Source organism: Rhizobium cauense, from assembly GCF_019511525.1.
Classification (GTDB): Bacteria; Pseudomonadota; Alphaproteobacteria; order Rhizobiales; family Rhizobiaceae; genus Rhizobium; species Rhizobium cauense.
Genome location: NZ_JAEUAT010000003.1, coordinates 229,024 through 284,464, shown reverse-complemented (window position 1 = coordinate 284,464; position 55,441 = coordinate 229,024). Strand labels below are relative to the sequence as shown.

General features: G+C 60.5%; 59 protein-coding genes and 1 pseudogene (2 of these 60 running past the window's edge). 23 read left to right on the top strand and 37 right to left on the bottom strand.

Annotated features, from left to right (window positions below):
* Positions 1–670 carry the 3' portion of a dihydrodipicolinate synthase family protein gene (locus JNB88_RS07405; RefSeq protein ID WP_220354884.1) on the top strand. The gene continues 257 nt to the left of window position 1, outside the view, so only the last 670 of its 927 coding nucleotides appear in the window; the start codon falls outside the window, past its left edge; its stop codon occupies positions 668–670.
* A 136-nt stretch (positions 671–806) separates the two neighbouring features.
* On the opposite strand, the gene JNB88_RS07400 is transcribed toward JNB88_RS07405, so the two are convergent.
* The 7 genes from JNB88_RS07400 to JNB88_RS07370 all read right to left on the bottom strand — a co-directional run bounded on the left by JNB88_RS07400 (position 807) and on the right by JNB88_RS07370 (position 5,784).
* Positions 807–1,607, bottom strand: coding sequence for an amino acid ABC transporter ATP-binding protein (locus tag JNB88_RS07400; RefSeq protein WP_220354883.1), 801 nt, complete (start codon positions 1,605–1,607; stop codon positions 807–809).
* Entirely contained in the window at positions 1,604–2,245 is a 642-nt protein-coding gene (locus JNB88_RS07395) for an ABC transporter permease subunit (protein ID WP_037134051.1), read from the bottom strand. The genes JNB88_RS07400 and JNB88_RS07395 overlap by 4 nt, the downstream gene beginning before the upstream one ends.
* On the bottom strand, positions 2,242–2,997 hold the full coding sequence (locus JNB88_RS07390) for an AroM family protein (protein WP_220354882.1): 756 nt from the start codon (positions 2,995–2,997) through the stop codon (positions 2,242–2,244). The genes JNB88_RS07395 and JNB88_RS07390 overlap by 4 nt, the downstream gene beginning before the upstream one ends.
* On the bottom strand, positions 2,994–3,671 hold the full coding sequence (locus JNB88_RS07385; protein WP_220354881.1) for an amino acid ABC transporter permease: 678 nt from the start codon (positions 3,669–3,671) through the stop codon (positions 2,994–2,996). The genes JNB88_RS07390 and JNB88_RS07385 overlap by 4 nt, the downstream gene beginning before the upstream one ends.
* 21 nt (positions 3,672–3,692) lie before the next feature.
* Positions 3,693–4,475, bottom strand: coding sequence for a substrate-binding periplasmic protein (locus tag JNB88_RS07380; protein ID WP_081930920.1), 783 nt, complete (start codon positions 4,473–4,475; stop codon positions 3,693–3,695).
* 150 nt (positions 4,476–4,625) lie between these two features.
* Positions 4,626–4,940: a cupin domain-containing protein gene (locus JNB88_RS07375; RefSeq protein ID WP_220354880.1), complete on the bottom strand. Its 315-nt coding sequence runs from the start codon at positions 4,938–4,940 to the stop codon at positions 4,626–4,628.
* Positions 4,941–4,998: 58 nt separating this feature from the next.
* Positions 4,999–5,784 carry an SDR family oxidoreductase gene (locus tag JNB88_RS07370; RefSeq protein WP_220354879.1) on the bottom strand — a complete coding sequence of 262 codons (786 nt, stop codon included), beginning with the start codon at positions 5,782–5,784 and terminating at the stop codon, positions 4,999–5,001.
* A 305-nt stretch (positions 5,785–6,089) separates the two neighbouring features.
* Between JNB88_RS07370 and JNB88_RS07365 the strand changes: the two genes are divergently transcribed.
* Positions 6,090–7,022: a LysR family transcriptional regulator gene (locus JNB88_RS07365; RefSeq protein ID WP_220354878.1), complete on the top strand. Its 933-nt coding sequence runs from the start codon at positions 6,090–6,092 to the stop codon at positions 7,020–7,022.
* Here the strand turns inward: JNB88_RS07365 and JNB88_RS07360 are convergent.
* The 8 genes from JNB88_RS07360 to JNB88_RS07325 all read right to left on the bottom strand — a co-directional run bounded on the left by JNB88_RS07360 (position 7,019) and on the right by JNB88_RS07325 (position 15,245).
* Complete coding sequence (locus JNB88_RS07360; protein WP_220354877.1) at positions 7,019–7,897, bottom strand: ABC transporter permease; 879 nt, start codon at positions 7,895–7,897, stop codon at positions 7,019–7,021. The genes JNB88_RS07365 and JNB88_RS07360 overlap by 4 nt on opposite strands.
* Before the next feature lie 4 nt (positions 7,898–7,901).
* Positions 7,902–8,819: an ABC transporter permease gene (locus JNB88_RS07355; RefSeq protein ID WP_220354876.1), complete on the bottom strand. Its 918-nt coding sequence runs from the start codon at positions 8,817–8,819 to the stop codon at positions 7,902–7,904.
* A 34-nt stretch (positions 8,820–8,853) separates the two neighbouring features.
* Entirely contained in the window at positions 8,854–10,374 is a 1,521-nt protein-coding gene (locus JNB88_RS07350) for an ABC transporter substrate-binding protein (RefSeq protein ID WP_220354875.1), read from the bottom strand.
* Positions 10,375–10,407: 33 nt separating this feature from the next.
* The gene (locus JNB88_RS07345; protein ID WP_220354874.1) at positions 10,408–11,214 is read right to left on the bottom strand and encodes an ABC transporter ATP-binding protein; all 807 of its coding nucleotides are present in this window, start codon (positions 11,212–11,214) and stop codon (positions 10,408–10,410) included.
* Positions 11,207–12,202, bottom strand: coding sequence for an ABC transporter ATP-binding protein (locus JNB88_RS07340; protein WP_220354873.1), 996 nt, complete (start codon positions 12,200–12,202; stop codon positions 11,207–11,209). The genes JNB88_RS07345 and JNB88_RS07340 overlap by 8 nt, the downstream gene beginning before the upstream one ends.
* 291 nt (positions 12,203–12,493) lie before the next feature.
* Positions 12,494–13,747 (bottom strand): Zn-dependent hydrolase, encoded by a 1,254-nt coding sequence (locus tag JNB88_RS07335; protein ID WP_220354872.1) that lies wholly within the window; start codon positions 13,745–13,747, stop codon positions 12,494–12,496.
* Between the two features lie 9 nt (positions 13,748–13,756).
* Complete coding sequence (locus tag JNB88_RS07330) at positions 13,757–14,401, bottom strand: TenA family protein (protein ID WP_220354871.1); 645 nt, start codon at positions 14,399–14,401, stop codon at positions 13,757–13,759.
* A 1-nt stretch (position 14,402) separates the two neighbouring features.
* On the bottom strand, positions 14,403–15,245 hold the full coding sequence (locus JNB88_RS07325; RefSeq protein ID WP_220354870.1) for a BtpA family protein: 843 nt from the start codon (positions 15,243–15,245) through the stop codon (positions 14,403–14,405).
* A 25-nt stretch (positions 15,246–15,270) separates the two neighbouring features.
* On the opposite strand from JNB88_RS07325, the gene JNB88_RS07320 reads away from it, so the two are divergent.
* Positions 15,271–16,182, top strand: coding sequence for a ribokinase (locus tag JNB88_RS07320; RefSeq protein ID WP_220354869.1), 912 nt, complete (start codon positions 15,271–15,273; stop codon positions 16,180–16,182).
* A 24-nt stretch (positions 16,183–16,206) separates the two neighbouring features.
* Here JNB88_RS07320 and JNB88_RS07315 read toward each other — a convergent pair whose 3' ends face one another.
* From JNB88_RS07315 to JNB88_RS07280, 8 genes are all read right to left on the bottom strand, one after another.
* On the bottom strand, positions 16,207–16,977 hold the full coding sequence (locus tag JNB88_RS07315) for a glutamine amidotransferase (protein ID WP_220354868.1): 771 nt from the start codon (positions 16,975–16,977) through the stop codon (positions 16,207–16,209).
* A gap of 30 nt (positions 16,978–17,007) precedes the next feature.
* A complete protein-coding gene (locus JNB88_RS07310) occupies positions 17,008–18,072 on the bottom strand; it encodes a phosphotriesterase family protein (protein WP_220354867.1) in 1,065 nt (354 codons plus the stop codon).
* A gap of 7 nt (positions 18,073–18,079) precedes the next feature.
* Positions 18,080–19,081 carry an ABC transporter permease gene (locus tag JNB88_RS07305; protein WP_220354866.1) on the bottom strand — a complete coding sequence of 334 codons (1,002 nt, stop codon included), beginning with the start codon at positions 19,079–19,081 and terminating at the stop codon, positions 18,080–18,082.
* Complete coding sequence (locus JNB88_RS07300; RefSeq protein ID WP_220354865.1) at positions 19,078–19,896, bottom strand: ATP-binding cassette domain-containing protein; 819 nt, start codon at positions 19,894–19,896, stop codon at positions 19,078–19,080. The genes JNB88_RS07305 and JNB88_RS07300 overlap by 4 nt, the downstream gene beginning before the upstream one ends.
* Positions 19,893–20,840, bottom strand: a complete 948-nt coding sequence (locus JNB88_RS07295; RefSeq protein WP_220354864.1) for an ABC transporter substrate-binding protein — start codon at positions 20,838–20,840, stop codon at positions 19,893–19,895. The genes JNB88_RS07300 and JNB88_RS07295 overlap by 4 nt, the downstream gene beginning before the upstream one ends.
* Positions 20,841–20,878: 38 nt before the next feature.
* Complete coding sequence (locus tag JNB88_RS07290) at positions 20,879–21,901, bottom strand: LacI family DNA-binding transcriptional regulator (protein WP_220354863.1); 1,023 nt, start codon at positions 21,899–21,901, stop codon at positions 20,879–20,881.
* A 374-nt stretch (positions 21,902–22,275) separates the two neighbouring features.
* A complete protein-coding gene (locus JNB88_RS07285) occupies positions 22,276–23,487 on the bottom strand; it encodes a serine hydrolase domain-containing protein (protein ID WP_223217120.1) in 1,212 nt (403 codons plus the stop codon).
* 679 nt (positions 23,488–24,166) lie between these two features.
* The gene (locus tag JNB88_RS07280) at positions 24,167–25,090 is read right to left on the bottom strand and encodes a LysR family transcriptional regulator (RefSeq protein ID WP_220354861.1); all 924 of its coding nucleotides are present in this window, start codon (positions 25,088–25,090) and stop codon (positions 24,167–24,169) included.
* A 170-nt stretch (positions 25,091–25,260) separates the two neighbouring features.
* Here JNB88_RS07280 and JNB88_RS34350 point away from each other — a divergent pair, with 170 nt between their 5' ends.
* The 6 genes and pseudogenes from JNB88_RS34350 (at position 25,261) to JNB88_RS07255 (ending at position 30,599) form a co-directional block, all read left to right on the top strand.
* A complete protein-coding gene (locus JNB88_RS34350) occupies positions 25,261–25,476 on the top strand; it encodes a hypothetical protein (RefSeq protein ID WP_338110967.1) in 216 nt (71 codons plus the stop codon).
* Between the two features lie 21 nt (positions 25,477–25,497).
* Positions 25,498–26,541: pseudogene (locus tag JNB88_RS07275) on the top strand (serine hydrolase domain-containing protein); the annotation flags it as partial.
* A 38-nt stretch (positions 26,542–26,579) separates the two neighbouring features.
* Positions 26,580–27,461, top strand: coding sequence for an NmrA family NAD(P)-binding protein (locus JNB88_RS07270; protein ID WP_220354860.1), 882 nt, complete (start codon positions 26,580–26,582; stop codon positions 27,459–27,461).
* 70 nt (positions 27,462–27,531) lie between these two features.
* On the top strand, positions 27,532–28,359 hold the full coding sequence (locus JNB88_RS07265; protein ID WP_220355080.1) for an aldo/keto reductase: 828 nt from the start codon (positions 27,532–27,534) through the stop codon (positions 28,357–28,359).
* A gap of 45 nt (positions 28,360–28,404) precedes the next feature.
* Positions 28,405–28,869: an NAD(P)H-binding protein gene (locus tag JNB88_RS07260; RefSeq protein WP_220354859.1), complete on the top strand. Its 465-nt coding sequence runs from the start codon at positions 28,405–28,407 to the stop codon at positions 28,867–28,869.
* Between the two features lie 23 nt (positions 28,870–28,892).
* Positions 28,893–30,599 carry an ISL3 family transposase gene (locus JNB88_RS07255; protein WP_222857957.1) on the top strand — a complete coding sequence of 569 codons (1,707 nt, stop codon included), beginning with the start codon at positions 28,893–28,895 and terminating at the stop codon, positions 30,597–30,599.
* A gap of 127 nt (positions 30,600–30,726) precedes the next feature.
* On the opposite strand, the gene ada is transcribed toward JNB88_RS07255, so the two are convergent.
* Complete coding sequence (gene ada, locus JNB88_RS07250; RefSeq protein ID WP_220354857.1) at positions 30,727–31,917, bottom strand: bifunctional DNA-binding transcriptional regulator/O6-methylguanine-DNA methyltransferase Ada; 1,191 nt, start codon at positions 31,915–31,917, stop codon at positions 30,727–30,729.
* The gene (locus JNB88_RS07245; RefSeq protein WP_220354856.1) at positions 31,917–32,321 is read right to left on the bottom strand and encodes a YybH family protein; all 405 of its coding nucleotides are present in this window, start codon (positions 32,319–32,321) and stop codon (positions 31,917–31,919) included. The genes ada and JNB88_RS07245 overlap by 1 nt, the downstream gene beginning before the upstream one ends.
* A 175-nt stretch (positions 32,322–32,496) precedes the next feature.
* On the opposite strand from JNB88_RS07245, the gene JNB88_RS07240 reads away from it, so the two are divergent.
* The 4 genes from JNB88_RS07240 (at position 32,497) to JNB88_RS07225 (ending at position 34,765) form a co-directional block, all read left to right on the top strand.
* Positions 32,497–33,009, top strand: coding sequence for an RrF2 family transcriptional regulator (locus JNB88_RS07240; protein ID WP_220354855.1), 513 nt, complete (start codon positions 32,497–32,499; stop codon positions 33,007–33,009).
* Positions 33,010–33,021: 12 nt separating this feature from the next.
* Entirely contained in the window at positions 33,022–33,774 is a 753-nt protein-coding gene (locus JNB88_RS07235) for an SDR family oxidoreductase (protein WP_220354854.1), read from the top strand.
* 13 nt (positions 33,775–33,787) lie between these two features.
* Positions 33,788–34,225 (top strand): cupin domain-containing protein, encoded by a 438-nt coding sequence (locus JNB88_RS07230; protein WP_220354853.1) that lies wholly within the window; start codon positions 33,788–33,790, stop codon positions 34,223–34,225.
* 93 nt (positions 34,226–34,318) lie between these two features.
* Positions 34,319–34,765: a carboxymuconolactone decarboxylase family protein gene (locus tag JNB88_RS07225; RefSeq protein WP_220354852.1), complete on the top strand. Its 447-nt coding sequence runs from the start codon at positions 34,319–34,321 to the stop codon at positions 34,763–34,765.
* 64 nt (positions 34,766–34,829) lie between these two features.
* Here JNB88_RS07225 and JNB88_RS07220 read toward each other — a convergent pair whose 3' ends face one another.
* Positions 34,830–35,753 (bottom strand): SDR family NAD(P)-dependent oxidoreductase, encoded by a 924-nt coding sequence (locus tag JNB88_RS07220; RefSeq protein WP_220354851.1) that lies wholly within the window; start codon positions 35,751–35,753, stop codon positions 34,830–34,832.
* 61 nt (positions 35,754–35,814) lie between these two features.
* On the opposite strand from JNB88_RS07220, the gene JNB88_RS07215 reads away from it, so the two are divergent.
* The gene (locus tag JNB88_RS07215; RefSeq protein ID WP_220354850.1) at positions 35,815–36,759 is read left to right on the top strand and encodes a LysR family transcriptional regulator; all 945 of its coding nucleotides are present in this window, start codon (positions 35,815–35,817) and stop codon (positions 36,757–36,759) included.
* Between the two features lie 34 nt (positions 36,760–36,793).
* Here the strand turns inward: JNB88_RS07215 and JNB88_RS07210 are convergent, their stop codons facing one another.
* Complete coding sequence (locus JNB88_RS07210; protein ID WP_220354849.1) at positions 36,794–37,708, bottom strand: LysR family transcriptional regulator; 915 nt, start codon at positions 37,706–37,708, stop codon at positions 36,794–36,796.
* 116 nt (positions 37,709–37,824) lie between these two features.
* Here JNB88_RS07210 and JNB88_RS07205 point away from each other — a divergent pair, with 116 nt between their 5' ends.
* The gene (locus tag JNB88_RS07205) at positions 37,825–38,361 is read left to right on the top strand and encodes a hypothetical protein (RefSeq protein ID WP_220354848.1); all 537 of its coding nucleotides are present in this window, start codon (positions 37,825–37,827) and stop codon (positions 38,359–38,361) included.
* A 12-nt stretch (positions 38,362–38,373) separates the two neighbouring features.
* The gene (locus JNB88_RS07200; RefSeq protein WP_220354847.1) at positions 38,374–39,360 is read left to right on the top strand and encodes an NAD(P)H-quinone oxidoreductase; all 987 of its coding nucleotides are present in this window, start codon (positions 38,374–38,376) and stop codon (positions 39,358–39,360) included.
* 166 nt (positions 39,361–39,526) lie between these two features.
* On the opposite strand, the gene JNB88_RS07195 is transcribed toward JNB88_RS07200, so the two are convergent.
* Positions 39,527–39,754, bottom strand: a complete 228-nt coding sequence (locus tag JNB88_RS07195; protein ID WP_223217104.1) for an SDR family oxidoreductase — start codon at positions 39,752–39,754, stop codon at positions 39,527–39,529.
* Positions 39,755–39,783: 29 nt separating this feature from the next.
* On the bottom strand, positions 39,784–40,755 hold the full coding sequence (locus JNB88_RS07190; RefSeq protein WP_220354846.1) for an oxidoreductase: 972 nt from the start codon (positions 40,753–40,755) through the stop codon (positions 39,784–39,786).
* 91 nt (positions 40,756–40,846) lie between these two features.
* On the opposite strand from JNB88_RS07190, the gene JNB88_RS07185 reads away from it, so the two are divergent.
* From JNB88_RS07185 to JNB88_RS07175, 3 genes are all read left to right on the top strand, one after another.
* Positions 40,847–41,824 (top strand): AraC family transcriptional regulator, encoded by a 978-nt coding sequence (locus tag JNB88_RS07185; protein ID WP_338110966.1) that lies wholly within the window; start codon positions 40,847–40,849, stop codon positions 41,822–41,824.
* A gap of 193 nt (positions 41,825–42,017) precedes the next feature.
* On the top strand, positions 42,018–42,221 hold the full coding sequence (locus JNB88_RS07180) for a cold-shock protein (protein WP_104840661.1): 204 nt from the start codon (positions 42,018–42,020) through the stop codon (positions 42,219–42,221).
* A 164-nt stretch (positions 42,222–42,385) separates the two neighbouring features.
* Positions 42,386–43,282: a restriction endonuclease gene (locus JNB88_RS07175; protein ID WP_220354845.1), complete on the top strand. Its 897-nt coding sequence runs from the start codon at positions 42,386–42,388 to the stop codon at positions 43,280–43,282.
* A 260-nt stretch (positions 43,283–43,542) separates the two neighbouring features.
* Here JNB88_RS07175 and JNB88_RS07170 read toward each other — a convergent pair whose 3' ends face one another.
* The 3 genes from JNB88_RS07170 to JNB88_RS33460 form a co-directional block, all read right to left on the bottom strand.
* A complete protein-coding gene (locus tag JNB88_RS07170) occupies positions 43,543–44,442 on the bottom strand; it encodes a bacteriophage abortive infection AbiH family protein (protein WP_220354844.1) in 900 nt (299 codons plus the stop codon).
* 56 nt (positions 44,443–44,498) lie between these two features.
* The gene (locus JNB88_RS33465; protein WP_223217103.1) at positions 44,499–44,690 is read right to left on the bottom strand and encodes a hypothetical protein; all 192 of its coding nucleotides are present in this window, start codon (positions 44,688–44,690) and stop codon (positions 44,499–44,501) included.
* Positions 44,691–45,167: 477 nt separating this feature from the next.
* Complete coding sequence (locus tag JNB88_RS33460; RefSeq protein WP_223217102.1) at positions 45,168–45,326, bottom strand: hypothetical protein; 159 nt, start codon at positions 45,324–45,326, stop codon at positions 45,168–45,170.
* Between the two features lie 37 nt (positions 45,327–45,363).
* Here JNB88_RS33460 and JNB88_RS33455 point away from each other — a divergent pair, with 37 nt between their 5' ends.
* The 4 genes from JNB88_RS33455 (at position 45,364) to JNB88_RS07145 (ending at position 49,632) form a co-directional block, all read left to right on the top strand.
* Positions 45,364–45,669 carry a hypothetical protein gene (locus tag JNB88_RS33455; RefSeq protein ID WP_223217101.1) on the top strand — a complete coding sequence of 102 codons (306 nt, stop codon included), beginning with the start codon at positions 45,364–45,366 and terminating at the stop codon, positions 45,667–45,669.
* A gap of 153 nt (positions 45,670–45,822) precedes the next feature.
* A complete protein-coding gene (locus JNB88_RS07155) occupies positions 45,823–46,605 on the top strand; it encodes a DUF5677 domain-containing protein (protein WP_220354843.1) in 783 nt (260 codons plus the stop codon).
* Between the two features lie 33 nt (positions 46,606–46,638).
* Positions 46,639–48,192: an amidohydrolase family protein gene (locus tag JNB88_RS07150; RefSeq protein WP_220354842.1), complete on the top strand. Its 1,554-nt coding sequence runs from the start codon at positions 46,639–46,641 to the stop codon at positions 48,190–48,192.
* A 27-nt stretch (positions 48,193–48,219) separates the two neighbouring features.
* Positions 48,220–49,632 (top strand): hypothetical protein, encoded by a 1,413-nt coding sequence (locus tag JNB88_RS07145; protein ID WP_220354841.1) that lies wholly within the window; start codon positions 48,220–48,222, stop codon positions 49,630–49,632.
* A gap of 386 nt (positions 49,633–50,018) precedes the next feature.
* On the opposite strand, the gene JNB88_RS07140 is transcribed toward JNB88_RS07145, so the two are convergent.
* The 5 genes from JNB88_RS07140 to JNB88_RS07120 form a co-directional block, all read right to left on the bottom strand.
* Positions 50,019–51,065: a PfkB family carbohydrate kinase gene (locus JNB88_RS07140; RefSeq protein ID WP_220354840.1), complete on the bottom strand. Its 1,047-nt coding sequence runs from the start codon at positions 51,063–51,065 to the stop codon at positions 50,019–50,021.
* Positions 51,062–51,829, bottom strand: coding sequence for a hypothetical protein (locus JNB88_RS07135; RefSeq protein WP_223217100.1), 768 nt, complete (start codon positions 51,827–51,829; stop codon positions 51,062–51,064). Before JNB88_RS07135 ends, JNB88_RS07140 begins: the two co-directional genes overlap by 4 nt.
* A 342-nt stretch (positions 51,830–52,171) precedes the next feature.
* A complete protein-coding gene (locus tag JNB88_RS07130) occupies positions 52,172–54,091 on the bottom strand; it encodes a hypothetical protein (protein WP_220354838.1) in 1,920 nt (639 codons plus the stop codon).
* Between the two features lie 7 nt (positions 54,092–54,098).
* Complete coding sequence (locus JNB88_RS07125) at positions 54,099–55,247, bottom strand: phosphoribosyltransferase-like protein (RefSeq protein WP_220354837.1); 1,149 nt, start codon at positions 55,245–55,247, stop codon at positions 54,099–54,101.
* Positions 55,244–55,441, bottom strand: partial view of a sucrose-6-phosphate hydrolase gene (locus JNB88_RS07120; RefSeq protein WP_220354836.1) — the final stretch only. The gene runs 1,746 nt beyond the window's last position; the window shows 198 of its 1,944 coding nt (coding positions 1,747–1,944); the start codon falls outside the window, past its right edge; it ends in the stop codon at positions 55,244–55,246. The genes JNB88_RS07125 and JNB88_RS07120 overlap by 4 nt, the downstream gene beginning before the upstream one ends.

The window sequence follows — 55,441 nt, the reverse complement described above, 5'->3', positions numbered from 1 at the left end:
CCTTGCCGCCATCGGCGAGCTTGGTCGCACGGTCATGGACATGGGCGCGGCCGGCGTGATGATCGCGCCCCCCATGAGCCTGCGCACCGACCAGCAGATCCTTGGTTATTATCAGCAATGCGCCCAGACACTCGGCGCGGACGTGCCGATCTGCCTGCAGGATTTCCCATTGGCAACCACCGTACAGATCAGCAACGATCTGCTCGGCCGTATCATCGACGAGGTGCCCGAAGTGGTCATGCTGAAGCATGAGGACTGGCCGGGTCTCGACAAGATATCGGCCTTGCGCGCCGCCGAAGCCAAAGGTCGCCGGCGGATATCCATTCTTTGCGGCAACGGCGGCGTTTTCCTGCCGGAGGAAATGGCCCGCGGCGCGGATGGCGCGATGACCGGCTTCGGGTATCCGGAAATGCTGGTGACGGTCTGCGAGGATGTGGCCAGGGGTGACATGGATCATGCGCAGGACGTGTTTGACGCGCATTTGCCGCTGGTGCGTTACGAGCAGCAGCCCGGAATCGGCCTTGCCGTGCGCAAATACGTGCTGGCGCGGCGCGGCGCGATTGCGTCCGCCACCATCCGCAAGCCCGGCGCACAGCTGAATGCGACAGCCGTCGCCGAGGTCGAACGCCTGATTGCTCGGCAAGAAGCGCGCCTTTCTGCTCTGGGCTGATTCAAGGTCTCACATGCAAAGGCGGGCGTCGAAAGACGCCCGCCTTTGCATGTGGCAAAACCACACGTGCCTACTCGACAAGAAAGCAGGACGGTGTTTTGCAACCCCGGCCTGCATATTGCGAAGGAGTTTCGTCTCAGTGACTCAAGAAACTGCGGATGCGCTGCGGCGCCTGATCAGAGAAGAGCACGCCCGGCGCAGCATCCTCGATGATGCGGCCGTTCTCCATGAAGACGACGCGATCGGCGACGTTGCGGGCAAAACCCATCTCATGGGTCACGACCACCATCGTCATGCCCTCACGGGCAAGCTCGCGCATGACTTCGAGGACTTCGCGGGCAAGTTCGGGATCGAGCGCCGATGTCGCTTCATCGAAAAGCATGACCTTCGGCTGCATGGCGAGCGCGCGGGCTATGGCGATACGCTGCTGCTGGCCGCCGGAAAGTTCGTGTGGCCGAGCCGAGAGCTTGTTGCCGAGCCCGACGCGGCGGATCAGCGCTACTGCCCGTTCATGCGCCTCTTCTTTAGATGCGACGCCGCAGGCGACCGGCGCATACATGACATTCTGCAACACCGTCATATTGCGGAATAGATTGAACTGCTGGAACACCATGCCGGTTTCCAACCTGTGGAGCCGTAGCACGCCCTCTGACGCCGTTTGCAGCTTACCGCCCTTGTCGACCTGCCCGACGAGATGGCCACCGACCCAGACCTCGCCGGCCGTCGGCCGCGCCAGGTAGTTGATGCAGCGCAACAGCGTCGTCTTTCCCGAGCCGGAGGGGCCGATGATGGTGACGGTCTCGCCCTTGCGGATCGTCAGATCGACATCGTGCAGCACCGTAACGGGTCCGTATTCCAGCCGGATATTGCGCAACTCCACGATATTTTCCGGGTCCGGGCGTTCCGGCCAACGCCGGACTTGTTTGGCTGTATTCATGGGGACGTGACCTTTGCGGAAAGCCGGCGCTCGATCCGGATAAGTGCAATATTGATCGTTGCGTAGATCGCGCCGGCGATGAGGACATGGACGAGCGGATTGCCGCCCGCATAGATGCGCCCGTTCGCGACACTCATGATCTCCGCGGTGGAAATCGCCGAAGCAAGCGAGGTCTCCTTGAACAGAACGGTCGTACGGCCAATCAGCGGGCCGGATGCGATGCGCAGCACCTGCGGCAGCAGCACCGTGCGAACAAAGCTCCAATAGGGAATGCCGAGCGCGCGGGCGGCCTCCGCCTGACCCGGCGGCACGCCCTCATAGGCGGCCCGGAAAATCTCGTAATAATAAGCAGCGGCGAAGAAGGTGAAGGCGACAATCGCCGCAACCATCGGCGAAACGTTCCAGCCGGCCCAAGTCGAGCCGTAGAACGTGAGGAACAGCAGGATCAGCGGCGGCGTCGTCTGGGCAAGCCAGCTATAGATGCGGATCACCGCCCCGCTGACACGGCGTCCGCCGACGTCGAGCAGCATGAAACCGAGCCCGATCGACACCGAAAGTACGCCGCTGACGACGAGCAATAATAGCGCCTGCCCAGTCCCCTGCAGATAAAGCATGATCGTCTGGCCGATGTCGCTCATGGCGCGGCCTGCTCTGCGTCTGCGGGTAGGAAGGAGAGCGTCATGCGGACGGCCGCCATCGCCGCAGACACGACGGGAACGCCGAGGCGACGGGAAATCTCTTCGGCGACGCCGGGTCCAGTCGCTGCCCCGTAAGCCCAGATGAAGACGAGATCCGGCCGTGCCGGCAAAAGGTCGTTGACGATCGCATCGAGATCGTTGCCGCCGCCGCTGAAATGGATCGGCAGATCAGTCGCCCATGGCTGTTTTCGCCAGCCTTCGAGCTGCTGGCGGCGCTGGCGGTCGCCGTAGACGATGAGGCCTATGCGCGCGGATGGCATGGTACGTGCCAGCATTTCCGCCTGTCCCGCCATGGCATAGGCGGGTAGGATGACGGGACAACGCGAGCGGATATCGAGCGCAGGCAGCATTTCGGCCGCGCAGACGATGGTTAGCGCCACGCCCTGTTCTTCAAGCCGGGCAACGGCGTCGCCAAGGCGGGCCGTCAGCGTCTCCCGGTCGAACCATGTGCTCATACCGGGAGGACCGACGCTGCGGTCCGCATCCGCCTGGTGATGAAGGGCACGGATGGCGGGCGCACCGGACAAAGCCTCCATGCCCTGCAATTCGGCTTCCGTCAGGCCGTCGAGAATATGCTCCCAGACGGGCACGACATTCAAACGATAGGCGGTGAAAAGACGCTCATGCAAAGCTTCGAGATCCGGGCGCGGGCCCTGGCCGAGGCTGACGAAGCCGAGCTTCAGCGGGCTCATGCGCCTGCCTCCTTCTGCGAGGGCACCAGCCGGCGCGCCATGTTCCAGCGTACGCCCTGGGCGGCGAGGCTCAGGATACCGCCCATGAGGATATACATGAGGGCGGCGGCGATCAGGATTTCGAACGGTTGGTAGGTCATGGAAACGATTTCGTTGGCCACCGAAGTCAGTTCCGGAATGGTGATGATCGAAGCGACCGACGTGCCTTTGAGGACGAGAGTGGCATTGGAAAGATAGGTGGGCGTGAAGATCGGCAAGGCCTGTGGAAAGACGATCTGCACCCAGATGCGCCATCCGGGCAGCCCCAGCGCCCGCGCCGCCTCGATCTGGCCGGGATCGACCGCTCGTAGGCCGGAGCGGAAGATCTCGATATTATAGGCGACTGCCGAGAGCGTAAGGCCGATCACCGCCACCGGAAGCGGCGCGAGCACGATGCCGAACTGCGGCAATCCGTAATAGAAGAAGAACAGGATGACGAGCGTCGGCAGTGAGCGCAGCAAAAGCGTTGCGGTATCGAGCGCCCGCGAGGCAAGCGACACGCGGGTCAGGCCGACGACCGACAGCGGCAGTGCGATGATCGTCGACAGAACCAGCGTCAGGGCCGTTAGCCACACGGTGACCCATGCCGCCTTGAAGAGAAGCGGAAGGTTTTCCGCAAGATAGTTGAAATCCATGCTGTCCGCTTCCCGTCGCGATCACTTGCCGTCGATCCACGTCGCTTTCAACTTGTCGATCGTGCCGTCGGCCTTCAGTCTGGCGAGCACATCGTTGACCGCTGTCAGCAGGTCGGGCTCGTTGCGGCTGACCACCAGGCCATGTGTATAGGGTGAGGTGCTCTCGACGACGAAGCCGGGCTCGAGCACGGTCATACCCTCCTCATCACGTGCATGGAAGCGGGCAGTTAGATAGTTCATCGACACGGCATCGATGCGGCCGTTCTTGAGGTCGAGCATTTCCTCGGCAATGCCGGGATAGGTGGTGACCGAAACGTCGCCATCGAAGATCTTTGCGAGGATCGGGCCTTCCTGCCCGCCACGGACGACGCCGATGCGGTGGCCGCGACCCTTGTCGACAGTGGTTATATCGCTGGTCTTTGGCACAACGAGCGTGGTGAAATTCTCGACAGTCGGCTCGGACAGATAGAGGTCTGGCGAGGCCATGCGCGCCGGTGTGCGGGCAACCGCCGAGCAGATCATGTCGAACCGTCCGGCCTTGAGACCAGGAATGGTCGCGGCGAAATCGACACGGACGAATTCGGTCTTCAGGCCGAGATCCTGGGCGATGCGCTCGCACAGCGCTACGTCAAAACCGCCCAGCGAACCATCGGAATTGACAAGGGTAAGCGGCGGCGCGTTGCCGGTGGTCGCGATCGTCAGCTGGCCCTCTTGGACGAGAGCCTGTTTGAAATCGGCCGCGAGCGCCTGGCCCGCAACCACGAGCCCTGCTAGGGAAAGGGCGATCAGTCTGATACGCTTCATAATGTTCATCTCCAGTTTGGCAGACGGTAAGGCCCGCCGGTTCCCTGCTTCTTGTTTTTGCTGGCTCAAAGATGAGCCGATAATTTGCCTTCATGCCAGACTCTTTCAGGCAATGGAGACATAGGCAAATACCTATGCGTTATCTGCGGGTCAGTCGAAATGCATCACCGGCGTTCCTACCCATCCCGGCAACTGATCCGGCCGCGCAGGGGCGAAAATTTCGAAATAGCTGCATCCTTCGGGGCCACAGGCAACGACACCGTGGCGTGCCTGCGAAGGCACGAAGATGAAGTCGCCTGCCTCCGCCTCAATTTCCTTGCCATCGACGACGATGGTGCAGCAGCCGGAAAGGATGACCATGACCTGCTCGTTCTCATGCCAGTGCAGCCGGCCGTCGAAGGCGGTATCGGCGGCATTCTCAATGAAAACGGCCGAGATGGAATCGCCGCAGACTGCCTTGCGCATTGTCCCCGCTCGCATTCCGACCGCAGGCGGCAAGTTGTTCCAGTCGACTTTCATCGCGTCACACGCTCACGATCATGCCGCCGTCGATGCGGATGACCGAGCCGGTGAGATAGGACGCGCGGGTCGATGCAAGGAACGCGACGACATCGCCATATTCGCTCGGCTCGCCATAACGTCCGACCGGAATGGAAGCGACAGAGGCTGCGGCGACCTGATCGACGCTGCGCCCCTCACGGGCAGCCTTCTGTTCATCGAGGAAGGTGATGCGCTGGGTGGCGATGCGGCCGGGCAGCACGATATTGGCGGTGATGCCGAAGCGGCCGACTTCCGCAGCCAGCGATTTCGACCAGCCGACGAGGCTCATGCGCAGCGCGTTGGAGACCGCGAGATTGGGGATTGGCGCGATCACGCCCGAGGAGGTGGAGGTGACGATGCGGCCCCAGCCGCGCTCCTTCATGCCCGGCAGCACGCTGTCGGTGATCTTGATGACAGAAAGCACCATGGACTGGAAGTTGGCGAGCCAGAGTTCGGCCTTCTGTCCTTCGGCCGGGGTCGGCGGTGGGCCTCCGGTGTTGTTAATGAGAACGTCGACCGGGCCAAGCTCGTCCTCGATGCGGGCAATGTTTGGGGAGATCGCATCGAGGTTTGCGAGGTCCCATTGCAAGGCAATCGCGCGGCCGCCTTCGCCAGCGATTCGTGAAACCGTCGCTTCGGCTGCCTCGAGCGAAATATCCGCTACCGCAACGCGCGCACCTTCCCGCGCCAGCGAATGGGCGATCGCGCCACCAAGGCCGCCGCCGGCGCCGAGCACCAGTGCGGTCTTATCGTTTAATCCGAAATCCATGATCCATCCTCTCATATGGTCCACCCATCGCGCGCGGCAGACGGGAAGCACGGCAAGAGGATTTCCAAGAAGCGGCCGTCCTGTCTAAGTGGATTCCTTTATCCGCATATAGCCGATTGCCTATAGGTCGCCGGAAAGGGCCGGGATTTCAGTGCAGGCCGCACAAGCGGCATGACGCCGCACCTTGCCGGCGCGCGCCACGTTACATTTGGCGATTGATGGAGCCGGCTACTAATGATTAAGGTAACCCCACTTCGGCAGGCAGGCCCGAACAAAAACCTTTAGAAAATGACGCGAGGCCTACTATGCGACCCAGTGTCCGGCACCTTGAAATCTTCAGGCTGTTCTCACGCGTCCTGAACGTCACTGAGACCGCTCGGATCCTGCGAATTACCCAGCCCTCCGTCAGCCAAGCACTGAAGGATCTGGAGATGCAGCTCGGTGTCAGCCTGCTGATCCGTTCGAAAACGGGTATGAGGCTCACCTCCGCTGCGGAAGAGTTGCTGAGCTCCATGGACGGCGTGCTCGACAACATTCAGCTGCTGTCCGACCGCGCAGCCCGGCTACGCGGCGAACAGCGCAACCAGCTTTCCGTCTGCACGGTGCTGCCTCTTACGGCCGCACTTGTGCCCCATGCGATCGAGCGCGTTCGGAAAGAAAAGCCCGACGTGCGAATCGTCATCGAGAGCTATTCTAGTCGAGAAGTCATCCAGCGCGTGCAGGATCGGTCGGTTGATCTCGGGCTCACCTTCCTGCCGATCGAGGTTCCAGACTTGATTCAGCATCCGCTGATGACGACAGAGATGGCCTGTCTTCTGCCGCCCGGCCACGCGCTCGCGGCCAAAGACGTCGTCACGGCCGACGATCTCCTGGAGGAGACCATCATCACATTGGGGCTGCAAGTGCGGCAGGAATTCGACGTGCGCCTCGCCTTCGACCGGCCGCTTGACGATACCCGCTTCATCACTACCAATCTTTCCACCATCGCGTCGGACATGGTGCGCCAGGGCATGGGGGTGGCGATCACCCTCCCCTACGTTCTCCAGCATCTGGAGGGCAGCGAGGTGGCGGCCCGTCCGTTCCGGCCGCTGATCAAGCGCTCTCTCGTGGCCATCTTTCACAACCATCCAGGTCTGTCGCCCATCGGCCGGCTATTCCTGAAACACCTCAGGGCAGAACTGCGCACCTTTGCCGAGATCATCGGCCAATACGGCCTGACCTCGCGCATTCCAAGCTAGCGCCCGCCTGCGTTTTCGAACATCGTGCGCAGGCCCTCGCCAAAAAGGGTGATACCGGCCACCAGTGCAAAAATGGCGAAGCCCGGAATATTGACCAACCAGGCTTCGAAATAGACGAAGTCCTTTGCTTCTGCGATCATGAGGCCCCAGGAAGCGGCCGGCGGGCGAATACCTAGCCCAAGGAAGGACAGCGCTGATTCCAGCATGATCGCATGGGCCATCTCAAGGGTCGCGACGATGACGAGCGGCCCAAGCATGTTGGGCAGCACCTCCCGCAGCATGATGTGCAGATCCGAAAAGCCCGCTGCCCTCGCGGCCAAAACGAATTCCGCATTCTTCAGCCGCATCGCCAGGGCCCGCGACACCACAAGGAACTGATCCCACAGAAAGAAGGCGAGGATCAGCATCATCAGCCCCAGCGAATTGCCGAACAGACCGACGAGCGAAATGGCGGCGAGCATGATCGGCAGGCTGAGACGGACGGTCAGCAGGAACACTACGAAGGCATCCGTCCGGCCGGCGCGAAAACCGGCGGTCAAGCCCAACCCAATGCCGAGCACGGCTGAAATCAGGATGGTGCCGAAGCCGACGGCAAGCGACATGCGGCTGCCATAGATGAGCCGGCTCAAGACGTCGCGGCCAAGATGGTCGGTGCCGAGAATATGTTCCCAGCTGCCGTCGATGAAGACCGGCTTGACCAGGCGGTCGGCAAGCGACTGGTCATAGGGCGAGTGCGGGGAAATCAGCGGCGCGAAGATGGCGACCAGCACCGTCAGGACAAGGACCGTGCCCCCCACCCAGAACCCTGGCACGGCAACGGGCAACCGAAAGCGGGAAAGGCTCGGCTCTGCCACATGAGAGGTGGATGTCGACATGAAACTACTCCAGCCGGATGCGCGGATCGATTGCGCGGTTGACGAGGTCTGCGAAAAGCGTCAGCACCACATAGGCCGTGGATACCGTGAGAACGGAGGCCTGCACGACCGGGTAGTCGTTCTGGTTGATCGCCTCCCAGGTAAGATAGCCGATGCCGTTGATGGCAAAGATGTTCTCCACGACGACGGAGCCGCCGAGCAGGAAACCGAACTGGACCGAGGCGACGGCGACAACAGGCACGAGGGTATTGCGCAGCGCATGTCGGAAGTAGATCGCCGGCAGCCGCAACCCCTTGGCGCGTGCCGTCCGGATATAGTCCGACGCCAAGACATCGACCATGCCCGAGCGCACGATGCGGATGATCGCCGGCATCGAGTAAAAGCTGAGCGCCAGCGCCGGCATGGCGAGATGCTGGAGGTCGGTGCCGCCGGTGATCGGCAGCCAGCGCAGATTGAGCCCGAATAGCAGGATCAGCAGGAAACTGGTCCAGAAGATCGGCGTCGCGCCTCCGAGCAGCGCGATCAACAACACAACCCGGTCGACGAACGAGCCGGGACGAATGCCGGCCGCCATGCCCAGTGGAATGGCAACGACAGTCGAAAGCGCCGTCGCCAGCCCACCGAGCTTCAGGGTCACCGGCATGCGCTCGGCTACCAACGCCATCACCTGCTTGCCGTAGTAGAACGACGCTCCGAGATTGCCGTGCAGCGCATTCCACAGCCAGTCGGCATATTGGATATGGAGCGGCCTGTCCCAGCCATAGGTCTTGCGCAGGAATTCCACATAATCGGCGCCGGCATTTTCGCCCGCGAGTGAAATTGCAAGGTCGCCCGACACCTTGAGCATGACGAAGCTGACGAACGAAATGGTGAGAAGCACCATCAGCGCCATCAGCGCACGGCGGATCAAAAAGCTTTTCATGCCTGCCTCCCAACGTCCCGGGCGAAACCTGCGGTCACTTCCAATGGTATTTCCAGAACTCGACGTTCTCGTCTTTCGGCACCGGCCCCTCGAGCTCCGAGGACATTACGTAGTTGATCGGCATGGTGAAGAGCGGTGCCCAATAGGCCTGGTCGGCAATGCGCTTGAACGCCACCGAGAAAGCCTGCTTGCGGCTGTCCCCATCATTGGTGCTGCCGGCCTTTTCCAGCGCCGCATCTACCTCGGCATCCCGCGACTGGTCGTCGGGGGCGCCGTTGAAATAGAACTTCGTCGGCGCCCCCGCATCTGCGATCCCAGACGAACCAAAATCGTCGATGACAAGCGCTGCCTTGCGGTCGCGCCGCTGCTGCACGACGGCCGAATATTGCTGCCAGACCAGATTGGCGCGGATGCCGACCGCGCCGAGATAACCGACGATCGCCTCGGCCACCGGACGCGAGCGGAAGCCGTAGATATCGATATCGAAGCCATCGCCATGGCCGACTTCGGCCAGTAGTTGCTTCGCCTTTTGGGGATCGTAGGCATAATTTTTCACATCCTGCTCGCAGCCGAACTGGATGGGGTTGCAGGCGGTGCGGATCGCCTCGGCCGAACCGCCGACAAGTGTCCTTGCGATAGCTTGCCGATCGATGGCGTAGTTGATTGCCTGACGGACTCGCACGTCCCTCAGCGGTCCATCCGGCATCGCAAGGCCGGCCGCATCCATGGTGAGGAACCCAATGCGAAAGGTTGGCGCATTGACCGCCGTCACCGTCGGGATGGCGGCGAGGCGCTCGGCCTGATCGGTCGGTATGTACCAGGCCCAGTCGACACCACCGCGCGCTAGCTCGGCAACCTGTGTATTCACGTCAGGAATTGTGCGGTAGACGAGCGTCTTGATCGCGGGCTTGGACTTCGGCCCGCCATCGAAATAATTATCGAAGCGCTCGAAGACGATGTCCGAGCCCTGCTTGCCGACGACCTTATAGGGGCCGGTCCCGATGGGCTGCTCGGAAAAGGCCTGTAACCCGACCTTGTCACGATGACCGGCCGGCATCATCGGCACCTGGACGATGTATTGCAGGGCAAGCGGCGTCACTTTGCTGGCGTGGAACCTCACAGTGTAATCGTCGACGACCTCCACCTTCTCGACCCAGGCGGAGGTGATCCGGTCGAACACCTTGTTCTTCGGATCGGCCGCGAAATTGAAGGTGTAGGCCACATCCCTGGCGGTGAAGGAGTCGCCGTTGTGGAACATCACGCCCTTGCGCAGGTGCAGTTCGAGCGTTTTCTCGTCGATCCATTTCCAGTCGGTCGCCAAGAGCGGCTTCAGTTCGAAAGTCTGGGTGTCGCGGTAGATCAGGGTATCGTAGATCAGGAGGCCGAGCAGGAAACCCTCTCGCCCCGGTGCGTAGAAACGGTCGAGGCTCGGCAGTTGCGCTGCAAAGGTCGCAACCAGCGTGTCATCGGCCTTTCCGGCAAATGCTGGCGGCGCTGAAAGTGTCGAAGCCGTCACGAGCGATAGGGCGATAGTAGCGGAAATCAGTCTAGGCATCATGAACTCCGGTCAATGAGAAACATTCAGGCATTACGGCGCGGTTGCGAGTGGCTTGATTGGCCCGCCGCGCAAATCGGGTACCGAGGAAATCAGAAGCCGGGTGTAATCCTGCCGCGGCTTTAGAAGCACGTCGCGGACACCGCCGGTCTCGACGATTTCGCCATGACGCATCACCGCCACGCGATCCGCCATATGGGCGACCACACCGATATTGTGGGTGATGAGCAGGACAGACAGTTTTCGCTCTCGTCTCTGTTCCTGCAGAAGATTAAGGATCTGCGCCTGGACAGAGACGTCGAGGGCCGACGTCGGCTCGTCGCAGACCAGGATTTCGGGATCGGCAATCAGGGCACGGGCGATCGCCGCGCGCTGGCGCTGGCCGCCAGAAAGGGCCGCGGGGCGGCGCTGCGCATAGGCAGGGCCCAGCCCCACCTCTTCTAAAAGCCCGGTCGCCCGGCGAAGCGCACACGCCCGCTGCTCGCCACGCGCAAGCAACGGAGCCGCCACGATCTCTGCCAGCGTGTGGCGCGGATTGAGCGAAGAATAGGGATCCTGGAACACCGGCTGCACATGGGCTGCGCGCTCTCGGCGCGACAGGCTGCCGATGTCCTTGCCGAAGCAGAGAACCTGTCCCTCGCTTGGAGAGGCAAGCCCGAGTAGGATGCGCGAAAGCGTAGACTTGCCCGAGCCGGATTCGCCGACAATGGCTAGCGTCTCACCCTCGCGCAGGGCGATGGACACATCGTTCAGAGCCTTGAAAGCTTGACGGCCGGGATAGCTGTGGCTGACGGCGCGCGCCTCTAGGGCAACGCGGGGAAAGGGCGACCCGTCACGCATGGAAAAGCTCCATTTTTTCCGGTGCGAGAAGACAACGGCAGATTTCGGCATCGCCTCGAGACCGCGCCGGCACCGTTTGTGTGCGACATCTGTCCTGAACCAGAGTGCAGCGAGGCGCAAACGCGCAGCCTTCGATCTGGCCGCTCAGCAACGGCACCCGGCCGGGGATCGTGCCGAGTTCGACCGAGACGCCAGCCGGCGGAGGGGTCGTCGAGGGCACGCAGGAGAGCAGCGCCCGGGTATAGGGGTGTCGGGGACTAGTGAGCAGGTCGCGCGCCTTGCCGGTCTCGACCACCTCGCCCGCATACATGACGGCGACGCGATCGGCGATCGCCGCGACGACGCCGAGATCATGGGTGATGAAGACGAGGCCGATGCCGTGCTCCTGCTGCAGGGATTTGAGGAGCGCCAGCACCTGCGCTTGGACAGTGACATCGAGAGCCGTGGTCGGCTCGTCGGCGATGATCAGGCGGGGCCGCGCCATCAGGACCATAGCGATCATGACCCGCTGGCGGAGGCCGCCCGAAAGCTCGTGCGGATACTGGCGCAGCCGATCGGCGGCATTGGCGATGCCGACCCTCGTCAGCAAGGAAATCGCGGCGGCATTCGCCGCCGCATGATCGCGCGCGATATGGCGTAGGTGCACCTCGGTCAGCTGGCGTCCGATGGTCATGGTCGGGTTGAGCCCAGTCATCGGATCCTGGAAAATGAAGCCGATGCGCTTGCCCCTGAGATCTTCGAGTTCGCGGCGTGACAGCCGCAGGATATCCCGACCTTCGAAGGCCAGCCTCGTGGCCGAACAGCGTGCTACAGGCGGCAGCAGTCCGGTGACCGATAGCGCCGTCAGCGATTTCCCGCAGCCGGATTCACCGACGATGCAGAGGGTTTCGCCTGCATCGACGGCAAGGTCAACGCCACGGACCGCGTGAAGCACGCCGGCGCTCGTGATCACCTTGATGTTCAGATCGGTTATTTCCAGCAACGCCATCGATGCGCCTTCCGCCAGTGTCGAACGTTTGTGGACCTGGGGAAATCATGGCAAACTGATACCAGTAAGGAAAAATACGATTTTCAGATGGCGCCATAGCTTGGCACCTATGTCTGCTTAGCTCATGGCGCGAGCACGAGTGGCCACACGCAAATCAGGCCGGACGTTGCAAGCGTCAAGGAAACGATATTCTCATTGCAGTCGAACTCTCTGCCGTTAGCTCGCCTTGGTGATCAATATGTGGAAGAAATAACTTCAAATTGGCCAAATTGAAAATATTTCAATCCAGATTCATGAGCGCCCATCTACGCTCTCGCAGGCAATCGCGAGCGTGGCCTGCGCCAGCACATCACAGCCGATGACAGCATGCGCAGGTTCGACATACTCAGCCTCATTGTGACTGAGCCCATCGCGGCACGGAGCGAAGATCATCGCGGCCGGCGCGACACGGTTGACGAACAGTGCATCATGAAAGGCACCTGACAGCATCCGCATACTTTTGACCTTGCGCACACTTGCTGCCTGCTCGACCGTCTGCTGCAACGTGTCGGAAAAAATGCAGGGTGCCATATCAAAGGATCGGGCGATCTCGGCCTTGCAACCTTGCCGCTTCGCTTCCTCCACTATGCGCGATGTTACGAACCGTTCGATCTCGTCCAGCCGTGATGGTTCGGGATGACGCATATCGACCGTGCAGCGGACCTGATCTGGGATCGCGTTGACCGAGCCAGGCTCGGCTGAAATCCGCCCGACGGTGAAACGGGCGTCCGGATCATCAGGCATCACCGCCTCGTAGAGGCCTGAAAGGGCAGCGGTCAGCGCACGCAGCGGATCACGGCGGTAGGACAGTCCGGTGGTGCCGGCATGGGCGGTCTGGCCCTTAAGCGCCACATCCAGCCAACGTGTGCCCTGAATGCCCTTCACCACGCCAATGGGAATATCGTTCGCCTCGAGCGAAGGCCCCTGCTCGATATGAACTTCTATATAGGCGTGAACCGGAAAGCCGAGCGGCAACATCTCGGCCTCCGGCAGGCTCGCAATCGTTAGCGCGAGTTCCTCGGTAAAGCCGGCGCCATCGGTAGCGGCCTTGCTTTGCCAGGCGATCGGGATCTCGCCTGCCGAAAAGGCCATCGATCCCATGCAGCCAGGCGCAAAGCGGCACCCCTCCTCGTTGGTCCACGAGACGACAACCACGGGACGATCCGTCTCGATGCCCGCGTCTTCTAGGCTCTCCAGCACCTCGAAAGCGGAAAGCGTCCCGAGCGCGCCGTCGAACCGGCCGCCGGCCGGCTGGCTGTCGAGATGACTGCCGATGACAACAGGCGCGAGCGTATCGACCCGGCCCCTGCGTCGGATAAAGAGGTTAGCCATCGGGTCCTGGAGGACGATGAATCCCCTCGCCCAGGCAAGCTCGGCCAGAAGCCGCCGTGCGCGGCGATCGCCTTCTGTCAACGCCTGGCGATTGACGCCTCCCTTTGCCGTTCCGCCGATGGTGGCAAAAGCTTCGAGGCGGGCATTGAGACGATCGCCGTCGATATCGAGCATGGTCTTACCTCAGAGATAGGGAGCGTCGTGAAACGCGATCTCGAGCGCCTGAGCGCGGCCGAAGATGCCGCTAAGGCGGGAGCGTTCGTCCGGGCTCATGGCTGCGCCGGCGGCATCCAGCTCGGCCTTCAGCCACAGCGCCTGAGCGGCGAAGTCCTCGTGCGCGTGCAGGTCCACCCACTCCTTAAGCAGAGGATCGCTGATCGCGTAACGGGCAGCCTCCTTCGACCAGGTCCAGTACATCCACTCGGCGGCAAACATTGCCGCGACCGTATCGAGGTAACCACCATCGCGGGAGATCGTCAGCATGCCGTCACGGAAGAAGGCTACTTCGGGGATCGCTGTGTTATAGGCTGCGGGATCGATGCCGCGCTCGGCAAAGGTCTTTTCGAAATAGGCGATCTGCTGGTTGGCCAGTGCATCGAGAACGCCGATCAGCCAGCGCTTCTGGGCGATCGTCTCGGCCTTGGCGGCGGCAAAGGCGAAGATCGAAATTGCCGTGTCGACGAAGGCGCCCTCGAAGACGAGATAGCGCTCGAAGACGTCCTTCGAAAGCCGGTTCGCCTTGATGTCCGTGACGAAACGATGGCTAACCATCGCATCGAAGACGGCAGCATTTTCACGCAGGATCTGCTCGGACAATGTCTCGCTCATATCAGCCTTCCAGACCCGGACGCGCCGCTTCGACGAAGGCTTTGACGCGGGAAAGTTCCACCGGATTCCACCACACACCACCCTCCTTCAGCGAGGACGCGACGATGACACCATTGGTGCGCTTCAGGATCTCGACGATGTTGTCCTTGGTGACGCCGGATCCAACGAGCAGCGGCAGATGGGTCGCTGCGCCGATCGTCTCGATCTCCTCCACGGTTGCCGAATTGCCGGTGCGCTGGCCGGTGGCGATCACCACGTCGGCGTCGAAGAAGGCGAGGTCGCGGGTCAGTTCCTCGATCGTCCGGTCGGCGGTGATCGCGTGGGCGCCATGCTTCACATGGCTGTCGGCGAAGATCTTGATGTGTTCGGCGCGCAGAGCCGACCGGTATCGCATAGCTTCGGCCGCGCGGCCTTCCATGAAGCCCTCGTTGGCGACATAGGCGTTGGCCCACTGGTTGACGCGGATGAACTTGGCGCCGCCGGCCATGGCGATGGCGAAGGCCGGGATCGGGGCATTTGCGAGCACGTTAATCCCCATCGGGATACCGGTCGCCCGTCCGATCCGATCCGTGACGACGGACATGAAGGCGGATGTCTCGGGGCCGATATCCTCGGGCTTGGAGAAGGGGATGTCGCCGTGGTTCTCGATGATCAGACCATGCAAGCCGCCTTCGATCAACGCCTCTGCATCGCGCATCGCCACGTCGTAGATAGCGTCCACCGTCGCGCCGCGGTAGCGCGGGGCACCGGGAAAGGGGGAGCAATGGATCATCCCGATCAGCGCCTTGTCAGTGCCGAATATTTGCCTTATGGCGCTTGAATTATTATCCGAGATCGTCTGCATTTTCATTTCCTTTCGAAGGCCAGCCATGCCTGCCAATGTTCGTGCTCATGTCATCGGTAACGTCGCTGTCGACGAAACCATCTCCGTTTCGACCATGCCGGAAGCCGGGGCTTCGATCCTTGGTCGCGAAGAAACGCGCGACCTTGGAGGCAAGGGTGCGAACCAGGCCGTGGTCATGGCCCGAACAGGCCTCCCCACCACCCTCGTTGCGGCCGTGGGTGAGGATTTCCGCGCCCAGACCATTCGCGATCAACTTGCTCCGGAACCGGTCGAGGCCAAGCTGATTGCGCTTACCGGCCGATCCAGCGATTTCTCCATCATCTTCACCACACCCGATGGCGAAAACGCCATCGTCACCACCACCGATTCAGCCGGTTCGCTGACGCCACAAGAGGCCATCGCTGCGCTCGACACCGCCGCTTCAGGCGACCTCATGGTCCTGCAAGGCAATCTCAGCGAGGCAACCACGCTTGGCCTGCTCCAGGAAGCCCGCCGCCGCGGCCTCGTTACCGCCTTCAACCCCTCGCCCCTCAGGCCCTATTTCGGCGACTTCTGGCCGCTCGTCGACATCGCATTCCTGAACCGGGGTGAGGCGGAGAGCCTCACAGGTTCGTCCGATACGGCAGCGACCGAAAAGCTGCTGCAATCGGGCGTGCGCCACGTCGTGCTGACGCTCGGCGGCGAAGGCGCCCTGCTGGCAAGCCGGGGGGCGGCCATCGCCAACATTCCGGCCGTGGCCACCAAGGCGATCGACACCACAGGCGCCGGCGACACCTTCATGGCCGTAGCGCTGGCTTCCGCCGCGTTGCGCGGCGTCGAGCTCGACGCCCGTGCCATCGTCCACGCCGCCTCCGCCTCCGCCCTGACAGTCAGCCGTCGCGGCACCCGCTCGGCCTTCCCGACCACCGAGGAACTGCAGGCGATCCTGGCGCGCTGAGGCGCGCCAAGGACCATTGACGCCTCAGCGCTTTTCGCTCAACCAGCCGAGGATGTTCTTCCAAAGGCGGCCGTAGCCTTCCCATTCGCAGAAGGCCGGCGACAGCCAGTGCGGACCGATATCGGATGTCCAGGCAGCGCTGCGCCCCTGGCCGAATGTCCCGGTGACAAGCAGCGGATGGCCGCCCTGATCATCCGGCAGACGGGCCACAACTTCGACATCGGCGCGGTCGCGCACCTCCACCTCGTTAACGCCAAGCAGCAGCGGCCATTCACCGCCCACGCCGGCAACCGTCGGGTGGTCCGCCTTGGTGATGACAGCACCCGTACCTTCCGGAATCTCGACACGATCGTCATAGGGCAGGCAGGTGACGGGGAGCACATCCTCGACCGCCGTGCGGCGCCAGCGCGCCTTGCCGTCGATGCCCTGGAAGGAGAAATAGCCGCCAACCATCAACAGGCCGCCACCCTTTTCCACCCAGGCCTTGATCAGCTTCAACCGGTTCGGCACGGTCTTGGAATGCAGCCAGACGGCCGGCGGCAGCAGCAACGAGTTGGCGCCGATATCCGACAGGATGACCACGTCATAGGCGTCGAGACCCTCCATATCGAAGGGGAATTTTTCAACTGCCTCATGGGCCGGCATGTAGGTCAGCTCGTACTCGCTGCCTTCGAGCGCCTTTACCAGCGGCTCGGCGCCGAGATGGAAGGTGACGCTGCCGAACTGGTCGAAGCCTTTATAATGGGTGGCGGAGCTGACCCAGCTCTCGCCGACGAGGAGGACTTTCTTGGTCATGGTCTTTCCATTTCTATTATCGATCTGCGATCAGGCCTTGGCCTCGAACACCGATCTCGGATTGTCGCGCATGAGAATATCAAGCTGTTGATCGGTCAGCCCGTGGCGCTTCAGCCGCGGCAGAAAGTGCTTGAGGATGTAGGCATAGCCATTGCCGCCGTAGCGCGTCAGCATCATCTTCAGGAAGACGTCGTGGGAGAGCAGGATGCGATCAATATGCCCCCGCTCCACCAGCTTGACGATGGCACGCGCCGCTTCCTCGTCGCTCGGGCACTGCACCTGCTGGTCGGCGTAGAAGAAATCCATGCCGATCATGTCGTATTCCAGGAAAGCGCCGCGCGCGGCGAGCTCAGCCTGGTAGGCGAGATCGTCATGTGACGGGTTCATGTGGCAGAGGACGGTGTGGCCGAGCTCCGCCCCCTCGTCCGCCGCGATATCAAGCACCTTGTGACCGAGCCTGTACCAGCCGGGAAGATGAACCATCAGCGGAAGGCCGGTGCGCGCCTGCGCCCGCGCCGCCGCGCGCAGCGACTTTTCTTCCTGATCGGTGAAATCTGAGGACACGCCGATCTCGCCGATCAATCCGACTTTGATGTCGGTGCCATCGACACCGACGGTCGCCTCCTGAACGATCTCGTCGGCGATCTGGTCGATCGTCATGCCCGCGACCTTGGCCGGATGCGACGAGCCAAGATAATAGCCGGCGCCCATGATGATATTGAGCCCGGAAGCCTGCGATATCCGCTTCAGCGCTCGGGGATCTCGGCCGATGCCCTGACAGGTCGGCTCGACGACCGTGTGGCCGCCATGTGCCGCGAAATCCTTGAGCTCGGTGATAGCAAGTGGCTCGTCGTCAAGCGTGATGTTGTGCTTGTTGACGAAAGGATCCTGGTGCAGTTCGCTCAGGATCTCGATGCAGACAAAGCTGTCGGCGAGATACTGGCGTTCCGGCGTATTTGGTGCATGCCACCAGCAGCGGCAGTCGTTGAGGATATGCTCGTGCATCAGCGTGGTACCGAGGGCGGAAGCGGAGATTGCGCCCCCAACCGTCATCACCTTGCCCGAACGCACATGCGCTTCTGAAAGTTCGCTCATGCCGCCCTCACTTCTTCTTTCCGCCGAAGCGGAAGTTGGTGGTGAAGATCTTGGTATTCAGCCAGATTGCCACCAGGATGATGGCGCCCGTCACGATCTGCGTGAAGAACGGCGAGATGTGCATCAAAATCAGACCGTTGCCGATGACGGCGATGGTAAGCGTTCCGAGCACCGTGCCGAGAATGCTGCCGCGTCCGCCCATCAGCGATGTGCCGCCGAGAACCACGGCCGCGATGACCTGCAGTTCGAAGCCGACGGCGGCGTTGGACGAGCCGGAGCCCAGGCGGGCGGCGATGAGAAGTCCGGCCAGTGCGCAGGCAACCCCCGAGACCATGTAAACCGAGGCGACGATCCATTTTGCCGGCATGCCGACGCGGCGTGCTGCCTCGAGATTGGAACCCACGGCCACGACCTGCCGGCCGTATTTCGTGTAGGCGATGATGGCGTAGCCAATCACCGCCACAAGCACGGCGATGAGCGCCGGGACCGGAAGCCCGAGGAATTCTCCCCGGCCGAGCCAGAAGAAGCCGGGCGCGTCCTTGATCGGGATCGAGTAACCCTGCGTCAGCCACAATGCGAAACCACGCAGAATGGAAAGGCCCGCAAGCGTGACAATGAATGCCGGGATGCCCTGGTAGGCAACGAACCAGCCCTGGGCGATGCCCATCAGCGCACCGAAGGCGATCATGCCGATGACCACAGTCGGCCATGGATAGCCCATGGCCATGATGATAGCGGCCACCGCATTGACTAGCGCCACCTGCGAACCGACGGAAAGATCGATGCCGCCGGTGATGATGACAAGCGTCATAGCAACCGCCACAACCAGGATGGGAGCCGCCTGGCGCACGACGTTGAGGATATTGCCGAGCGTCAGGAACGTGTCCGTGGTGGCGGAGAAAAAGACGAGGCAAGCGAGGAAGAACACGGTGATCGACAGCACCTGCGCGTGTTCGGAAAGGAAGTCGGCGACCGGCGATCCGGCCGCGCGTTCGGTATAGGCGTTCAATGCTTCTGCCCTCCGACGATAAGCTGTACGAGGTCCTGCAGGTCGGTCTTGGCGATGTCGCGCTCGGCGACCTTGGTGCCTTCATACATGACAGCGATACGGTCGCAGACGCGGAAAAGATCCTGCAGACGATGGGTGATCAGGATGACTGAGACCCCCTTTGCTTTGACCCGGTTGATCAGGTTGAGCACGGCTTCGACTTCGGCCACGGCAAGTGCCGATGTCGGCTCGTCCATAATCAGCACCTTCGGATTGAAGGACGCGGCGCGAGCGATCGCGATCGCCTGCCGCTGGCCACCCGACAGTTTCTCCACTTTCGCACCAAGTCGTGGGATGCGGATTTCGAGCGCGTCAAGCATGGCGCGGGCCTCGGTCAGCATGCGGGCTCGGTCGAGGAACGGCCCCTTGGTCAGTTCGCGGCCGAGAAACAGATTGCCGACCACATCGACATGGTCGCACAGGCTGAGATCCTGGAACACCATCTCGATATTGCGGTCGCGGGCATCGGCCGGCCCGCTGAAGCGAACCTCCCTTCCGTCGACGGCGATCGTGCCGTCATCGGGGATATAGGTGCCGGAGATGACCTTGGTCAGCGTCGACTTGCCGGCCGCATTATCGCCGACCAGTCCCAGGCATTCGCCAGGATAGATGTCTAGATCGACACCGCGCAACGCCTGATGCGAACCGAAACTCTTGCGGATACCCTTCAGTGAAATTCGGGGCTGGCGAACGCCGCCTTCGCCGGACTGCCGGGGGAGGATTTCTCCGCCCCCGGGTCCTGCGACAGCGGTTGGGTGCTGTCTGTCAGAGATCATTTGAAAACGGCCCTGTAGGGTTCGACGTTTTCCTTGGTCACGATGGTGATCGGCACCGAGATCGTCTTCTCGACGCTGCCGCCGTCCGAGATCTTCTTCAGGGCATCGACGGCGGCTGCACCCATGGCAGATGGATCCTGCTGGATGACGGCGGTGACATAGCCCGCATCAAGGCCGGCGATCGCCTGCGCCGTCAGATCCCAGCCGAAGACCTTAACGGACGACTGCTTACCCTGGCTTTCGACGGCGGCGATGGCACCCATCAGCGCCGGCTCGCCGGTGGCGTAGACGGCGGTCATGTCAGGGTTGCCAGTGATCAGGTTTTCTGCGGCGGCTAGCGCGTTGTCCTGGATGTTCTGGCCGTCGACTACGCCAGCCGTGGTGACACCTTCAGCATCCTTCACGGTCTTTTCGAAGCCTTCCTGGCGGACATTCTGGATGAACGAGTTCAGTGCGCCGACAACGCCATACTTCACCTTGCCGCCCATGTTGCTCTTCACGTAGTCGAGGAAGAATTTGCCCATGTCGGCACCGGCCTTCGCATTGTCGACGCCGATCTGCGCCTTCTGCGGGCCGTCCGGGAGGATAGCATCGATGGCAACTACTGGAATGCCCGCGGCTGCGGCCTGCTGCACGGCGGGCATGATGCCGTTAACGTCGATAGCGACGACCGCGAGGCCGTCGACCTTCTGCTGGATATAGGTTTCGATGGCACTGTTCTGCGCGGCTGGATCGTTGTTGGCGTTAAATATCACCAGTTTGGCGCCGGCCGCGTCGGCTGCCTTTTGCGCGCCTTCGTTCATCTGGTTGAAGAACAGCGCCTGCTGGTTGATCTGCACAAGCGCGAAGGTCTTTTCAGCGGCAATGGCACTTCCGAACGAGATGCCGGCAAAGACCGTTGTTGCGAGTGCAGTCGTAAACATCCTGCGTGTGAGAATAGTCATGTCTTGTTCCTCTGGTTAGGTTCATCTTCGTTGCTTTTTTATTGCTTCGACGGCGGTGCAACGGAGTTCCGCACAACGATTTCGACCGGCAGCAGTTCTTCGGAGCTCAAGCTCTCCGGCTCCTGCCAGTTTGTTTCAAGAAGCAGCGCCAGCGCCCGCTCGCCAAGCGCCCGGACGGGCTGGCGTATGGCGGTCAGCGGCGGTGCGAAAAGATGCAGGGGGCTCACATCGTCGAAGCCGATCACAGAGACCTCGCCGGGAATCGAGACGCCCTCGGCGCGGAACACTTCGATCAGGCCGATTGCGATCTCGTCGGAACTGGCGAAAATGGCGGTTGCCGGCTTGCCCTCGTCGATAAAACGGCGCGCCGCCTGCCGGCCGTACTCCACCGTGAAACTGCCCTCGAGGCGTGTCAGCTGGAGCGGCTCCCCCCGCTCCATGAGCGCACGCTCCAGCCCCCGGAAGCGACGGCGCGTGCTGATCATTTGCTGCGGGCCGCCGATATAGACCACGCGCTGATGGCCATGGTCGGCAAGATGCCGGCCCGCGAGATAACCACCCTCCTCGTTGTCGCAGAAGAGCTTTGGCACCATTGCTTTCGGCACGTCTTCGTCGACGATGATGACCTTTCCAGTCTGATTTATCAATGCACCCAGTTCACCCTCGTCAGGGTGATTGGTAACGAAGATGAGACCGTCGACATGATTGCGGGCAAGCGCCGTCACGTACGAGATTTCACGGCCAGGACGGTTGAGCGTTGCATGCAGCGATAGCGCGAGCCCGCGCTTGTCCGCCTCCTGCTCGACCGCGGCGACAAGGGTGGCGAAGAATGGATTGGCGATGTCAGGCACCACGAGACCGATCGTATCCGATCGCCCGCGGCTCAGGCGACGGGCATGCGGGTTCGGCTCGTAACGAAGATCCCGGATCGCCTTGTCAATACGTTCTTTAGTTTCCGGGGGAAGCTGGAGCGAACCGTTCAGGAGCCGCGACACGGTCGCCACCGATACGCCAGCGGCGTCGGCAACATCCTTCAGGCTTGTAGCGCGCTTGCTCGCCATAACGTCTCCATGCCCGGGCGTGTGACCGACCATTGTAAAGCGATTTACTAAACCGCTTTACGATGACATCGAAGAGCTTCCTGTCAAGCGTAATATTTAGGCACGAAGAAAAATTAGGCGCGAGCGAGCACTCCGCGACGTTGGCTACATCGACTTAGATTATTGCTCTCGAAACAGAACACACCGGTCTTGGGATATGAACGGCTGACCCGGTTATTCTAAGATATGATAGTCAGGCGATCCAAGAACGTCACTTTAACGGAACGACTGATTTGGGGCCGGCAGCAGTCATTGCCCAGTTCCTTCACCTTCGATGCATGCGTCGACCGCCCTTCGGGCCCATTGGGCCACCCGACCTGATCGAGACCCATTGTTTATGGTGTCTTGATCGCTGCATGGATTGCTTCGGCGGCCTCGGAAAGCTTATTTTCCTCGTCGTTCGGCTGGCTGTTGGTCTGCACGGTGATCAGAATGCCATCCTTCTCGTACCACACATAAAGAGTGCGATAGCCCAAGGTCATGCCCTGATAGAACCACGCCGGGCCGCCTGGAATCATGCCCTGCACGAGGCCGAGGGCAAAGCCCTGAGGATGCTCCTCGCTGATCTCCGTAATCGGTTCACCTGTCTTGGTCGAAACCATCGACATCCATTCGGCTTGTTGCATCGGCGGAACCACACGGCCCTCGAACACGGCGCGCATCCAGCGGGTAACATCGCGCGCGTTGGAGATAGCGCCGCCCGCGGCCTGAGCCCAAGAGGTGCTGTCTTCACGCACGTCGCGGCCAATCATCGGCTTGTTCCAACTTTCCTTGCAGTCGGCCGGCTGGTATTCGGCGCATGCGGTGTTTTCGAAATAGCCGTGCGCCAACCGGGTGATCACTTCCGGTGGGTAGGTCCCCGGAGAGTAGAAGGTGGAGTGGAGGCCGTGCGGCTGGATAACGAGTTCACGAACAAGCTCCTGATAGGGTCTGCCCGTCACCTTGGCTGCGATCAGGCCGGCGAGAATGTAGTTGGTGTTGGAGTAGTGGTAGCCTTCAGTCACCGGCAGTTTATTGCTGCCGTTGGGATATGCCGCGTCGATTAGTTCTTCCGCGGTTAAGTCGCGTTTCGGCTGCTCTACCCAGCTACGCGAGATGAATTCGGTCTCAGAATAATTCGGGATGCCACTGGTCATATCGAGAAGGCGGCGGATGCTAACGCTGCCCCAGGCGGGATATTGCGGCAACCACCTTCCAACCGTGTCATCGATTGAGAGGAGTCCTTGGGCTTCCAATTTCAGGATCACTGCGGCAGCGAAGGACTTCGAAGTGCTACCCATGGCAAAGAGGGTATTCTGGTCTACCGGCGGGTCGTCATCGGCTCTTCCGGTCTTGCCTGCAAAGGCTTCGATGTTCGGACCTGATGCGCCAAGGCTGACATAGGCGGCGATGCCGGTGACACCCTCGACCGGTGAGCGTTCCGCGAGCCAGGCGTCTAGCGCTTTCTGCACGCGCTGAGTTTGCGTGGGCGTTTCGCTGGCAAACGCAGTGCCCGTGACAAAAAGGGCGATTGCTACCGCAAGTCCTCGACATCTAGCCAGTTCCATGATCACGCCGCCCCTCCGGAAAGTAGCCATTCCTTGAAATGAACATGACAGATCGCGAATAAAATACTGGCCGAACTAGCAAAACGCTATGGGCCGGGATGCTCGTGACAATAGAAACTACAACTGAGGGGCGGACAATTGGGCGAAACTCTTGACCTCCGTAGACCGAGCAATGACAAATTAGATGTGGCAACGACTGCCATGGGTGCCGCCGTTGAGCGCTGACCACATTTGGCATGGGGCCGGCCGCTGTGCCGGACGGGCTTCCTCGCCGTGAAAGGACTCGAACCGCCGACACCGTCGTTTGGCCGATAAGTTCGCGCCGAATTTCCATGGACGGGCAACTACTTGCCCTCGGGAATAGCTGATTTGGGGCCGGAAGCTGTCGGTCCGGTTCCGAAGAGCAAGGCTGATAAAGCAGACATCCACAGTGCGTTCGAAACATGAAGTACAGGTTCGAATCTTCTACGGCGGGCCGAGAGCGACGAAACGGAGAACTACGTCCACTTCATAGTCCTCTAAATCCCTCCTTCAAAGACAGAGGAAGTGTGGTCCGGGTTTGAAAGCTCAACGTCGAAGGACAAATGCCAGTCATAGAGGGCTATGTCGGAATATTGCGCCATTGGCCTGCCGCGTGCCGAGTTCGCCCACCTTTCTTTCTACGGAACAGCTTTACGCCTCAATGACGAAATGGAGAGGCTTCGTTCGTGGCGACTTCCTGAATGAAATCCAGAAACGCCCGAACCTTCGCCGGCGGCAAATGGCGCGAGGGATGATAAGCGTAGAGTGGATAAAGCTCCTCCGACCATTCCGTGAGGATCGGTACGAGTTCCCCACGCTCCACGAACGGGGCCAGGCCGATCGCGAGGCTCTGGAATATGCCCTGGCCCGCCACACAGGCGGATATCGCCACCGACGGATCGTCCAGGACCAGTCGGCTTGAAACCTTGACCTCGACGATTTCTCCGTCGCGATGAAACTCCCAGGGAAAGGGCAGGCCTGTCTGCGGGTCGCGGAACTGAAGAGCCTCGTGATGGACGAGGTCGTGAGGCGATTGGGGTGTACCGTGCCGATCCAGATAGGCCGGCGCCGCAACTGTCAGGATCGGCGTCTCAAGAAGCTTGCGCGCGATGAGGGATGACTCATCGGGCGGACCGAAGCGCACCGCCACATCAATGCCTGCCATCATCTCCTCCCGGTAGTTGCTGGTGGAGAAATCTACCGACAGCAGGGGGTAGCGGACGAGAAACTGCTGGAGACTCGACGCAAGCACCATCCGGGCAAACCATGGGTCCACCGATACGCGCAGCCGGCCACGCACGATGGCTGCAGCACCTGCAGCCTCGGCGGCCGCTTCGTCGAGGCCGGCCAGAAGCGGCATCACCTGCGCGTGGAACCGTCGTCCCTCCTCGGTGAGGCTCACTTCCCGGGGATTGCGATCGAAGAGCCGCACGCCAACTCGGGCCTCCAGACGCGCGACGGCCCGGCTGACGCCCGAAGGCGTCAGGCCGAGCATCTCCGCAGCGCGGGCGAAATTTCCGGCCTCCGTCACGGCGGCCAGAACGCCAACGCCGGTCAGCAATCGCGTGTCGAAAGCCGCCATTCCATCTTCCTTTACCGGCACCACAACATCGGTGAGTACGCGTCATCATAGCACTGACATTAATGCGCGTGAATCACATCATGGCACGACGTAGAACATCGGCATCGCAACACCATCAGGGGCGAACCGCAAAACTTATCGGTCCTCCCCGAGCCGGAAAGGAGTGAGCCATGAATCAGATAACACGCAGAACCATGCTTCAGCATGGAAGCACGCTGGGGGCCTTTCTGGCTCTCGATGCGATCAGCCCCGCCTTGGCCGAGACGGCACCTGCTGCCTCGTTGCGTAATTCCGCAGCGATCGATGCTGCCTTGCGCGGCGGCGTCTCCCGGCACGATGTCGCCGGTGTCGTCGCGATGGCGGCCACGGCGAATGGCATCGTCTAGGAGGGGACCTTCGGCAAGGCGAACGTGACGACAGGCGCGCCGATGACCGTCGACACCGTGTTCTGGCTGCTGTCGATGACCAAGGCTTTCACTGCCACCGCCTGCATGCAGTTGATCGAGCAGGGCCGTATCGGTCTCGACGACGACGCGGCGAAATACCTGCCGGAGCTCGCGTCGCCGCAGATCCTCGAAGGTTTTGCCGCGGACGGAACGCCACGCCTGCGCCCGGCCAAGCGCGCCATCAAGGTGCGCCATCTGCTGACGCACACGTCCGGCTACACCTATTCGATCTGGAGCGAGGCGCTCACCCATTACGAGCAGGTGACGGGCATGCCCGACATCGCGACCTGCAAGAACGCCGCCTTTACCGCACCGCTCGAATGCGAGCCGGGCGAACGCTGGGAATACGGCATCAGCATGGATTGGGTGGGCAAGCTGGTGGAGGCGGTGTCCGACCAGTCGCTCGAGGTCTATTTTCGCGAGAACATCTTCGCGCCGCTCGGCATGAAAGATTCGGGCTTCCTCATCGGCTCGCAGCAGAAGCGGCGCGTCGCCAGCTTCCACAGCCGGCGTGCGGATGGCGGGCTGGAGCCGGCGCCGTTCGGAATGCCACAGAGGCCGGAGTTCTTCATGGGTGGCGGCGGCGCCTTCTCGACCCCCCGCGACTACATGGCCTTCCTGCGGGCTCTGCTGAACGGCGGCGCACTTAATGGCGTGCGCATCCTGCGGCCGGAAACGGTCGCCATGATGATGCAGAACCAGATCGGCGAGCTGAACGTCCACGAGATGCGCTCCGCGCAGCCGTCGTTCTCACGCAGCTTCGACCAGTTCCCCGGCCAGCCGCACAAATGGGGCCTGTCCTTCGACATCAACACGCAAGCAGGACCGAACGGACGCTCCGCCGGCAGCGTCTCCTGGGCTGGCCTGCTCAACTGCTACTTCTGGCTCGACCCGGTGAAGCACGTCGCCGGCGCGCTCTTCACCCAGATCCTGCCCTTCTACGACGAGCGGGTCGTCGCCCTCTACGGCGCGTTCGAGCGAGAGCTCTACGCCAGCCTCGCCTGACAGGCGCACTCAACATCGATCCTTTTGGAGAAACCATCATGTACGCAATCACCGGAATCACTGGCAAAGTCGGCGGCGCGCTCGCCCGCAACCTTCTCGCCGACAAACTCCCCGTTCGCGCCATCCTGCGCGATGCCGCAAAGGCGGCGGAATGGAGAGCACTCGGCTGCGATGTCGCCTTCGCCGAGATGGACGATGCGGATAGTCTCGCGTCAGCCTTCGAAGGTGCCGAGGGTGTCTTCATCCTGCCGCCATCGGAGTTCGACCCGGAGCCGGGCTTTCCCGAAGCAAGGCGCGTGATCGATGCCGTGAGCGCGGCACTGGTCGAGGCGCGTCCTGCCAAGGTCGTGTGCCTGTCGACGATCGGCTCCGATGCGCCGCACGAGAACCTGCTTACCCAGCGCACGCTGCTGGAGCAGGCGCTTGGTGGCATCGGCCAGCCGGTCACCTTCCTGCGGCCCGGCTGGTTCATGGAGAATGCCCAGTGGGACGTCCCCTCGGCGCGCGACGAAGGCGTGCTGCACAGCTTCCTTCAACCGGCTGACAAGCCATTTCCAATGGTCGCGACACAGGATGTCGGCCGCACCGCCGCCGAGCTGCTGTGCGAGGACTGGAGCGGAACCCGGATCGTCGAGCTGGAGGGCCCGGCCCGCGTCTCGCCGAACGACCTCGCCCGGGCCTTCGCCGAGGCGCTGGATCGTCCCGTCCGGGTCGAGATCGTGCCGCGCGAGAACTGGGAACAAATTTTCCGCGACCAGGGCGCGCGCAATCCGCTGCCTCGCATCCGCATGCTCGACGGCTTCAACGAGGGCTGGATCGCATTTCGCGATGAAGGCAGGTCGGCCGTGAAGAGCACGACGACGCTGCAGAGCGTCATCGCCGAGCTTGTCAACGCCAGCCAGGCCAGGACGGCCGCCTAACACGGATCAAGCGATGCTTTCAGGCACCGGCGGCACGCCGCCGGCGCGGCACTCGCGAAAGGACATCATCATGGACAGCATCATCACACAGGGCGTCACCATCCCGCGCCTTGGCTTCGGCACCTTCCGCATGCCCGGCGCCGATGCCCAGCCTGTGGTCGAGAGCGCGATGGCACTCGGCTATCGGCATATCGACACCGCCGCTATGTATGAGAACGAGGCTGCGGTCGGCGCGGCCGTGGCGGCCTCCGGCGTCGACCGGAACAAATTGTTCATCACAACAAAGGCTTGGCACGACCAGCTCGGCCCGGATGCGCTTTACCGCGCCCTCGATACCAGCTTGCGCAAGCTGCGGCTCGATCATGTCGATCTCTACATGATCCACTGGCCATCGCGGGACATGGACATGGCGGCGACGCTGGAGGCGCTTGTCGCGCTGAAGGAGCGCGGCCTGACGCGTGCCATCGGCGTTTGCAACTTCAATCTGCCGATGATCCGCCGCGCGGTCGAGGATATTGGCGTCCCAATCGCAAGCGTCCAGCTCGAATATCATCCCTTCCTGTCGCAGGCGCCGATGCTGGCCTATCTGCGCGGCAGGGGTATTCCATTGACCGCCTATGCGCCACTCGCCCAGGGACGGGCTGCGAACGAGCCGGTGCTTGCCGGCCTCGGCCGCAAGCATGGCACCAGTGCCGCGCAGATGGCCATCGCCTGGCTACTGGATCAGGAGGGCGTCATCGTGATCCCGAAGGCAGCGCGTCGCGAAAGCCAGAAAGCCAATCTCGACGCCCTCACGATCCGTCTCGACGATGACGACCGCGCGGCCATCGCCGCCCTGCCGAAGGACCAGCGTTACGTCCGCCCGCCCTTCGCGCCGGATTGGGACGCCAGCGCCTGACGCCTCATCCCGAATGTTCAGATCAACCCCGACCAGGAGATTGTCATGTCCATGCCCCGCTATCTCGTCACCGGCGCCAACAGCCAGCGCGGCCAACTGGCGATCGCCGAACTTGCCCGCCGCGAGCACCCGGAGGCTGTCTTCGCGATGGTCCGCGATCCAGCCGCCACGTCCTTTCCCGCGGGCGTCGACGTCCGCCAGGGCGATTACGATAGCCCCGAAACGCTCGACCTCCCCTTCGCAGGTATCGACCGCCTACTGCTGATTTCTTCCAGCGCGGTCGGTGGACGTGTCGCCCAGCACCGCAACGTCATCGAGGCGGCAAAGCGTGCCGGTGTTTCGCGGATCGCCTATACCAGCGTTCTGCACGCCGACACCTCGTCGCTCGAACTGGCCGAGGAGCATCGCCAGACCGAAGCGTTGATCGCCGCAAGCGGCATTCCCCACACATTGCTGCGCAACGGCTGGTACACGGGTCTTCCTCAATTTTTGTGGTTAACAAATCGTTAGTGGGCATGGCGCTATGGGCGGGCATGCGAACGAGATCCAAATGGTCGCCCGGTCCGGGCATTAAAGTGCAGAGCGTCGTATCCAACGACGACGGTGATTGGGTTGTGTCTGCTTGTGGGCCATCCTCTGGCACATGCCCAGATTGCCAAAACCAAAGCAGAAGTCGGCATGGCTGGTCGTACCGCAATCTTCAGGACCTGCCGGTCCAAGGCAAGGAAGTGACGGTAAGGCTTCAGTTGAGCCGTTGGCGTTGCACATATCGGCAGTGCAGACGACAAACATTCACAGACCATGTCCCGGCGATTGCCTCTCCTTACGGCCGCAGAACAACGAGGGTCGCCGAAATAATAGGCCTGCTGGGGCACAGCACCGGCGGACGGCCCGGAGAGCGATTGATGAGACGGCTTGGGATGCCGATCAGCGACGACACCATCCTTCGGCACTTGAAGCGCAATGCTTCACGGGTCGACGACGAACCCGCGGCACGGATCATCGGGATCGACGACTGGAGTTGGAGGAAATCTTGGCGCTACGGTACGATCATCGTTGATCTTGAACGCCGAAAGGTCATGGACATTCTCGAAGACCGGAGCGTGGCAAGCGTTGCACGATGGTTGAAGCGGCACCCTTCCATTGAGGTCGTCAGCCGAGATCGATGCGGACTTTACGCGCAGGCCGCTCGTGAAGGTGCGCCCCAGGCGTCTCAGGTGGCGGACCGCTTTCATCTCATCCAAAATCTTCGTCTTGCTATCGAGGAACAGATGAGCCTCTCCGGTCGAGCTACAGGCAGGGCGCTACTACCAAACGAGGATATCGAAACCGATCATGACGATCGGGCTTTGCAAGAGCAGGCGCTTGAAACGCCTTGGCGCAATCAACTTCGCCGGGCGCATCGGCAGTCCCGGAAGGATGTGTTCGAGACTGTGCACGCCTTGAGCAAAGAAGGCCTGACCTGCTCCGACATTGCACGTCGCACAGGATATGGCCGACGCAGCATCACGAAATGGCTGACGTTCGAAACCCCACCCGATCGACGCAGGGGCGCGATACAGCCGACATCACCTCTGTACTTCGAAGCGTTCCTCACACAGTGTTGGATGGATGGCAACCGCCGTGGTCGGCATTTGTTTCATGACATAAAGCGCCGAGGATACACCGGCAGCTTTTCTAATCTTGAACGCCTCCTGGCAACATGGCGCCGCGCCGAGAGGCCGGAAGCGGATGAGAATAAGGTTGATGCTGCGCCGGCTCGGATTGGGCTCTCTGACAAAGCACCTGACGATGTGCCTGTCCGCGATCCGCAAACCGGTCATTTGATCTCACCCATTGTCGCGGCTACTCTTTGCATGAAGCCGCGCGGCGCGCTAAACATCAATCAGGCGCGGAAAGTCGATGCCCTCAAACAGGGATCACGGACGTTTACTGTTCTGCGCAGCTTCGCCATGCGATTTCGCGGCATATTTCGTGGCCGAACCTCAGCGAAACTGGACCAGTGGATCGACGATGCCATTCATTCTGGTCTCGCCTTCCTAGCCCGTTTTGCCCGTGTACTTCGCCGTGATATCGACGCCGTCTGTAACGCCATCGACCTCCACTGGAGCAACGGTCAGGCGGAAGGACAGATCAACCGACTGAAGACGATCAAGCGCGCAATGTATGGCCGGGCGGGACCAGAGCTGCTCAGGGCGCGGATGATGCCAATCAAATTGACCGATCTCCACGCAAATTGAGGAAGACCCAATTAAGTGCCATGAGCTGCCGAAACGGGCGCATTCTTACAGTTAAATGCCAAACGACAATGCCAGTACCGTAGCGGCAGCCATGGCCAGTTCTGCATCTCTGCCCTCATTTTTCTGCTTATAGCCTCTTGCACGACACAAGGAAGTCCGGCTGCTCGTCCGCGGTTTTCGCCTGATACAGAGGGGTAGTCAGACAGTCCCCCGCAGTTGTCGCTTGCTCTCCGTCAAGGATCTGGCGCCGGCAGACTGTCTCCTGGGCACTGGGTAGCAGCGATGATTGGTCTGCGGCCACGACTCCCTCTCGCCTCAGAAGCTCGCATTTGCGATCGATGCCCCAGGTGTAGCGGAAGGCGGATCCGTCGCTCTTTGTTACACGATGGCAGGGAATGGCTACGGCCAGTGGATTAGTCGCGCACGCGCTAGCCACCGCCTTCCCTCCTTTCCTGCTCCCGATCCTGCGAGCCAGCTCCTCGTAGCTTACCGTGCTGCCCGGCGGGACTTCCCGTAGTGCGAGCCAGACCCTGCGCTGAAAGGCGGTCCCTCGCAGATCGAGCGGGAGGTCGAGTCCGACCTGCGGCGCCTCCACCATGCCGACGACCCGAGCGACGACCCGCTCGTAGTCGGCGTCACCTCCGACGAGTGTGGCTTTCGAAAACCGCTCCTGCAGGTCGCCGAGAAGGGCGGCCGGGTCGTCGCCGAGCAGGATCGCGACGACGCCCTTGTCGCTCGACGCGACGAGGATCGAGCCCAGCGAGGTCTGGCCGACGGCGAACCTGATCCTCTCACGGCGGCCCCCCGCCCTGTAGTCGGTCGGGACCATCCCGAGGGCTTTGTTAGAAACGGCATAGAAGCGTCCACTCGAACCGTATCCCGCATCGTAGAACGTCGACGTGATCGTCTTGCCTGGCTTCAGGCCGTCGCGCAGAAGGGCAGCACGCTTTTCCTGTTTGTAAGCGCGAGGAGTCATTCCGGTGCATTTGCGGAATATCCGATGGAAGTGCCCCTCGCTGATCCCCAGGGCATGCGCGAGAGCCGCGACCGTAGGCGAGCTGTTTCCAGCGTCGATCAACCTGCAGGCCTCCGCGACCAAGGCCGTGTTTCTCTTCTCGAACTCCTCGCCGTTCGGGCGGCATCTCCGGCAAGGGCGGAAGCCGGCCGCCTCCGCCTCCGCCACGCAGACGAACCGTCGCATGTTCTCCGGCCGAGGCGGACGCGAGATGCAGTTGGTCCGGCAGTAGACGCCCGTCGTGACGACGCCGCGGAATACCGGTCCCGTCGCTGCATTTCCGATGTCCGCCGATTCCGCCATCAGGCTGCATTCCTCTGCATCGAGCCAAACGGGTTGTCGATGAGGTAACGCCACAGGCCGTCCGAACCGCGGCGGGCGATGTCCGTCGCAGTGGCCACCATGTTGATCTCGGTCCCATCCTTCGCGGTACCGATGTACGACCAGTCGAGGATGAGAGAGGCGACGTCGCCGGCGACGAACAGATGGCGCTGGGTGATCGACATCTGAAGGCCGAGGCTGAAGTACTTGGCAAGCTCCTTGCCAATTGCGTCTTTGCCCACGTGAGCGACGCCCGCGGCGTCTACAATCAATCCTTCGGGATCGTAGAAGCCGAGCATGGTCTCGACATCGAGCGAGTTCAGATGAGCGAGAAGAGCTGGGACGATTCCTTCTGGCGTCGAGGAGAGTGCGAGCGTGGTGGTCATTCGATGTCCTTCGTTGTTGTTCTGCTCCTGCGAGCGCCCTGACTATGGCTGGGTAACAAGGCGGCGAAACTCCGTTTTCTGATCTGATATTCGGAATCTCAAGCGCGCCACGTGATCGGGGATTGATACTCAACCAAATCATAGACATTTTATATCCACGATTAGGAGATGCAAGATGAAACTGAGCGAAGGCGTTGAGCAGGCCATCCACTGCACGGCATTTCTGGCAGGCCTGTCGGAAGACGGCGTGCTGTCGGCGGCAGCCCTTGCGGAATTGCACGGCGTTTCGACCAGCTATCTTCTGAAGCACCTGCAGGCGCTGTCCGGCGCCGGGATCGTCGCGACGACGCCGGGACCGAAGGGTGGCTATCGGCTGGCGAAAGCGCCGAAGGACATCAGCCTCCTCGACATCGTCCTCGCAGTCGAAGGACCGGCACCCGCCTTCCGGTGCGCCGAAATCCGCCAGCGAGGGCCGAACCCTCTTCCGCAGCGCTATTTCACAAAACCCTGCCAGATCAACGCCGCGATGCTGAAAGCCGAGAAAGCGTATCGCGCAGAACTCGCCAAGGTGTCCGTCGCGGACCTTCTGGCGGATCTCGGCGCAGATGACGACGGCGGGATCGCCGCCCGCGGATGCGCCTTCCTGGAACTCCACGAACGCAAGACGGGCAATCGCGCCTCGTCATAGGAGAAAGCAGAAATGAGTACGTTAAAGAAGGTCGCCGTCATCGGCGGCACGGGCCTGATAGGCTCGAAGGCAGTGAAACTGCTGCGGGACGCCGGCCACCAAGCCGTCGCCGCAAGCTCCCGCAACGGCATCAACGCCTACACGGGCGAAGGACTGGCCGAAGCCCTTGCGGGCGCAGACGCCGTCATCGACGTTTCCAACATGATGTCGTTCGACAAGACTGTGATAACCGACTTCTTTGGAACGTCGAGCAGCAACCTGACGAGCGCAGAAAAGGCCGCGGGCGTACGCCACCACGTCGTCCTTTCTATTGTCAACGCCGATCAGCTCGCGGCCAATCCCTACATGGCCGGCAAGCTGGCGCAGGAGGAGACCGTCGCGGCGTCGGGCCAAGAGTACACCATCGTCCGCGCGACGCAGTTCTATGAGTTCATCGAGACCCTGGCCGGCGCTTATGCGGCGGACGACGCGGTGAAAGTGCCGGATATCGACTTCCAGCCGATCGCGGCCGACGACGTCGCCGCTGCTCTGGTGGAAGCCGCGCTCGGCGAGCCGAAGAACGGAACCGTCGACCTTGCCGGACCTGAACGGGGACCGTTCGAATCTTTCATCGGGACTTATCTCGATGCCAGGGGCGACGCTCGTCCGGTCAAAGCCGACGAGGCCGTCGACTACTTCGGCGCTCCCGTTGTCGCCGGCTCACTGGTTCCCGGCGGAGACTACATCAAGGGCGCGATCACGATCGCCGAGTGGCTCAGAACATAGGAGGGAAAGAATCATGAAGACCATCTTCTATGCCGCTACGGCACTTGCGGTCTCTCTGGCCACAGCTTCCGCTCATGACGTCGTCAAGCCTGGACTTGTGTACGACACGAAGGACGCAAAGGTGACGCTGGTTTACGAGCATCCCCTCCCGGACGTTCCAGGCAAGAGCGTTAAGGGCGTGCTCGTCGAGTACGGCCCCGGCGGCTACAGTTCCGCTCATACGCATGCAAAATCCGCCTTGATCTATGCGACGGTTCTCGAAGGCGCGATCCTGAGCGCCGTGAACGGTGGCGAGACGAAGACCTTCATCGCCGGTCAGAACTTTACCGAGCTGCCGGGCGACCACCACGACGTCAGCGCCAACGCCAGCAAGACCGAGCCGGCGAAGCTCCTCGCCGTCTTCGTCGTCGACACCGATGACGACGCCTTGACGACGCCGCGCAAGCCGTAGCGCTAGCTACCAGACCTACCCCTCAACTACTGCACAAGCAACGACGGTTTACCCGGCGAACGGAGAACCGTGTCCACGAGAAAGGAAAACGATATGACCCGCATGAACTGGTCCGAAGTCGCCCCCGAGGGTGCCAAGGCGCTATTCGGCGTCCATCACTACGTCACCAAGAAGACGAACCTGCCTGAAGAGCTGATTCATCTCGTCTTCCTGCGCGTGTCGCAGATAAACGGCTGCGCCCATTGCATCGACATGCATAGTCGCGATCTGCGCAAGACGATGTCCGTCGATAAGATCACGCTTGTTCCGGTCTGGGACGAAGTGCCCCAGCTGTTCAACGATCAGGAACGGGCCGCTCTCGCCTGGGCCGAGGAGGTGACCAACGTCAGCCAGACCCACGCCTCGGACGAGGCTTATGCCGCGGCCACGTCAGCCTTCGAACCGAAGGATCTCGTCGATCTGACGATCACGATCGCCGCGATGAACGCCTTCAACCGCTTGGGCGCACCATTCCGGCTTCCGGTGGCGGCCAAGGCCTGATCAGCGTCCGGTCATCGCTCGACGAGCACCCTGCCGGTCCGGACAGGTCCACAGGGTGTTCCGCTCACAGAGGCAATCCCAGCAACCGCGTCGCGATCTCCCAGAGGCGGACCGCGTTGTCCTCAGCAACGGCGTATCTCGCCACGCCTTTGAAGGGCCCAGGTCCCCGCTCGTCAACGACCGAGGCCTCCTGGCAATCGTCGAAATATCTACCGGAAATGCCTTCGACGAGCGGCGAACCCGCCAGCAGCACCGACGTGGCTGCCCCCTGCTCTACTGTCTTGCGCAAATGCTCGGGGGTTCGCAGGCCTCCGGTGTGCTTCTGAAGCCCCGTGGCAATCGCTCCGGGATTGAGCGCGTTGGACGTTATCCCGTCGCTGGCCCAGTACTTGGTGATCCCAACGGACAGCAGGATGCAGGCTGTCTTCGATTGCCCATAAGCAAGCAGCGGATCGTATGGAATGAAGCGGAAGTCCGGATCGTCCCAGAACACGGGCGCGAACAGGTTGCCAGTCGAGGCGACGGAAACGACACGGGCACCATTTGCCTTGGCTAGATGCCGTCGCAGCGCTAGCGTGAGTGCGAAATGCCCCAGATAGTTCGTCGCGAACTGCATCTCCCGTCCTTCCGCAGTCCGCTGGATTTCCGGAATGGCCATGACGCCCGCATTGTTGACGAGAACGTGCAAAGGCTCGTTCCAGTTCTCCGAGAATTCCTGCACGGAAGACAGATCCGCGAGGTCGAGGCGCCGAACGCGCAGTTGAGCCCCGGGCATACTCTTTTTCAGCTCAGCGACTGCCTTCTCGGCCTCGTCCGGACGCCGAGCTGCAATGGTCACGGCCGCGCCTGCGGCGGCAAGAGCTCGGCTCGTCTCCAGCCCGATGCCAGCTGCTCCTCCGGTTACGATGACGTTCAGGCCGGCAAGCTCGACGCCTTCCAGGACGTTGGCGGCCGTAGATGAAAATCCGAAAGGTTTAGGTAAAGTCATGGTCGTACTCCTTCAGTAATCGACTTGTCCCGAAGGTAAGCACGTGGCATTCGTGAACTAGATGACTGAGACTACACGCAATGATGAGTTAATTCGTACAGTCGGCTTGCTCCCTCCTGGCGAGCTAGCGGCCTTCCTTGCCGTGGCCGAGCACGGCGGTTTTCGCGCTGCGTCCCGAGTTCTGGGCCAGACGGCGTCGGCGTTGAGCCACGCAGTCGCCGGACTGGAGAGACGTCTCAAAGTGAAGCTCTTCCACCGTTCGACGAGGAACGTCTCGCTGACAGAGCCTGGGCGGAGACTTGCGGAGCGGCTCATGCCGGCGCTCAGCGAAATCGGATTGGCGGTCGAGGAACTGCACGAACAGGCCGCTTCGCCGTCCGGGCTTGTACGGATCAACTGCGATGCCAACGCCGCCGAGCAGGTGCTGATGCCGCTGTTGACGCGCTTCATGAAGCTCCATCCTGCGGTGCGCTTTGAGATCAAATCCGAGGGCCGACTGGTCGACATCGCCGAGGGAGGCTTCGACTGCGGAGTCCGCGCAGCGGAACTCGTTCCCGGCGAGATGGTCGCAATCCCGATCGGCCCGGACCAGCAGCATATCGTCGTGGCGTCGCCTGCCTATCTCGACGGAGGGCCAACGGTAGGGAGTCCATCGGATCTCGGCATGCACCAGTGCATCCAGCTTCGCATGGCGAGCGGGACGATCTATCGGTGGGAGTTTCAGCGTCGCGGCGAACACGTGGTCGTGGCGACGACCGGCAACCTTGTGGTCGACCAGTCCCGACTTCTTCTGGCCGCGGCTCTGGACGACTGCGGGCTTGCCTACGTCACGGCGTGGATGGCGGCAGATGCTCTTGCCGAGGGAAGACTCCGGCAGGTGCTGGCGGAGTGGACGCCATCCTATCCTGGCCTCTGCCTGTACTACCCGAGACATCGCCACCTCGGTACGGGTATGCGTGCGTTTCTTGACTTTCTGAGAAAGCAGCCGTCGAATTCGAACTCTTGATGAGAATCGAACCGTCACACGAAAAGGCTCCACTTCAACCCCACCGCGGCGGTGTGCCGATATGGGCCTTGAGCGCTTCCGTAAACGCCCTGACCTTTGCAGACGGCACCTGGAGGGCACGCAGGAGATAGATGCCTGACGATCGCTCGTTCCATCGCTCGCCGCGGAGCTTCAGCCGGATGAGATCACCTGCCTGCGTGGAGGGCCCCGAAACCCAGCTTGGCAAAAAGGCCACTCCCATTCCGGAGATCGCGGCGCTATTGAGCGCTTCAAAATCATCGGACCGGAAGGCCACCTGTTTGCAGGCTTCGCCGGCGGGGCAGCCGAGAATGTCAGACCATCCGAGCAGATCATTGCCATGGAGCTTGTCAAGAAGGCGATGATGGCGGAGCGCAGTCTCGTCCTCCGGCTCGCCATGCAGTTCGACATAGCCAGGGCTTGCAACGAGGATGCGGTCAAGCGGAGCGAGCTTCGTGGCAATCAGGGAGCTGTCCGCAAGCTCCCCCATCCTCACCACAAGGTCGAGCCGTTCGGCCACGGGATCAGCCAGCCGCTCGGTAAGATCCAGCTCGACATGCAGGCCCGGATGGTCCTGCGCTAGCGATGCCAGTACAGGAATGACATAGCGTTTTCCGAACGTCGGGAAACAGGCGATCCGCAGCGTGCCGCTGACCGCACTGTCGAAGGCGGCAACCTCGGCATGGGTATCGGCCAGGTCATCGAGCAGGCGCTGGGCGCGTTCAAAGAGATGACGGCCCGCGTCCGTCAATGACAACGCCCGTGTCGAGCGAACAAGAAGAGTAACGCCCAGATCCTGCTCGAGCGCATCGATCTGTCGAACGACAGCCGAAGGCGTGACAGCCCTACGTCGAGAGGCCGCCGAGAAGCTCCCAGTGCGGACAACGTCGACGTAAACAGCAAGATGTTCAGCGAACCGTGGGTCTCTCATCTTTGCCTACAGCGCAAAACCGTTTCGACCATTCAGTTCGTTATCATCTGCGGGCATCCGGAGCATCTTCCTTCTCATCAACGGGCGGTCGCCCAACAAACAGAAGGAACACTCCAATGGTCAAGGTCCTAGACACAATTCTCTCCCAGTCCGCCTATTCCGCAGAGATCGACGTCCCGTTCGAAAAGATCGACATTGCCGACTGGCTCTTCACCCTGCCGGAAGCCGAATACCTGCGCTGCTGCCCGCCTGATCACATTGCAGCCGGCGTCACATGGACCGACGACAGTCGTCGCATGTCGATCAATGTTGAGCAGATCGGCTCGGGCCTCGTCGTGCAGCATTATGTGGCCGAGGTCGCCGAGCCTGCCTACTGCCGCATGAACTCGATCTCCGATGTGTTCACAGCCAATGGCCGGACTCAGGTCAATGTCGTTTGGGAACTGATTGCTGAGAAGATCGACGATGGCAGGACCCGCTATACCAACAAGGTTACCGCCCACCCGACGGATGTGTTCATGGCTTTCCTCAGCGAGCACAGCATCAAGTTCGAAGATGCTGCAGCAGCCCGTCAGGCCGCAGGCGGCGACCACAACCGTCGTGAAACCCCTCTCTTTGCTGCAAGCATCGCCCGCCGGGCCCTTTCCAAGTAAGGAGATATCCAAATGAAGGCGATTATCTTCGATGACTTCGGAGGCGCGGATGTTCTGCGCCTCGCCGATGCACCCATGCCCGAATTGCGCCCAGACGATCTTCTGATCAAAGTCATGGCGGCTGGCGTCAACCGCGCCGACCTTCTTCAACGCGAAGGCGTCTATGGCTCGCAAAGCTACGGGGACAGCGCTATTCTCGGGCTGGAGGTCGCTGGCGAAGTCGTGGCCATTGGAGACACCGTTAGCGGTTTTGCTGTCGGAGACCGTGTCATGGGCATTGTTGGTGGGGGCGCATATGCCCAGTATGCGCGCGTCGATAGTGGAATGGCAGTTGTCATTCCGGCCGCCTTGTCCTTCATGGAGGCTGCCGCAGTCATGGAAAGCTTCGTCACAGGCTGGGAGGCTCTTGCCCATCTCGGACACGTCGCAAAAGGTGACACCGTCCTCGTTCATGCTGCAGCAGGCGGCATCGGATCGGCCGCCGTCCAGCTTGCAAGGACTGCCGGAGCCACTGTTCTGGCCACTGCTTCGGCAAGCAATATCGACAACGTGCTGTCACTTGGCGCCGATGCTGTTTTTGATTACAAGCGGGTGGATTTTGAGGCGGAAGTTGTTGATGCGACGGCGTCTCGCGGGGTCGATCTCATTATCGACTTTGTCGGCGGGTCCTACCTCGCTCGCAACATTCGTAGTCTTGCTCCCGGTGGTCGGCTTGTCCAAGTGGGCCTGTTGGGGCGGGATGACAACGCCATCATTCCGCTCGGGACTGTTCTTCACAATCACTTGCAATTGCTTGGCACGGTCATGAAATCCAGATCGCGCTCAGAGAAGAGAGCAATGATCCGCCGGTTCAGGGACGATGTGCTGCCAATGATGGGCAAAGAACTTCAGCCCGTTGTAGGGGCACTGTATCCGCTCTCAGCGACATCGGATGCCCATCGCCGGATGGAAGCCGGTGGAGTGTTCGGCAAGATCGTTCTTGGCGATTTTCATGGGTGATGCCGGATACGTGAGCTCTTGGACTGAGTGGAACTCGCGAACTGTACCGCGATAAGCCAAAAGATTGACCGGCGGTGAGTTTTGCCCAGCAGACTTTTGCAGGATGAAAGATGCCGGCGTGGTGGACAGGGCCGCTGTGAACGGCCCTACCCCTGGAGCGCTGAATTTATAGCGTCCAGCCTCCGTCGATTGTCAGGCTCGATCCAGTCATGAAGGACGTGTCGGCACCCGTGAGATAGGACACCATTCCCGTAATTTCCCTGGGGTCGGCAACGCGCTTCAAGGGGCTGCGGTCAGACAACATCTCAATGGCGCCGGCGTTCATGTCAGTGTCCGTTGGATCAGGTTGGATGTTGTTGACGGTGATGCGCCGCGGAGCCAGATCAAGGGCCAAAGCGCTAGTGTGCCGATATGCGCTCAGCCTCAACGATTACCTACTGACAAGCCGGTCAACTGCTCCGAAAGCAGCCAGAGCCGTCCAGCAGCCTGTGGATCCATGGCCCATGGCGCCACGCCTTTGGTGCCATCCGTCTCCGCCTGCGGCAGGGCTACCTCGCAATCTTCGCAATACACACCGCCGATACCGTCGAGTTCGGGCCGCGTTGCTGCCCAGACGCTTGTTGCTGCCCCTTGTTCCGGCGTCTTGAGATCGCGCGATGGATCCACCCGGCGATTGCCATTCTCGTCATAGACATCGAAAGAATTGATCTCGTCTTCGCTCAGATGGCGGGCGAGATCAGTCAGGATGACGCCGGGGTGCAGCGAAAATGCCCGCACGCCAAGCGCGGCTCCGCGGCGATCAAGTTCCAGCGCGAACAGAGCGTTTGCCGTCTTCGCCTGGCCATAGGCCTGCCACTTGTCATAGGGGCGCGTCTTGAAATCGATATCGTCGAAATCGACCTGGCCGATTTGATGCCCGCGCGACGACACCGAAATCACCCGCGCGCCGTCCGCCTTGACAAGAGCCGGCCACAGACCTGCAACCAGTCGGAAATGGCCGAGATGATTGGTGGCAAACTGGCTCTCGTGCCCAGCCTGATCCCTGGCAAGCGGCGTCGCCATGATGCCGGCGCTGTTGACCAGGATTGAGATCGGCATGCCCGCCACAACGATCCTGCCAGCAAAGGCGGCAACCGATGCGGGATCCGCAAGATCCATCGCTTCGATAACAACATTGTCGATACCGGCAAGTGTGCGTTCGGCCTTTTCGCGATTGCGGGCTGGTACGATGACACGAGCGCCGGCACCTGCGAGTGCCCGCGTCGTCTCGACGCCGAGACCGGAATAGCCGCCGGTGACAATCGCCGTCTTACCGGAAAGATCGACACCTACGGTGACCTCGCGTGCCGTGCTGGATGCGTTGAAACGAGATCTAATGGGTTTCTGTTCGGACATGTCGTTACTCCTTCATTTATGGCTCTGGTGCCCGCTCCCTATATCGGATAGACTTTCGGAGCCCCCAGCCTGTAGGATCCAGATTTCTGTCGTGATCGTCCAAAACATCCAGGATCCCCTGTCCGACGTGCTCAGCGCCATCGATGCGCGGGCGCTATTCTCTGTGCGATTTGCCGCCGGAGGCTCGTGGTCTGTTGCTTTTCCACCACCGGGCTACCTCAAATTCAACGCGATCCGCGAAGGTGGTGCCTGGCTGGTCTCGGAGGGAGAGGCACCGTTGCGCATTGAATCGGGCGATTGTCTTGTGGTCAGCGGCAAGGCGTTTACGCTTTGCAGCGATCCCAATGTGAAGGCGGTTGCGGCGGCAGAGGTGTTCGCCGGGGGCAATCTCGATGTCTCTGTGGGCGATGGCCGGGATTTCGTGCTGCTCGGCGGCAGCGTCAACCTCGACACCGTCGACGGATCACTCCTCACCGACGCCCTGCCGCCGGTCGTAGTTGTCGACCGCGAGGAGGCCGGACCGATTGGCTGGCTGCTCGAACATTTGGACCTGGAGTGGAACAGCGCAGCACCGGGCGCTCGCATCGCCTGCAACGACCTGCTGCGGCTGGTGTTTATCCATGTCCTGCGTGCCTACATGGCGCGCCAGACATCGCAGCATCCCGGCTGGATCGCCGGCCTTGCGGATGCCCGCCTGGCGCCGGCACTGCGGGCAATACACGCCGATCCGTCGCACCGCTGGACGGTTGAGGCACTCGCGTCTCTTGCTGGCCAGTCCCGCTCCGGATTTGCCGAGAAATTTCGCACCACCGTCGGAGCATCGCCGATAGACTATCTCGTGGGCTGGCGGATGCGGCTTGCGGCGGCCCGGCTGCGGCGTGGCAACGAGCCACTGCCACGGATTGCACAGTCGCTCGGCTACGCTTCTGACAGCGCTTTTGCTGCCAGCTTCCGCCGCGCGCTTGGCCAATCACCCGCGCGTTACCGTAGTCTGTATCGCGACGCAATGCACAGTGGGACGGTCAACATTTCAGCAAGTCATCATTGTTTGCGACCGCTTTCAAATTGAACCCACTCCGCATCGTGCGCCTTGAAGGGATACGAACTATCGGCCGGTCATTTCGGTAGCCGATTGATATGATATACAAATACTTAGCGTAAAGTCGTCCGAACCGGCGGATTTGCTCGCCATGGAGATCCTTGCCGTACCGATCGTTGACCGGTATTGCGTTGAGGGACGCTCAGCAACCAACGAGGACAAGATGGCAACTGGCACTGTAAAATTCTTCGCTCAAGACAAAGGCTTTGGCTTCATTACTCCTGACAATGGCGGCCCAGACGTATTCGTTCACATCTCAGCGGTCGGTTTCGGCGGCTCTCTTCAGGATGGTCAGAAGGTCAGCTACGACATGGGACAGGACCGCAAGACCGGCAAGTCGAAGGCCGAGAACGTCAGCGTTCTTTGAAGTAGTGTCGCCACGGCTCGCCTTCCGGCAAGGTGCATCGCCGGAAGGCGGGCAATAGACATTGTGGTTCAAAACGAAAAGCCCGGAATTCCCGTTTCCGTGATTGCATACCGGTCCGGTGTTGCGCCAAATTGGCTAGCAAAAGAAATTTCGCGAGCAAATCGATGGCGGAACTAACGACTACCGACATGGCGTTGATTGACAAGATCTTCGGAATGTACGGCGGATATGTCCTGGACTTCAGCAACGACCGTTTCGCGGCATTTTTCAACCGCGATCTCAAGATCGACATCTATCACGACCGCTATGCGATATACGGCACCTCCAAAGGGAAGCATTTCCGTGCGTTCCTTGAGATCTCGCCGAACGCAGACGTAGTTCGCACGCTCACTGCGTTGTGGGAATATCGCGAAACCGGAATGCTTGATCGTGGGGAAGAAGAAACGGTACCCAACGCACGACAGCGCCTTAGCAGTATGCTGCAGAAGCTAGGCGGAAAGCCACTTCCGTCCGATCCCAACGCCGCACCTGCGCCGCCACCGCCGGCACCCGAACCGAAAGGACCGAGTGAGGGCGTCCTTCTTGCGCTGGAGCAGGAGTTCCTTGCTCTAACCGCGATGGACGAAGCCCCCCAACAGCGAGGATACACGTTCGAACGCTTCTTGAAGCGCTGGTTCGACGTATGGGGCCTAGATGCACACGCGTCGTTTCGTACCGCAGGCGAACAGATCGACGGTTCATTTCAGCACGAAGGAAGCACTTACCTTGTCGAAGCCAAGTGGCATTCGCGGCCGGCTGACGCCGCAATGCTTCACAGTTTCCAGGGAAAATTGCTAGAACGCCCGGATTGGACCCGAGGGCTCTACGTTTCGTACGGCAGCTTTTCCGGCGAGAGCTTTGACGCTTTCACCGCCCGCCGCTTGATCATGATGGATGGCGCCGACATCTACCACGCCCTGAACCGCCGGCTCGATCTTGGAGAGGTCGTGCGGAAAAAAGTCCGCCATCACTCGGAGCGGCGCCAGCCCTTCGCCCGCGTGACGGACCTGTTCCCTGCTTAACGTTGACGGATGAAATTGCTTGCCACTGGGTTTGAACTCCGAGGGCATCCCTATTGCAACCTTCGCGATGAAAGCCCAGGTCGATCCCAGGCGAACGGTGATACTGCCCTACCACCGTTTCGACGCGGTCGGATACGTCACCGTTGGGTCCCCGTTTCTCAAATAGAACCTTCCGCTCTGAGAAGCTCAAACAGCCTTTGTATTAAAGGGGTCATCACCTAACTTATTCCCCTCCGATCTCGCGGATCACTTCAAATGGCTCAAAACTCATTCAGTAAAGCATACTCAGTCAGATGATCTGGCACGCCCAGCGACTCCATCCGCTGGCGCAGCCCCTCAAGATCGCCGTAGTAACTGACTTTCCAGCGGACCCGATTGACGTCGATGCTCGCGATCACCTCGTCAAAGTAGGGGTGATCGACCTCCGACACCGAATGCCCCATCACAACAATCCTATCGACATCCGACAGCCCGGTGAAGAAGACCGCGTTCCTCTCGATGACTTTGGCCGTGGGCTTAAACGTGTCCCTGAAGTAGTCGTCGACAATCCCCTGCCCTTCGACGACACGCATATCCGCATCCTCTGGATCCTGCTCGAAACGATAGGGATCCGGATTTGGATCGGGCTCCCATCCATGGCCCAGCACCAACGTCTCCGTTGGGTTGGCGGCCGCTCCATGGATATGCAAAACGTTACTGTCGGGTACGCCGTACAGGCGTTGTAGCGACGGCGTGTAATTGAAATTCAAGAAGACCGCTGAGGGATCCACCGGAACGCGCTGGCCGCTAAACTCAGCAGCGAATGGGACAGGAAGCTGGCGTATCCATTCGGCGAAGCGCATCCGCAGTGTCGTCGAGATTGCCTCGACCGCCTGCTGAATCTCGTACTGATAATCGTGGTGATATGCGTCGCTCCAATCGTCGGCACCATATCCGACCAGAAAGTTGGAGGCGTCCTCAATCAGTGAATCGCTGTCGAAGGACGCCAACCGATCCTCGAATTCGGCCCAGAACTGCGCATCCATCGCGAAGTATTTCTCGACGACCTCGTAGGTCTTGGCATCCGACCGCCGGAGATACTCTCCGAACGCCTTATAGGATGACGGAATTCCGTGGTGGAGATCGAAGCCGTTTCCGATGATGTAAAGAGTTTTCTCCATCCCAGCCCTTCAATGTTTTCCCGTTGGCCAACGCCTTCGCTCATCTGCGCTGCTCTTCAATCGCTTACCTCCATATCCGGCTCCGCGATCAACTCCTCCGCCAATTCCGAAAGCCAAGGCGAAACATCATCGATCGGAACCGCGTTGGCGTGAGCCGTGTAATATTCGCCGACCGTCCGGAAGCGCTCCCCGAACCGCTCCGTAAACATCGTCTGCAGCTTGGCGTTTCTGCTCAAGACGCTCGACATGGCGCGACCACCTCGCAAGAACCTGATCGCATGCGCCGTGGTGCTTACGCTTCACCGTCGGATGCTCCGCAAGCAGCAGGTAGTCCTTGAAGACCGCATTCTGGCGGATCGTCTCGGGCCCGCCTCCCACTGGATGAACTTGAATTCGGCAACGCGGACATTCGCCTCCAGATCGAAATCGCGGCCCGTATTTCCCGCCCCGAGAGACACAGATTCGACGCGCCTCCGGCTCGAGAATATGTGGCAAGCACATGAGAATGCCGAGCGCGTGGATTGTGACGTTGATCTGTCCGGCAAGCCGCTTCATACCGGCCGCGGCCGCAAGCACCTCACGTCCTGCCCCAGCATTTGCGAGGAAGCCCGTGCAATCAACGGCCGAAACGCCTCGCACCGCGCCTTCGATGCGCGATAATGTCTCCGTCAAGTCCGGGCCAGTAGAGCGGCCGAGCAGTTTCACGATTTCAACAGGATCTGCAGTCAACCTGCTGCCCCCAGCTCAGCGCGCATCCACTCCGTCAACTCTTCGTCCAACGCGGCGTCGACATAGACGTCGCAACGCGGCGCGATCCCCGCCTTCACGTCGATCACCAGATGAAGCCCAACCAAATACCCGTAAGCTCCTGCCTGTTCGGTCATCCCTTTGAGCTTCCAGATGTCCCCATCGAAGTCCTTGTTGACCGATTTCTTGAACAATCAGGTCGGGGACGATAGCGTCCTTCCCAATCAACTCATTATCGCTCAGGCCATAGCGAAGGCGTTTGATCACATCCTCGCGGCGATTCCATTCCAGATCGATCGACCAGCCAGCATACTCCCCATGCAGGAGATCCCTAATTCGAGCGACAAGCGCGCGCTCTGCAGGATCGGCATAGGCAAGATCCTTATCCTGCAGAAGTGCACGCACCGCCGCCGCGAATACCGCGAGTATTTCTTGCAATCACCCCTCATGACATTCATGTACCATGAAATACCTCAATGAAAATCGGGACCTCGACGTGAACATCGAATTCGGCGGCAACAAAACAAAGCCCAACACTCTTTGCTTTTCCTATACGCCTGACGATGACACCGGGCTCCCGCGAAATTCCGACAGAAGAACCCGACCATACGAAATTTTTTGGAGCTGAATTCCGTGACCGAACAGCGATCGCGCTCATCGCAATGGCTCGCCTGGATGAACGACTACGTCGACGCTGCGAAACGCTTCATTTCAGAAGATCCGGTCGACGTTGCCTCAGAAGAGGAACGGGAGCTGATAGCACTCAAAATGGCGCTGTACGCCCGAGCGCTGACACTGTTCGAGGGTGCTTTGCTCCTACTCGAGAACGACAGGCAGCTCGATTTTCGCATCCATTCTCGCGGCGTCCTTGAAGCCACTATGTACCTTATCGCGCTGGACCGAAATCCCGCTTTCGTGGCGCTAATGAAGGATGACGACTTCAAGAGCCGGCATTCGCGCGCTGGCCTTCATCTCGGCGCGAAAACGTTTCCCGGCACTGACGACGTCAGGCAGCAGCTTGAGGAATTTGTCGGTCTAGGGCTCCAGGGTGCAAAGGCGATCCAACTCGGCACGCTCCTGAAGGGTAGCGACTTCGATCGGCTTTATCGCAGCTATCGCGATATGTCAGGGGATGCGGCTCACGTGAGTGTCACCGCCCTGAACCGGCACTATATCGAAAATCCCAACACGGGATTGGCAACACTGACGATCCATCCGGAGCTGGATGACAACGATTTTCAGGTCACGATGACAGAGCTAGGCATTTCCATCACAATCGCGACGCTGCTCATCATGAAGGTCAAAGAAAAGACTGACGTCTGGGACGAATTCCAGACGCTTCTCCAACGCTACCGGGCGTTGGCGAGCGAACAGCAGCAGGCCGCGCAGGCGATGCAGCACGATAGAAACGAGTAGCAGATTTTGAATTCAATCTCTGGGGGAGTTCAAATGGGAAATTTCATTGCAGCTGTTCACGGTAATCGACAGGTTCTCGTTGGCCGCATCGTGACGATGGATGGGAAGGGCACGATCTACGCCCATGGCGCCGTCTGCATCGAGGCTGACCGTATCGCCGCCGTCGTCGCTGACCCTGCTCATGTTCCCAGTGATTTCGCGGGCATTACGCCGATCGATACGCGCGGGACGATCTTCCCGGGCCTGATCGAGCTCCACAATCATCTGAGCTACAATTTCCTGCCGCTTTGGACGGTCCCGAAGACCTACACCAACCGTAATCAGTGGCGCGAACACGAGCCCGACTACAAGATCTCGATCTCGCTACCCTCGAAAGTGATCGGTGCAAATGCCGACCCTGATTATCCCCGCAGCATCGCGCGCTTCGTTGAGTGCCGGTCGCTCCTCGGCGGAACGACGACAACGCAGGGCCTGAGCCGGGGCGGCGGGGCGAAATGGTACCAGGGCCTTACACGCAATGTTGAAGCACCGCGCGACCCTGCCTTCCCAACCGCTGGCGGGCAAACACTGGACTACACAGCCGCCGAGATCGCAACAGAGCTCGTCCCCGCCCTTCAGAAAGATCGGCCCTTCTTCTACCACCTCAGTGAAGGGACTGATCAGGACGCGCGGCAACGTTTTCTTGATCTCGAATACACGCCCAACACGTGGGCGATTGATCCAGACCTGATTCCGATCCACTGCACGGGGCTCCACGCTGCCGACTACCAACGCATCGCCGCGGCCGCGGGCATGGTTTGGTCGCCGCTTTCCAACCTCCTCCTTTACGGCAAGACCGCGGACGTCGCATCCGCCAAGGCCGCAGGCGTGCCGATCGCACTCGGTTCCGACTGGTCGCCAAGCGGGAGCAAGAACCTCTTGGGCGAGCTCAAGATTGCGCGCATCCTCAGTGACCATTTGGGAGGCCTGTTCTCTCCGGAAGAGCTCTCACGGATGGTGACATCAACGCCCGCGAAAATGCTCGGCTGGCAGGGTCAGGTCGGTAGCATTGAACGCGGCCTGAAGGCGGACCTCCTGATCCTCGACGGTGACGCGGGTGATGCGTACGCGCAGCTCATCGGCGCGCGAGAGAATGACGTGCTAGCTGTGCTGATCAATGGAAGGCCTCGGCACGGTCGCCTTGGCTTCCTCGATTTCGACGCCAAGGAACAAGAACGTATCGTCATCGGCGGGAAGGACTACGTCCTCGATTTAACCGAAGCCGGCGACGATCCGCTGGCAGGGCTTTCACTTGGTACTTCGATCGCCAAGTTGACGTTCGGCCTGGCGCACCTGCCTGAGCTCGCCGCAACCGCTCCATCACCCACGATCATCGGATTTCAGGCGATCGAGCGAGACGCCATCACAATCGATTTCGAATTGGAGGATGATCAGCAATTTTCAACATTGCAGGACATCATGAAGACAGCGGCGCCAGTGTTGAGACCATTGCCCATGTCGCCGATCACGGCGGTCGACGATCCCGATTTCATCCCGGCTTTGAAAGCCAACATCAATCTCCCGCACTACGTGAAGCAAGCCCTCTAGCCGGCCGGGACAGCCAAAGGCGACGTGATGCGAAAAATCCCGCAGTGGGAGTTCGATTTCTACGCTTTGTCGCTCCCCTGCGGCCACGGTTTTGGCGACGAGCCACCCGTCGGAGCGTGGGGTGGGTCGGATGGTCTCACCTGCGGGATTGTCACCCGTAACTCCGCCACCAAAGAGTTTGGCACGATTGTGATGCGCCGGCGCGTGGACTCCGTCTGGACGATCACCGGGCGAGCGAGCGGTTTCCGTTCAATGGACACAGCAATCGAAGCCTTAAAGCCATCGCTCGCACAGGGGATACCGCCGGAACCTGTCCCGTCGGGCGTCGTCGCACACCCGCCACTCTTTGATCTCAAGGGTCGTGAGCCGAGCGATGCATTTCGACTCCTGGCAACCACTGCGCGTCAGCCCGCCGCATGGGCCCTGAACCAACTCTACCTCGCCTTGCCGAGGCCTGATCGCAACTGGGTGAGCGACTGCCAGACGACGAATTTTCACACCCGCATTTGGGAGGCTCAGCTCCTCGCCTCATTTCGAGAACAAGGACTGCTTGTCGAGCAGCCGTTCGAGTCGCCCGATTTTCGCATCGAGAACCGCCTCGGCGGCGAAGCCTGGGTCGAGGCTGTTACGGCAAATGCGCTGGTGCCCTACAATCACGTCAATGCGCCTTTCGCGGAGATACCGACGGACAGGGAAGAAATTTTCTTCGGCAGCGCCGCATTGCGCTTTGCAAAGACAATCGGCAACAAACTCGCGAGACGGTACGATCAGCTCCCCCATGTCGTCGGAAAACCGTTCATCCTAGCTGTCGCCGATTTTCATGCGTCTGGATCGATGATGTGGAGCCGAGAAGGCTTGATCGGCTATCTCCAGGGATCTGGCGCGACCGTGGCCGAGATCGACGGCCGGCTGCAAGCTGTGCCGATGCCAGCTGAAACGCTTCTTGGCCCCGCCCAATTCCCGGCCGGCCTATTTGCAAACGACCGACATTCAGAGCTTTCAGCCGTCATTTTTTCTAACGCCTGCTCAATCTCCAAGCTCAACCGCGTTCCGATCACCGCAGCGGGTGCGCCAGCCGGATACCGCTATACCAGGATGGGAGAGTTCTTTGATCGGGCACCGAGCGCGCTGAAGGGCATCCCCTTTTGCCTCGATATAACGAGCGACGAATATCGCAATCTTTGGCCGCATCGGTACGAACCCTGGACCGCCGAAGTTGAGGTCTTTCACAACCCCTTCGCCTGCCATCCCGTGCCGTTCGAACTGCTGCCGGAAGCACAACATTGGTTCGAGGCAGATGGCGAGTGGCAGTGCAGTTCCGTATACGAAACGTCGATTTTGTGGTCGCAGACATGGATCACCGACGCTGACAAGCCCGCACCCACACTGCAGGACGTTCTTGAAGCGAAGCGTAGCACTGACCGTTCCACATTCGGATGAGGCGGCACGCGTCCGCGGTGATTCAAAAGCACCTCACGACACGCACGGCTCCTCTGGACAACAAGAGTGCCTGCGCCGATTAACAGGAATTGTTTCCAGACCGACATTGGTGGCAGCGGGATGCGCACCTGATATGACGCCGGCCTGGCGCACGATCGATGCTGCCTCTTGTTGCAGTTAACCGCAAAACTCTCGCTTAACATGCTCAATGACTCAAGCGCCGCATTTGATTGCGACTAGGCTTTCGCACTTAATGTAAGGCTCTTAGCGCATCAACGAAATCAATGATGCACTTCGATGTCTACTCGATTGAAAGAGGCGAAAACGCCGAACAACATTTCCCAGCGTGCGGGCTTTTGTTGCAAAGGCTTCGCGGTTACGCGCACTCACGAAGCGATCGAAGGGCATGCTGGACATGCGACTGATGCCTCCGAAATCTGCGGACGTTCGACAACGCGCAAGACGGGCTTCCCGCTCGCAATCGCATCAATTTGGCGATGGAACTCGTGCTTTTCCAAAGCATACATGCCGCCTCGCGCACCTTCAAATCCGCAATTCCATGCAGCTAACGCCTGTCCAAATCGCAGGGCATCAACGAGTTCGCCCTCTCCGCAGCCGCGTAGCCCTTCAAGCCCGCGCGAGGCGGCTCTCGTCAGCAGCCCCGCGGTACACCAATCGCCCGAACCGCAGGTATCTACCAAAGCAGGTGCCGGCAATGCTGGCAGGATGTGCCATTCTGATGGCTTACCACTCAGGCAGTGTCTGTAGCGGAGTCCGTGTGAACCGAGCGTCTGAATTTCCAGCAATGTCGGCCGCGTGCCGGCCATCGTTCCGTCGGCCTCCGCTAACCTTTGATCGGAATACTTCACCACATGGGCGATTTGTAACGCCTCATCAAATAGCTTTTCATCAGATTTTCCTGATGGTTCAAATACCACGACAGCGCCTGCCCTGCTTGCCTCAGCGGCCAGTGTAAGTGCGGCACGAGAAACGCGATCGAGAAAGTAGACCGACGCTCCTTGAAGAGCCGGGCTGATCCGCTCCACAGAGTGCTGTGTCACCGGCCGATAGCTCGGCAAACGTTGACCGCAGTGCGGGCACGTCCACAGGAAGCGGTGGGTCGGAGATCCATCGCGTGCTCGCCGAATCTGCTGGATAATGATCGGCGTATGACCTGTGGGCGCACAATCCGTATAGTCGAGCTTTACGCCCCATCTTGCCATGTCGACGCGCACCCGTTCAGAGGCAGGGTCTCCGTTCATACGGGCAATCGGGTAAGCATCCCAACCGAGATAGGCCATAATGGATAAAACGTTTCCGCATGTCCCACCGGTCCACGAATGCACCGGTGCTTCACTGTCAACACCGATAACCAGGTCAAGCGCAACCAATCCCGTTCCAAAAATCGTCGGCCTAGCAATGGAACGCGTCATTGGATCAGTCCTTTCTTCAGCCTGGGCCGGGTCTGTGGGTAGACATCACCCTCAAGCCAGACGTGAATGAGATGCGGCGCCGATGATGCAAGCTCCACCAACGGTTTGAAATCATATCCTATCGACTCGAGGTAAGCGACCGGTAAATCCCTTTCCAGTGCGGCCATCAACGCCCCGAGAGACATTACCTTCGTACCCAGCGGCGAGAGAATGAGGATCGACCCGCCGGCGCCCCGGAATACCGGCTTGCGAAGATCGTCAAGCCCGAGGATGGTCCGATACAGATGCAAAGGATCCTGTTCGTCGGCGTAGACCACATCGCGCGCATCCACTTTCCAAGCACTATCGAATTCGACGATGTATTCTTCAGCCAGGTGGTCACCAAGGCGGGGATCGCGCGCGGGAAAAGGCAGGATTGGGCAGGTGTCATGGGGTGCAACGAAATCATGTACCCGAGAAAGGGCCTGCTGGCGGCCTTTCGCGAGCTGAGGAAGCCAAAGCTTGGCCGCCTTAGAAGCGGCATCCAACGTCAGTCCCCCTTTGAAGCCGTGGACGTATCCGGGTGCGTCGCTCGCAACTGAGGAAATCTGAGAGTCCAGATTAGGATCGTGCGCCACAAAAAGATGGAGGTTGGGCGGCCCCTTGCCTCGATCAATCCGCTCTACAAAAAACCGGATCAGGGGGAAAGCTGTCCCAACGGAGAGGGCACTGATATCGACGATCACATCCGTGATGTCGCTCATGTCCTGGCGCGATGCCGCCATGGCCACGTTCCTGCCCCCGATTACGGCGCCGTCGGGACCGAAAATATCGATGGCGACTATTTCACTGACAGGCACGCCCTCTCGCAGCCTTTCCATGTTCGCCTCGGCGCGCCGCGTCAGCTCCGGGACAGGGTTCGGACGTTGCTCCCGTACGAATAAGCCCCTGACATCGGCACCCGCCGCAACGAGCCGGTCAGCGACTTGAGTTGCGCGGGGGTCGAACCCGGCGCCCGCGATCAGGAGGGTCTTTCGTTCACCCAACGCGAAATAATCGGCGACGAATGCTTCCGCTTCTCCTCCGTCGTGCGACACGCACGGATCCCAACGCCAATTGCGTGCCATTCATTGCACCTCGCCTGCCAGACGCACCAAATCCTCTACCCGTCGCTCAAGAAAGCCTCCCCTCTTCAGCGTCAGGCCATTCTTGATGAGCAGGAGGCCGGAGAGTTCGACCAGGCACCAGACCTTGTTCTTAGCGTTGTGGTTTGGCACCAGGACAAACGCATTATAGGCAACGCCGAACTGAAGCACTTTCGCCAGATCAGGCTGCAATTTCGGAATGAGGTCGAACTCCTCCTGCAAAATTCCAAAAGCGTTTGCCCCACCCTTGAGTGACGCGTTGCCTTCCAGGCTCTTGATGATGCATTGGTCGGCAATACCCTTCGACAGCCGTCGCACAGAGTGGTGAAGGGGGAAGTCCCAGTCCCGGATCATTTCCTCGGCGCGCTTCTGAAGCAGGTTATGCTGAACCTGGCTCGTCAGTGTCGGCGATTTCGATCTTATGAGCTGGGTTTCCGACTGGGCAACGAGGCGCGCCGCCAGATGCAGGAATTGCTCGGCATTTTCCGAACTCGCATCACAGAGAGTATCGATGCCGAAGAAGTAGGGTCGATCAAACTGATGAAGCAGATGAATTTTCGCGCCATCGGCAATATCGGGACCCGCTGACAGAGGCCGCGACGGTTCTGCGTCTCCACCGTCTTCGTCTTCGAACAGGCCCCGCTGGGGGGTGCGGTTGACATAGCGTTCCAGCAATATCGCCAGCATCGCGAGCTTCAGGTCGTCTGACAGCTCTCCTGACTTCTCCAGGTAGTCGATGACTTCGCGTTCAAGGCCCGCTCGCCTGTCCGCCGTTATCTTATAACGCCGCTGTATCGCGTTGACCTTACTTTCGAGCTTTTCGGCCTTTGAGGGGGAAAGGCTGTCTACGTGCGTTGAAAGCAAATCACCGAGCGAATTGAGGCTGCGGCGATTAAAGACCTCCATCTGACTCAAATACCGGCCGGCCATATCCTTTGCCATCTTACGGAACGCACGGCGTTGATGAGCGCGGCCCTCGCTGCTCTGCATCCAGATGGCTGTAATTTCCCTCGCACGTTTCAAGCCAGGCTCGTCTTCCTCAAAGACATTTTGCCCTTCGATGAGAACATCGGATGGATTGAGTGCGTCGAGCCGGGTCAATATCCAACGTGCCACGCGCAGCTCGCGTCTTGCCAACCAGCGCTGCAGAGCCAGAAGTTGGTTGGGATGAAGGTAGTGGGCATCGTCGAAGACCACGAGCGGTATTGTTTGAACGACCTCCCCTCCATCCCTCAACTTGAAAGCATCGATGACATCTAACGGCCGGTAGGCCGTCGCTGCCATGTTCTGTTCGACCTCGTCGATCTCGGGCGGGACGAGCGCGGCCGAAATCTCGTAAATGGCGGATTCCATCTCGCGGGCTCTCCGCTGCAGATCAATCCCCCTTGTTCCACCGATGGCCTCAAGCGCTGCGTCTGCATCGGGTCTTGCGATAATCTCGATATCCTCGGGCGCGATTCCAGCCGCCTCTGCATCCCTCAGCCATCCAAGGACAGCCCGTGCCTGCAAAAGCGCGACGGTTAGAGATGCCTTCAAGGCGTCGGGGTAAGGAAACTCCCAGAACTCGCGATATTCGCTCTCGAGCGATATCCGACATCCAATCAGCGCCGGCCGGCTCTCTTTGATAGCCGCACAGGCCGTCAGAGCGTCAATGAGATTCTTGTAGGTCTCAAATCCGCGGTTTCGAAGCAGAACTCTCAACGTCGAATACTTGAATAGACGGGCAAGCGTTGTCTTGCCACTTCCTGGCGTGCCGATCACCATCGCAAGACGGTCGTAGAGCTTACCAGACTTTGCAGGCTTTTCGAAAAAGGTCGCAAGCGGCTCCGGCGTTACGACTGCGAGGAATGCCTCGTCCTGCTGCAGATATTCTGTGGCGCGCTTTTCGAAGGGATTAACCAAGTCTCACCTATACATGTCTCTGGCGGCGACGAAAAAGCGGACTCATCGCAGGTGCGACCTGACCGTCCTCCCGCTCCCCACCTTCGGTCTCGGCCCACAATAAGGCGACGGAATTGTTGGGCGTGTTGTGATCCAAGATCAGAGGCAGCGCACATCCGCCATAGCCGAGGCCAAGATGCGCCTTTCCTCCAACGTCTGTATGCTTTGTACGGATGATTGGATCATAGAAAATGTCCGTCAGCTTTATGAAGTCGCCAAAGTCATTTCCTGGAGCGTCAATCGGAAGGTCAGCCGGCAACACCGTCCCGAAAGAAAAGTGAACCGCTGACGCCCAACCTTCCGATCTGAGGGATGACCGCGCCTCCTTTTCACGTTCTACCATGATCGTGGACGCTGCATGCGAACCGATATAGTGATGGATGCAAAGCTCCCAGTCGTCAGCGAATATCTGTTTGCCGCCCAGTCCTTGTCTCGCAAGCCCAAGTGATTCCTTGAACTTGGTCAGTTTGCCTGACCACTTTGCTTTCTGTTCATTGTAGCGAAGAAACGACGTGCCGGTTCCCATGAAATCATCGATGAGGTAGACGAGCCTGAATTTGGCCTGCTTGTCCTCAAGTGCATCCTCCAGCTGGCCAACGAGGTCCTGCCACTTTTCGGTATCGAGCTGCGTTGAAACGACCAGCTGCTCATTGTTGAGGAGACCGACGTTGCTGTGGCGTAATCCGTCGATCCGGGCTCCATCACTCAATCCCATGAAAAGCGTCTGCCGTCGCAACCGTTCGACCGCACGGCGAGCATCCTCGTCTGCATAGACCCTATAGGGCGGAATCCCCCGCTCCTTGGCGACCATGCGCACGAGACGGTCGCGAACGACCTTTGGATAGAGCTGCTCTACGAGCCTCTGCATTTCGTTCGGCCCGATATACACGAGTGCCTTGCGAACAAAATCGTATGCCGTCCTGCGTTGCTCCGCGGTCCCGAATTGCTGCAACCAGGTTGCAAGGCTTTCGATAAACCGCATCCCCGCCTGGAAATCCCGGTATCCGTCATACTTTAACCGGGCCATGAGCCGCAGCCAACGGAACTCTGTCCTGGCCTCGTCATCATTCCATTGCATGATTTCACTGAGCACCCTCAGCCCCAGGTCCTCGTTCATTCAAAAGCCCCTCTCCGAAACCGAAGCCCCTCCCCCTTTGATTCTAGGGCCTCAAGATACATCCGCGTTACTGCGATCCCCCGTTGTCCTGCCTCTGCGAAGTTCCAGCACGTATCGGGATCGACACTCACCTCATCCACACTCAGGCCTGGAAAATTGTTCAGCAACTCGTAATCATTACCCGGCCAACGGCC

What these genes read in the sequence shown, in the direction of transcription:
- JNB88_RS07400 (WP_220354883.1), bottom strand. Translation starts at nt 1,607, where the DNA reads ATGAATACAGCCAAACAAGTCCGGCGTTGGCCGGAACGCCCGGACCCG.
- JNB88_RS07395 (WP_037134051.1), bottom strand. Translation starts at nt 2,245, where the DNA reads ATGAGCGACATCGGCCAGACGATCATGCTTTATCTGCAGGGGACTGGG.
- JNB88_RS07390 (WP_220354882.1), bottom strand. Translation starts at nt 2,997, where the DNA reads ATGAGCCCGCTGAAGCTCGGCTTCGTCAGCCTCGGCCAGGGCCCGCGC.
- JNB88_RS07385 (WP_220354881.1), bottom strand. Translation starts at nt 3,671, where the DNA reads ATGGATTTCAACTATCTTGCGGAAAACCTTCCGCTTCTCTTCAAGGCG.
- JNB88_RS07380 (WP_081930920.1), bottom strand. Translation starts at nt 4,475, where the DNA reads ATGAAGCGTATCAGACTGATCGCCCTTTCCCTAGCAGGGCTCGTGGTT.
- JNB88_RS07375 (WP_220354880.1), bottom strand. Translation starts at nt 4,940, where the DNA reads ATGCGCAAGGCAGTCTGCGGCGATTCCATCTCGGCCGTTTTCATTGAG.
- JNB88_RS07370 (WP_220354879.1), bottom strand. Translation starts at nt 5,784, where the DNA reads ATGGATTTCGGATTAAACGATAAGACCGCACTGGTGCTCGGCGCCGGC.
- JNB88_RS07365 (WP_220354878.1), top strand. Translation starts at nt 6,090, where the DNA reads ATGCGACCCAGTGTCCGGCACCTTGAAATCTTCAGGCTGTTCTCACGC.
- JNB88_RS07360 (WP_220354877.1), bottom strand. Translation starts at nt 7,897, where the DNA reads ATGTCGACATCCACCTCTCATGTGGCAGAGCCGAGCCTTTCCCGCTTT.
- JNB88_RS07355 (WP_220354876.1), bottom strand. Translation starts at nt 8,819, where the DNA reads ATGAAAAGCTTTTTGATCCGCCGTGCGCTGATGGCGCTGATGGTGCTT.
- JNB88_RS07350 (WP_220354875.1), bottom strand. Translation starts at nt 10,374, where the DNA reads ATGCCTAGACTGATTTCCGCTACTATCGCCCTATCGCTCGTGACGGCT.
- JNB88_RS07345 (WP_220354874.1), bottom strand. Translation starts at nt 11,214, where the DNA reads ATGCGTGACGGGTCGCCCTTTCCCCGCGTTGCCCTAGAGGCGCGCGCC.
- JNB88_RS07340 (WP_220354873.1), bottom strand. Translation starts at nt 12,202, where the DNA reads ATGGCGTTGCTGGAAATAACCGATCTGAACATCAAGGTGATCACGAGC.
- JNB88_RS07335 (WP_220354872.1), bottom strand. Translation starts at nt 13,747, where the DNA reads ATGCTCGATATCGACGGCGATCGTCTCAATGCCCGCCTCGAAGCTTTT.
- JNB88_RS07330 (WP_220354871.1), bottom strand. Translation starts at nt 14,401, where the DNA reads ATGAGCGAGACATTGTCCGAGCAGATCCTGCGTGAAAATGCTGCCGTC.
- JNB88_RS07325 (WP_220354870.1), bottom strand. Translation starts at nt 15,245, where the DNA reads ATGCAGACGATCTCGGATAATAATTCAAGCGCCATAAGGCAAATATTC.
- JNB88_RS07320 (WP_220354869.1), top strand. Translation starts at nt 15,271, where the DNA reads ATGCCTGCCAATGTTCGTGCTCATGTCATCGGTAACGTCGCTGTCGAC.
- JNB88_RS07315 (WP_220354868.1), bottom strand. Translation starts at nt 16,977, where the DNA reads ATGACCAAGAAAGTCCTCCTCGTCGGCGAGAGCTGGGTCAGCTCCGCC.
- JNB88_RS07310 (WP_220354867.1), bottom strand. Translation starts at nt 18,072, where the DNA reads ATGAGCGAACTTTCAGAAGCGCATGTGCGTTCGGGCAAGGTGATGACG.
- JNB88_RS07300 (WP_220354865.1), bottom strand. Translation starts at nt 19,896, where the DNA reads ATGATCTCTGACAGACAGCACCCAACCGCTGTCGCAGGACCCGGGGGC.
- JNB88_RS07295 (WP_220354864.1), bottom strand. Translation starts at nt 20,840, where the DNA reads ATGACTATTCTCACACGCAGGATGTTTACGACTGCACTCGCAACAACG.
- JNB88_RS07290 (WP_220354863.1), bottom strand. Translation starts at nt 21,901, where the DNA reads ATGGCGAGCAAGCGCGCTACAAGCCTGAAGGATGTTGCCGACGCCGCT.
- JNB88_RS07285 (WP_223217120.1), bottom strand. Translation starts at nt 23,487, where the DNA reads ATGGAACTGGCTAGATGTCGAGGACTTGCGGTAGCAATCGCCCTTTTT.
- JNB88_RS07280 (WP_220354861.1), bottom strand. Translation starts at nt 25,090, where the DNA reads ATGGCGGCTTTCGACACGCGATTGCTGACCGGCGTTGGCGTTCTGGCC.
- JNB88_RS34350 (WP_338110967.1), top strand. Translation starts at nt 25,261, where the DNA reads ATGAATCAGATAACACGCAGAACCATGCTTCAGCATGGAAGCACGCTG.
- JNB88_RS07270 (WP_220354860.1), top strand. Translation starts at nt 26,580, where the DNA reads ATGTACGCAATCACCGGAATCACTGGCAAAGTCGGCGGCGCGCTCGCC.
- JNB88_RS07265 (WP_220355080.1), top strand. Translation starts at nt 27,532, where the DNA reads ATGGACAGCATCATCACACAGGGCGTCACCATCCCGCGCCTTGGCTTC.
- JNB88_RS07260 (WP_220354859.1), top strand. Translation starts at nt 28,405, where the DNA reads ATGTCCATGCCCCGCTATCTCGTCACCGGCGCCAACAGCCAGCGCGGC.
- JNB88_RS07255 (WP_222857957.1), top strand. Translation starts at nt 28,893, where the DNA reads ATGCGAACGAGATCCAAATGGTCGCCCGGTCCGGGCATTAAAGTGCAG.
- ada (WP_220354857.1), bottom strand. Translation starts at nt 31,917, where the DNA reads ATGGCGGAATCGGCGGACATCGGAAATGCAGCGACGGGACCGGTATTC.
- JNB88_RS07245 (WP_220354856.1), bottom strand. Translation starts at nt 32,321, where the DNA reads ATGACCACCACGCTCGCACTCTCCTCGACGCCAGAAGGAATCGTCCCA.
- JNB88_RS07240 (WP_220354855.1), top strand. Translation starts at nt 32,497, where the DNA reads ATGAAACTGAGCGAAGGCGTTGAGCAGGCCATCCACTGCACGGCATTT.
- JNB88_RS07235 (WP_220354854.1), top strand. Translation starts at nt 33,022, where the DNA reads ATGAGTACGTTAAAGAAGGTCGCCGTCATCGGCGGCACGGGCCTGATA.
- JNB88_RS07230 (WP_220354853.1), top strand. Translation starts at nt 33,788, where the DNA reads ATGAAGACCATCTTCTATGCCGCTACGGCACTTGCGGTCTCTCTGGCC.
- JNB88_RS07225 (WP_220354852.1), top strand. Translation starts at nt 34,319, where the DNA reads ATGACCCGCATGAACTGGTCCGAAGTCGCCCCCGAGGGTGCCAAGGCG.
- JNB88_RS07220 (WP_220354851.1), bottom strand. Translation starts at nt 35,753, where the DNA reads ATGACTTTACCTAAACCTTTCGGATTTTCATCTACGGCCGCCAACGTC.
- JNB88_RS07215 (WP_220354850.1), top strand. Translation starts at nt 35,815, where the DNA reads ATGACTGAGACTACACGCAATGATGAGTTAATTCGTACAGTCGGCTTG.
- JNB88_RS07210 (WP_220354849.1), bottom strand. Translation starts at nt 37,708, where the DNA reads ATGAGAGACCCACGGTTCGCTGAACATCTTGCTGTTTACGTCGACGTT.
- JNB88_RS07205 (WP_220354848.1), top strand. Translation starts at nt 37,825, where the DNA reads ATGGTCAAGGTCCTAGACACAATTCTCTCCCAGTCCGCCTATTCCGCA.
- JNB88_RS07200 (WP_220354847.1), top strand. Translation starts at nt 38,374, where the DNA reads ATGAAGGCGATTATCTTCGATGACTTCGGAGGCGCGGATGTTCTGCGC.
- JNB88_RS07190 (WP_220354846.1), bottom strand. Translation starts at nt 40,755, where the DNA reads ATGTCCGAACAGAAACCCATTAGATCTCGTTTCAACGCATCCAGCACG.
- JNB88_RS07180 (WP_104840661.1), top strand. Translation starts at nt 42,018, where the DNA reads ATGGCAACTGGCACTGTAAAATTCTTCGCTCAAGACAAAGGCTTTGGC.
- JNB88_RS07175 (WP_220354845.1), top strand. Translation starts at nt 42,386, where the DNA reads ATGGCGGAACTAACGACTACCGACATGGCGTTGATTGACAAGATCTTC.
- JNB88_RS07170 (WP_220354844.1), bottom strand. Translation starts at nt 44,442, where the DNA reads ATGGAGAAAACTCTTTACATCATCGGAAACGGCTTCGATCTCCACCAC.
- JNB88_RS33465 (WP_223217103.1), bottom strand. Translation starts at nt 44,690, where the DNA reads ATGTCGAGCGTCTTGAGCAGAAACGCCAAGCTGCAGACGATGTTTACG.
- JNB88_RS33460 (WP_223217102.1), bottom strand. Translation starts at nt 45,326, where the DNA reads ATGACCGAACAGGCAGGAGCTTACGGGTATTTGGTTGGGCTTCATCTG.
- JNB88_RS07150 (WP_220354842.1), top strand. Translation starts at nt 46,639, where the DNA reads ATGGGAAATTTCATTGCAGCTGTTCACGGTAATCGACAGGTTCTCGTT.
- JNB88_RS07145 (WP_220354841.1), top strand. Translation starts at nt 48,220, where the DNA reads ATGCGAAAAATCCCGCAGTGGGAGTTCGATTTCTACGCTTTGTCGCTC.
- JNB88_RS07140 (WP_220354840.1), bottom strand. Translation starts at nt 51,065, where the DNA reads ATGACGCGTTCCATTGCTAGGCCGACGATTTTTGGAACGGGATTGGTT.
- JNB88_RS07135 (WP_223217100.1), bottom strand. Translation starts at nt 51,829, where the DNA reads ATGGCGGCATCGCGCCAGGACATGAGCGACATCACGGATGTGATCGTC.
- JNB88_RS07125 (WP_220354837.1), bottom strand. Translation starts at nt 55,247, where the DNA reads ATGAACGAGGACCTGGGGCTGAGGGTGCTCAGTGAAATCATGCAATGG.